General features: G+C 46.8%; 42 protein-coding genes and 1 tRNA gene. 5 read left to right on the top strand and 38 right to left on the bottom strand.

Annotated elements, in window-relative coordinates:
- The 5 genes from ACX0G9_RS28415 to ACX0G9_RS28395 all read right to left on the bottom strand — a co-directional run.
- Positions 1–350: alpha-L-fucosidase (locus ACX0G9_RS28415; protein WP_459068372.1), on the bottom strand; the 350-nt coding region annotated here is incomplete at its 3' end.
- Between the two features lie 42 nt (positions 351–392).
- Positions 393–1,955 carry a RagB/SusD family nutrient uptake outer membrane protein gene (locus ACX0G9_RS28410; protein WP_459068371.1) on the bottom strand — a complete coding sequence of 521 codons (1,563 nt, stop codon included), beginning with the start codon at positions 1,953–1,955 and terminating at the stop codon, positions 393–395.
- Between the two features lie 12 nt (positions 1,956–1,967).
- Positions 1,968–5,222, bottom strand: coding sequence for a TonB-dependent receptor (locus tag ACX0G9_RS28405; protein ID WP_459068370.1), 3,255 nt, complete (start codon positions 5,220–5,222; stop codon positions 1,968–1,970).
- A gap of 172 nt (positions 5,223–5,394) precedes the next feature.
- Positions 5,395–6,615, bottom strand: coding sequence for a FecR family protein (locus ACX0G9_RS28400; RefSeq protein ID WP_459068369.1), 1,221 nt, complete (start codon positions 6,613–6,615; stop codon positions 5,395–5,397).
- An 88-nt stretch (positions 6,616–6,703) separates the two neighbouring features.
- Positions 6,704–7,315: an RNA polymerase sigma factor gene (locus tag ACX0G9_RS28395; RefSeq protein ID WP_459068368.1), complete on the bottom strand. Its 612-nt coding sequence runs from the start codon at positions 7,313–7,315 to the stop codon at positions 6,704–6,706.
- A gap of 390 nt (positions 7,316–7,705) precedes the next feature.
- On the opposite strand from ACX0G9_RS28395, the gene ACX0G9_RS28390 reads away from it, so the two are divergent.
- Positions 7,706–8,578 carry a helix-turn-helix domain-containing protein gene (locus tag ACX0G9_RS28390; protein ID WP_459068367.1) on the top strand — a complete coding sequence of 291 codons (873 nt, stop codon included), beginning with the start codon at positions 7,706–7,708 and terminating at the stop codon, positions 8,576–8,578.
- Positions 8,579–8,625: 47 nt separating this feature from the next.
- Here the strand turns inward: ACX0G9_RS28390 and ACX0G9_RS28385 are convergent, their stop codons facing one another.
- The 3 genes from ACX0G9_RS28385 to ACX0G9_RS28375 all read right to left on the bottom strand — a co-directional run bounded on the left by ACX0G9_RS28385 (position 8,626) and on the right by ACX0G9_RS28375 (position 11,945).
- Positions 8,626–10,047, bottom strand: a complete 1,422-nt coding sequence (locus ACX0G9_RS28385) for an AAA family ATPase (RefSeq protein WP_459068366.1) — start codon at positions 10,045–10,047, stop codon at positions 8,626–8,628.
- Between the two features lie 407 nt (positions 10,048–10,454).
- A tRNA-Val gene (locus tag ACX0G9_RS28380) sits at positions 10,455–10,529 on the bottom strand.
- A gap of 183 nt (positions 10,530–10,712) precedes the next feature.
- Positions 10,713–11,945 carry a proline dehydrogenase family protein gene (locus tag ACX0G9_RS28375; protein ID WP_459068365.1) on the bottom strand — a complete coding sequence of 411 codons (1,233 nt, stop codon included), beginning with the start codon at positions 11,943–11,945 and terminating at the stop codon, positions 10,713–10,715.
- A gap of 123 nt (positions 11,946–12,068) precedes the next feature.
- On the opposite strand from ACX0G9_RS28375, the gene ACX0G9_RS28370 reads away from it, so the two are divergent.
- Together ACX0G9_RS28370 and ACX0G9_RS28365 are read left to right on the top strand one after the other, a co-directional pair.
- Complete coding sequence (locus ACX0G9_RS28370) at positions 12,069–13,790, top strand: N-acyl-D-amino-acid deacylase family protein (RefSeq protein WP_459068364.1); 1,722 nt, start codon at positions 12,069–12,071, stop codon at positions 13,788–13,790.
- A 62-nt stretch (positions 13,791–13,852) separates the two neighbouring features.
- Positions 13,853–14,950: a mandelate racemase/muconate lactonizing enzyme family protein gene (locus tag ACX0G9_RS28365; RefSeq protein ID WP_459068363.1), complete on the top strand. Its 1,098-nt coding sequence runs from the start codon at positions 13,853–13,855 to the stop codon at positions 14,948–14,950.
- On the opposite strand, the gene ACX0G9_RS28360 is transcribed toward ACX0G9_RS28365, so the two are convergent.
- Positions 14,947–16,650 (bottom strand): sulfatase family protein, encoded by a 1,704-nt coding sequence (locus ACX0G9_RS28360; protein ID WP_459068362.1) that lies wholly within the window; start codon positions 16,648–16,650, stop codon positions 14,947–14,949. The two genes, ACX0G9_RS28365 and ACX0G9_RS28360, sit on opposite strands and share 4 nt — an antisense overlap.
- 138 nt (positions 16,651–16,788) lie before the next feature.
- Between ACX0G9_RS28360 and ACX0G9_RS28355 the strand changes: the two genes are divergently transcribed.
- A complete protein-coding gene (locus tag ACX0G9_RS28355) occupies positions 16,789–17,310 on the top strand; it encodes an acyl-CoA thioesterase (protein WP_459068361.1) in 522 nt (173 codons plus the stop codon).
- Here ACX0G9_RS28355 and ACX0G9_RS28350 read toward each other — a convergent pair.
- Positions 17,307–18,236, bottom strand: coding sequence for a lysophospholipid acyltransferase family protein (locus tag ACX0G9_RS28350; protein WP_459068360.1), 930 nt, complete (start codon positions 18,234–18,236; stop codon positions 17,307–17,309). The genes ACX0G9_RS28355 and ACX0G9_RS28350 overlap by 4 nt on opposite strands.
- A gap of 113 nt (positions 18,237–18,349) precedes the next feature.
- On the opposite strand from ACX0G9_RS28350, the gene hxpB reads away from it, so the two are divergent.
- Positions 18,350–19,012 carry a hexitol phosphatase HxpB gene (hxpB, locus tag ACX0G9_RS28345; RefSeq protein WP_459068359.1) on the top strand — a complete coding sequence of 221 codons (663 nt, stop codon included), beginning with the start codon at positions 18,350–18,352 and terminating at the stop codon, positions 19,010–19,012.
- Positions 19,013–19,117: 105 nt separating this feature from the next.
- Here the strand turns inward: hxpB and rpsA are convergent, their stop codons facing one another.
- From rpsA to fusA, 28 genes are all read right to left on the bottom strand, one after another.
- Positions 19,118–21,052, bottom strand: a complete 1,935-nt coding sequence (gene rpsA / locus ACX0G9_RS28340; protein ID WP_459068358.1) for a 30S ribosomal protein S1 — start codon at positions 21,050–21,052, stop codon at positions 19,118–19,120.
- 296 nt (positions 21,053–21,348) lie between these two features.
- Positions 21,349–22,578, bottom strand: a complete 1,230-nt coding sequence (locus tag ACX0G9_RS28335; protein WP_459068357.1) for a BaiN/RdsA family NAD(P)/FAD-dependent oxidoreductase — start codon at positions 22,576–22,578, stop codon at positions 21,349–21,351.
- Positions 22,579–23,379 (bottom strand): type I methionyl aminopeptidase, encoded by an 801-nt coding sequence (map, locus tag ACX0G9_RS28330; protein ID WP_459068356.1) that lies wholly within the window; start codon positions 23,377–23,379, stop codon positions 22,579–22,581. It lies immediately after the preceding gene.
- 83 nt (positions 23,380–23,462) lie between these two features.
- Positions 23,463–24,797 (bottom strand): preprotein translocase subunit SecY, encoded by a 1,335-nt coding sequence (gene secY, locus ACX0G9_RS28325; RefSeq protein ID WP_459068355.1) that lies wholly within the window; start codon positions 24,795–24,797, stop codon positions 23,463–23,465.
- Between the two features lie 85 nt (positions 24,798–24,882).
- Positions 24,883–25,332 (bottom strand): 50S ribosomal protein L15, encoded by a 450-nt coding sequence (rplO, locus tag ACX0G9_RS28320; protein ID WP_459068354.1) that lies wholly within the window; start codon positions 25,330–25,332, stop codon positions 24,883–24,885.
- A gap of 113 nt (positions 25,333–25,445) precedes the next feature.
- Complete coding sequence (gene rpmD / locus ACX0G9_RS28315) at positions 25,446–25,628, bottom strand: 50S ribosomal protein L30 (protein ID WP_459068353.1); 183 nt, start codon at positions 25,626–25,628, stop codon at positions 25,446–25,448.
- Positions 25,629–25,655: 27 nt separating this feature from the next.
- On the bottom strand, positions 25,656–26,174 hold the full coding sequence (gene rpsE / locus ACX0G9_RS28310; RefSeq protein WP_459068352.1) for a 30S ribosomal protein S5: 519 nt from the start codon (positions 26,172–26,174) through the stop codon (positions 25,656–25,658).
- A 43-nt stretch (positions 26,175–26,217) separates the two neighbouring features.
- Positions 26,218–26,571 carry a 50S ribosomal protein L18 gene (gene rplR / locus ACX0G9_RS28305; protein ID WP_459068351.1) on the bottom strand — a complete coding sequence of 118 codons (354 nt, stop codon included), beginning with the start codon at positions 26,569–26,571 and terminating at the stop codon, positions 26,218–26,220.
- 76 nt (positions 26,572–26,647) lie between these two features.
- Complete coding sequence (rplF, locus tag ACX0G9_RS28300; RefSeq protein WP_459068350.1) at positions 26,648–27,202, bottom strand: 50S ribosomal protein L6; 555 nt, start codon at positions 27,200–27,202, stop codon at positions 26,648–26,650.
- Between the two features lie 125 nt (positions 27,203–27,327).
- Positions 27,328–27,726, bottom strand: coding sequence for a 30S ribosomal protein S8 (gene rpsH, locus ACX0G9_RS28295; protein ID WP_459068349.1), 399 nt, complete (start codon positions 27,724–27,726; stop codon positions 27,328–27,330).
- Positions 27,727–27,830: 104 nt separating this feature from the next.
- Entirely contained in the window at positions 27,831–28,100 is a 270-nt protein-coding gene (gene rpsN, locus ACX0G9_RS28290; RefSeq protein ID WP_459068348.1) for a 30S ribosomal protein S14, read from the bottom strand.
- 53 nt (positions 28,101–28,153) lie between these two features.
- The gene (gene rplE, locus ACX0G9_RS28285; protein ID WP_459068347.1) at positions 28,154–28,723 is read right to left on the bottom strand and encodes a 50S ribosomal protein L5; all 570 of its coding nucleotides are present in this window, start codon (positions 28,721–28,723) and stop codon (positions 28,154–28,156) included.
- On the bottom strand, positions 28,723–29,061 hold the full coding sequence (gene rplX, locus ACX0G9_RS28280) for a 50S ribosomal protein L24 (RefSeq protein WP_459068346.1): 339 nt from the start codon (positions 29,059–29,061) through the stop codon (positions 28,723–28,725). Before rplX ends, rplE begins: the two co-directional genes overlap by 1 nt.
- A gap of 111 nt (positions 29,062–29,172) precedes the next feature.
- Positions 29,173–29,541, bottom strand: coding sequence for a 50S ribosomal protein L14 (rplN, locus tag ACX0G9_RS28275; protein WP_459068345.1), 369 nt, complete (start codon positions 29,539–29,541; stop codon positions 29,173–29,175).
- A gap of 118 nt (positions 29,542–29,659) precedes the next feature.
- Positions 29,660–29,917 carry a 30S ribosomal protein S17 gene (gene rpsQ / locus ACX0G9_RS28270; protein WP_459068344.1) on the bottom strand — a complete coding sequence of 86 codons (258 nt, stop codon included), beginning with the start codon at positions 29,915–29,917 and terminating at the stop codon, positions 29,660–29,662.
- A gap of 154 nt (positions 29,918–30,071) precedes the next feature.
- Positions 30,072–30,284, bottom strand: coding sequence for a 50S ribosomal protein L29 (rpmC, locus tag ACX0G9_RS28265; RefSeq protein ID WP_459068343.1), 213 nt, complete (start codon positions 30,282–30,284; stop codon positions 30,072–30,074).
- Between the two features lie 79 nt (positions 30,285–30,363).
- A complete protein-coding gene (gene rplP / locus ACX0G9_RS28260; protein WP_459068342.1) occupies positions 30,364–30,783 on the bottom strand; it encodes a 50S ribosomal protein L16 in 420 nt (139 codons plus the stop codon).
- Positions 30,784–30,852: 69 nt separating this feature from the next.
- Complete coding sequence (gene rpsC / locus ACX0G9_RS28255) at positions 30,853–31,710, bottom strand: 30S ribosomal protein S3 (RefSeq protein ID WP_459068341.1); 858 nt, start codon at positions 31,708–31,710, stop codon at positions 30,853–30,855.
- A 25-nt stretch (positions 31,711–31,735) separates the two neighbouring features.
- Entirely contained in the window at positions 31,736–32,095 is a 360-nt protein-coding gene (rplV, locus tag ACX0G9_RS28250; protein ID WP_459068340.1) for a 50S ribosomal protein L22, read from the bottom strand.
- A 52-nt stretch (positions 32,096–32,147) separates the two neighbouring features.
- A complete protein-coding gene (rpsS, locus tag ACX0G9_RS28245) occupies positions 32,148–32,420 on the bottom strand; it encodes a 30S ribosomal protein S19 (protein WP_459068339.1) in 273 nt (90 codons plus the stop codon).
- Between the two features lie 41 nt (positions 32,421–32,461).
- Positions 32,462–33,304: a 50S ribosomal protein L2 gene (gene rplB, locus ACX0G9_RS28240; RefSeq protein WP_459068338.1), complete on the bottom strand. Its 843-nt coding sequence runs from the start codon at positions 33,302–33,304 to the stop codon at positions 32,462–32,464.
- 107 nt (positions 33,305–33,411) lie between these two features.
- Positions 33,412–33,711, bottom strand: a complete 300-nt coding sequence (gene rplW / locus ACX0G9_RS28235; RefSeq protein ID WP_459068337.1) for a 50S ribosomal protein L23 — start codon at positions 33,709–33,711, stop codon at positions 33,412–33,414.
- Positions 33,712–33,775: 64 nt separating this feature from the next.
- A complete protein-coding gene (gene rplD, locus ACX0G9_RS28230; RefSeq protein ID WP_459068336.1) occupies positions 33,776–34,417 on the bottom strand; it encodes a 50S ribosomal protein L4 in 642 nt (213 codons plus the stop codon).
- 30 nt (positions 34,418–34,447) lie between these two features.
- Positions 34,448–35,065 carry a 50S ribosomal protein L3 gene (gene rplC / locus ACX0G9_RS28225; protein ID WP_459068335.1) on the bottom strand — a complete coding sequence of 206 codons (618 nt, stop codon included), beginning with the start codon at positions 35,063–35,065 and terminating at the stop codon, positions 34,448–34,450.
- Complete coding sequence (locus ACX0G9_RS28220; RefSeq protein WP_459068334.1) at positions 35,046–35,318, bottom strand: hypothetical protein; 273 nt, start codon at positions 35,316–35,318, stop codon at positions 35,046–35,048. Before ACX0G9_RS28220 ends, rplC begins: the two co-directional genes overlap by 20 nt.
- A gap of 344 nt (positions 35,319–35,662) precedes the next feature.
- Positions 35,663–35,968, bottom strand: a complete 306-nt coding sequence (rpsJ, locus tag ACX0G9_RS28215; protein ID WP_459068333.1) for a 30S ribosomal protein S10 — start codon at positions 35,966–35,968, stop codon at positions 35,663–35,665.
- Between the two features lie 132 nt (positions 35,969–36,100).
- Positions 36,101–38,320, bottom strand: coding sequence for a S9 family peptidase (locus ACX0G9_RS28210; protein WP_459068332.1), 2,220 nt, complete (start codon positions 38,318–38,320; stop codon positions 36,101–36,103).
- 178 nt (positions 38,321–38,498) lie between these two features.
- Positions 38,499–40,646: an elongation factor G gene (gene fusA, locus ACX0G9_RS28205; RefSeq protein WP_459068331.1), complete on the bottom strand. Its 2,148-nt coding sequence runs from the start codon at positions 40,644–40,646 to the stop codon at positions 38,499–38,501.
- Positions 40,647–41,020 lie beyond the last annotated feature (374 nt).

Raw genomic sequence — 41,020 nt, 5'->3', positions numbered from 1 at the left:
TGATGCTTTGTAGTAAGCACCCCGTATTTCATCCCTGCAGCTTTTGCCTCTCCGGCCCATTTAGCCGGATCAAAATGATCGGGGTTAAACTGGTCAAAATACTTCTGATACTGCTCGTTTGTCAAATGTTCGTTGCTCTTCACCCATTCATGCCTGGCGGGAAGCGCGTATAGTCCCCAGTGAATGAACATACCGAATCGTGCATCCGTCCACCACTGCATGCGCCGGGTCTTTTGTGCAGGCGTTTCGGTGCCGATGGAAGGCTTCGTCTGGGCATGGGCCAGTGGAGCGATGCCAGGTAGCGCAAAGAAAAAAAGGAAATGAAAAACGATAACCGGGAGTTTTTTCATATTGAAGCATTTATTATTCATTTACCGATAGCTATCTTAAGATCAATACCCGTTATTCTGTTTAATTTTCGGGTTGGCACTGATATCATTTTGGGGTATGGGTAAATACTCGTGTTTCCCTTTGACGAATATACCGCCGCTGTTGGAACGATATTCCGGATGATTGGTGAATACAACATCGATGGTACCCCACCTTAGCAGATCGAAAACGCGGTCACCTTCGACCGATAATTCCAGCACACGTTCTCTTCTTACGGCAGCCCGAAAATCATCTTTACTCAGGCCCGGCGTAATGTCGGGGACATTGGCCCTGGCCCTTACCCTGTTAATTGAAGCATAGGCGTCTGCATCGGGTCCTGCGGCCTCATTTTCGGCTTCCGCATACATCAGCAATACATCGGCCAGCCTGATCATCCTGCGGTTGTTATTGGCATAGCCCCAGCTTCCGGGCGTAAGGGAACTCGTTCTGTCGTAGTTAAGGTATTTACGTATCCATATCTTATTGAGGTTATCTCCGTTCATGGCCGTCTGAAAGTCTTGCTGGTAAACCTTAGCGCCCGGATAGTTCCACAGCAGGGTTGCATAAGCCCTGGGATCGATCTTGTTATCGATGGTCTTTTGCTCCATGAACAGATTGAATACCCATTGATTCACTGTGGTCGTCCCCTGGCTGGTGAAGCCTACCGGCGCGATATCCGCTTCCCAGGCCTGTCCCCTGAGCGGGTTGGCCGTCCCGCTGGTGCCCCAGTTACCGGTAGGGGTACTCTGGTACTGCAGCTCCCATATTGACTCAGTGTTATTATTGCCGGACTCTAAAAAGTTATCCTGGTAATTGGGCACCAATTGGTACAAGGTGGGCTTATCGATTATCATTTTAAATTCCGTAGCGGCATCCGTCCAATCCTGGGTAAAAAGATAGGCTTTCCCCAGCAAGGCCGTCGCCGCCCCCCAGGTAGCACGGCCGATGTCCTTTGAAGCCACAGTTTCGGGTAACCGGCTTTGGGCGTCTTTGCAATCAGCTATGATGGAGGCCCATACATCCTGTTGGGAGGCCTGATCGATAAAGAGATCATTCACCGTTTCGATGGGTTTGGTAATAAGCGGAATGTGCCCCCACATATTCAGCAAATAAAAATGAGCCAGGGCCCGCATAAAATAAGCCTCCCCCAATATGCGCGTTTTTTCGGCGTTATCCATTGTAATATTAGGCACATAGAAAATAAGGGCATTCGTTCGGGCAACGATAGCGTTCAATTCCCCCCATCCTTCGGAAACCCTTCCATCGTTTGCAGCAGCCAGGAAAGAGCCTACGTCCTGCACACCCGTGCTTGGGAAAGGGTTCACATCATCTCCTCGCTGGATGGTCAGAATAGCGCCCAGCATCCTGCCCCAACCCTGTATGCTGGTCAAGGGCCCATAGCAGGCCACCAATCCTTTTTCCCCATCATCGGCCGTTTTCCAGAATGCCGTTACGGGCAGCGCATTGGGATTGGTAATATCCAGATTTTTACTACTACATTTTGACAAAAGAAGGAGAAAGGCGATCAGGCATGTTGAGAAAAGTAAAAATCCCCCAAACCCATATCTTGAAAATATTTTTTTCATAAAGCAATCGTTTTAGAATGTTAAATCGATACCTGCACTAATAAGCCTGGCCTGTGGGTAGGCCTGAATATCAACGCCGACGCTGAATAAGTCAGTGAGGCTGTTGCGTCCCACCTCGGGATCATATCCCCGATACTTAGTCAGGGTCAGCAGGTTCTGGCCGCTGATATAAAAGCGTGCAGCACTGATTTTTAGGCTGTTTGCTATTGACGCCGGCAGATTGTAACCGATGCTGAGGTTTTTCAACCTCAGGTAGGAGCCGTCCTCGACATAGTAGGAAGATGGCCTTTTATTATTGGCCGGGTCGATGAAGGAAGCTCTTGCCAGACCCGTGTTGGTATGCTGAAGTGTCCATGCGTTCAGTACGTCTGTAACTTTTCCGCTGCCATAGTCAAAAGTATATTGCCAGGCCCTTTTGGCATTCCAAAGTTTATTCCCGGAAACACCCTGCCAAAACATGTTGACATCGAAATTCCTGTAACTGGCGCTGAAAGTTATACCATAATCGAATTTGGGAAAAGGGCTGCCTAACCAGGTCTGTGTCTTACTGAACTTAAAATCCCCCGGTCTTGCGTCGGTGCGGCCGTCTTTCTGCACCTCGTCAGGGGTCTGATAGACCCCCAGTTCCTGGTATCCCCAAAAGCTTCCGATCGGCTGGCCCACATCCGTCCTGGTCGCCGGCTGGCTTTCCTGCGTGTAATAGCCACCAATGATCGGGCTGACACCATCTCCCAGGCTCGTTACCCTATTTTTAATAGTCGTGAATATGCCCGTGATGGTATACTTAAACCCACCGGCCGATACAGGCTGATGATTGTAGGTGACGGACAGCTCGAAGCCTTTATTCGATACCGAAGCTGCATTTTTCGTAAGGCTTCCCCCGGCGCCCCCATAGATAGGGATGGGTATGCTGGCAAGGATATCATAGGAACGCCGGTCGAAATAATCGGCGGTAATAAGGATCTTATTCTTCAACAGGCCAATGTCCGTACCGAAATCCGTCGTACGTGACGATTCCCATTTTATATCCGGGTTGGAAAAATTAGTTAGCCCAACCCCGTTCTGTACGCCGCCGGCAAAATAATAGCCGGTATTGATGTTCAACGTAGAAGTGGTAATGTAGTTGGCGATATTCTGTGAGCCCAGCGTACCGTAACTTCCCCTGATCTTTACATCGTTGACGAACCCGTTCTGCGGAAAGAAACTTTCTTCACTTGGCCTCCAGCCCAGGGAGAAAGACGGGTAATTACCATAAGTATTGGTGGGGTAAAGGAATTTCGAAGACCCATCCCTTCTTAAGGTGGCCGTTACCAGGTATTTTGACCGGTAGTTATAGCTCACCCTTCCTAAAATGGACTGAAGTGAAGCTTCCTGCAAGTTACCATTGGCAAGTCTGTTGGATGCGGCATCCACCACCCTTAACAAAGTTGAAGCATAGGTATCGGCCGTTGCACCTACACTCCGGGCATTGTCTTTTTGAGACGTATAGCCTGCCAGCAATTCGATACGATGATCGCCGAAGGATTTGCTATAGCTCAAAGTATGCTCCACCAGCGTAGTGAGACTCCGGGTAAAGCTTTCATTCAAAATGGATTGATCCTGGCTGGCTTCCTGCGAGGTGCTCATAAAGAAGGCAGGTGAATAGTCATAGGCGTGATACACGGAATAGTCGATGCCCAGGTTCATTTTATATTTCAACCCTTTAATGATCTCGAATTCCAGGCCTACATTGCCGAATGCCTGGTCCGTCGTGAAAAGGTTGTCATCCAGCAGCGCCCGGCCATACCAGTTGATGATCCTGTTGACACCTGCCGCCGCAGGTTCGAGACCGGCAAAACCGCCCAGTTTGGTACTGTCATACACGGGCATGATAGGGAGCTCCGCTCTTTCCCTGCCAAAATAAGTATTGGGATTATTGACAGCACGGGATACGGCCAGGGCTTCGGTAAGCCTGAATTTTCCTTTTGTAAAGGAAGAGTTTGCCCTTAGCGCATAGCGTTTATACCGGGAATCCACCACGATGCCTTTTTGATTGAAATATTCCCCTGAGAGAAAAAATTTGGAATATTGCCCTCCTCCTGAAACACTCAGGTTATAATCGGTCAACGGTGCGGTACCCAGGGATAAAGACTGCCAGTCAGTATTGATCTTGGGATTGAACTGGGCATCGTTCAAAGGGCCGCGGGGCGTTCCGTCATTATCATGCGCCTGGTTATTCCAATCGGCATATTGGCGGGCATTTAAGAATTTAAGTTTGTGCGTAGGACTTTGTGAACCATATTTCGCGCTGAAATTGATCCTTATATCGCCGCTGGTACCGCCTTTGGTAGTAATCAGCACGACCCCATTTGCCGCTCGGCTGCCATAAATAGCGGCCGCAGAGGCATCTTTCAATACATCGATGGATACGATATCGCCGGGATTGATGGATGCCATGGAAGATGCGATCATTCCATCGATCACGTAAAGAGGCTGGTCATTCCCAAAAGTTCCGGACCCTCTTATTACGACAGCCGGAGCCTGGCCGGGCGCTCCTGCACTGTTCTGGACCACAACGCCTGCTGCTTTGCCCTGTAATAAGGCAGACGCATCCGCAGCGGTTACATTTTTAAGATCATCTCCTTTCACGCTGGCAACGGACCCGGTGATATCCCTTTTACGCGCAGCACCATACCCGATGACCACCATATCGTTTAAGGAAGAAGGCTTCACCTTCAACTCGATACTAAAGGGGCTTTTATCTGCGGCCGCCTTGAATTCGTAATCCAAATAGCCCACATAGCTTATGACAACGGTCTGATTGGGCTCTGCGCTGATTTCGAAGAAACCCGATTCATTCGTCGTCATAACAGTGCCTGTCCCTTTAATGGTCACTGTGGCGCCCTGCAAGGGTTGCCTGTTTTCTCCATTGAGGACCGTTCCCGTTATTTTGATGGGTATGGGAGGAGCTTGCGTTGTGTTGATGGCAGGCGGTGTTCGCCGGGTCAATACAACCGTTCTTTTCTCAATGACAAAATCGATGGGCAGGTCTTTTAATACGAGCCGGATAGCGGCTTCCGGGTCAGCATTTTTTACATGGACGCTCAGGAGACCTGATTCATTGATGACATCGAAACTATAAAAAAATACGTACCCCGTCTGCTGCTTGATTTCCGAAAGCACTGTTTCAAGGGGGACATTTCGCAAGCGCAGTGTTACTTTTTGGGAATAACCATGCGCTGACAACTGGAGGCAAAAAGCAAGTTGGATAATAACAAAAAATCTCATAATCCGGAGCAGTTTGGCGAATGAGCAATCGTTAAAATTCCATTGGCAAATAATGGGATTTTGCATAACTTTGGCAAGTTTTGTTTACATTAAGCAATCAGTTTTTTGTAACCTACATTTCAAACCGTTTCGGGTGCAACCGAAGCGGTTTTTACTTTTAATTATTCTGGTTTTATTTGGCCATCAATACAAGGGTTTTATTTTTAGTTTTAACATGAATTCCGGTTGTTTCAAGAATTTTCACTACCTGTGAGAGATTCAGATCACGTTCCATTTCGCCTCCGTATAAGTATTCCGGCATGGCCCCTTCATACTGAACGTCTATATCGTACCAGCGGGCCAGCTGGTTCATCATCGACCTGATATCCGACTTGTTGAAATTAAAGAGCCCGTTCTTCCAGGCCACCACTGCCGCTGTGTTGACTTGTTCCACATGTATACTTCCCTCTTTATCGGCCTGCGCCTGCTCCCCGGGCTTTAATAGTTTATTGCCTTTATCCGTGATGATCTCAACCGATCCCTCCAATAATGTCGTACGTCTGAATTTCTCCTCCTTATACGAATTCAAATTGAAATTTGTACCCAATACCCTTATTTCCATTCCATCCCCCGCATCGACCAAAAAAGGCTTGTTCGGGTTCTTAGCCACTTCCATATAGACTTCGCCCCGCACTTCGACCTTTCGTACTCTATTGTCAAAATTTACTGGGTATCTTATAGAAGAAGCCGCATTGAGCCACACTTTAGTACCGTCGGCAAGCGTCAACTGGAACTGTCCCCCTCTTGGCGTAGTCAACATATTATACGTACTATGGGATGCCTCGGTCCCGGTGATCCCGGCTTCCCCCGCTGAATTATAACTTAATGCTCCACCCTGCTTCAAAAGCCGGGTATTACCTTGCTTCTCCAGCGTGCCGTTTCGTGCGCTGTCAAGTTCTATCTGCTTACCGTTTCCAAGTGTGAGGACAGCGACATTTCTCCCCGGAGGGGCATCAAATTTGACTTCTTCTTTTCCTGCTACCTGATTAATCGTATTTCTTTTCTGCAGAATGCTATAAATGCCACCCACAGATAAAATGACAATGATGGCGGCGGCCACAGCTATCCATCGCCTGGCAGGAAGGGGAATCACATTCCGCGAATTTTTGTAGGCTTCCTTCTCTTCAATTTTTGAAAGAATGGAGGCAAAAACCTCTTTTTTATCGCTATTCCCGGATTGAGTTACAAATGCCGGATCGGAAAAGACCTCTTCCAATACTTCGTTTAAATCATTTGGAGCATAGCCGCCGCCGACTATTATATCGTTCAACCGGGAAAGCTCGCCCGCGGTCATAGCATCGTCTACATATTTTACGAAAAGATCCTTAATCTCCTTTTTGGATATGCTGGACATAATGATTTTTATAGTTTTCCGTAACGTAATACTTGTACCAGATTCAAGAATGAAGACGGATGAACTGTAAAAAAGAGAACATCCAGCCCTAAAATAAATTGAATCTAATTACGCTAAATAATAAGATAGTGATAATCATTAGCTTATCTGCATTTTTGGAAAGCTGGGTTCTGAGGGACATCAGTGCGCGGACCATATATGTTTTGGATGAAAGAGGGGAAATATCCAGTCTTCTTGCAATTTCGTCATGGCTCAAACCCTCAAAACGGTTTAGAGAAAAGACTTGCAATAATTTTGGCGGCAAGCTGTTGATAGCCGCATTTACCACCTCCCCCAATTCCTTTTTCTCAAGCATCTCATGGGGAGAAGATTCGTTATAGGAAAAATAATTAGCCAGGAAATCCTTATTCGATTCCCGAAAGACTGCGGATCTCAATTGGTCATGAGCCAGGTTACTTGCCATTTTATACAAATACCCCTTAAAATTATTTATACCCGACAATTTTATCCGGTTATCCCACAATTTTAAGAATATATCCTGCACCAGGTCCTTGGACAGTTCGGGAGATTTTGTAAGCCTTAGGCCAACACCATAGACAAGCCCCCAATGGCAATCAAATAATTGCCGGAACGCTAGTCTATCACCATCGGCGAGTAATAGCAACAGCTCATGCTCACTATAGTCTGAATAATCCTTCAAGCAGCCAGTAGATAGTTTTTACGATACTGCAAAATACACATTTCCACCTAATTACAGCACGGAACATCCCAAATCCCCACTAACGAAGGACAGCGCCCGGATGTCTGGTCCCTGCTCCTTTGTGATCTTCAACAGTTGCGATCGCCTTGATCGTTTTTATCACCAACTGGTCTATATAACATGGTAAGAATAATGCAACCCGCATCGTATTTTTTTCCGGCCCTTTTCTCAATTTGGGGCCATTTGCAATCAATAAAATTTATACATTTATGGTCGGAACAGGTTATATCAGGAGTTAAAGAAACGTAAACCGGAAATTATAAACTTGTTCGTAATTACCTGTTCTTGATTATATATTACCTTCAACCAGATAAATTTCAACCAGATAAAGTGAAGATTGAAAAAACTGAAATTACCCCGCGGCTTAACAGTTATGTTTCTGTGCTGAAAAGAGAAGAGCCCTTTTTTCAATCGCCTTTTCATTGTCACCCGGAACTGGAATTGGTTTATGTTACGCAGAGCTTCGGCAAACGGATCATCGGCAATTCCGTTGAGCCATTCGACGCCGGCGATATGGTATTTCTCGGCTCAAATGTGCCCCATGTCTGGCTGAACGATGAAATTTATTATAAAGAGATCACAAGCCTGCAGGCGGGAGCCATTGTCGTCTATTTCAATAAAGGAATTTTCAGCGAAATCTTCTATCAACTGCAAGAAACCAACAAATTAAATGTTTTTTTCAGCAAAGCTACCAGAGGACTCTCCATCATGGGAAAGACGAATGGTATTGTTGCCCAAAAGTTAGAGATCCTGACAAAGAAAAAGAATTTCGATCTTGTCGTCGGTCTGCTTGAAATTCTTTCTATATTGGCAGACAGCGAAGAAATAGCCTTTATCAATAACGAGGCATATACACCTGCCACGACTAGTTCTCAGAGCAATCGGCTCACAGATGTATTCAGGTATGTTAAAGAACATTACAGCGAGGACATAAGCCTTTCCTGTATTGCGAAGGTGGCCAATTTAACTCCGCAATCCTTCTGCAGGCTGTTCAAGAATAAAATGAATAAGCACTTCGTGGAATATCTCAATGACATACGGGTAAGCAATGCATGTAAGTTATTAATTGAGACTGATATGAGCATTTCTCAGGTCGCCTTCGACTGCGGATACAATACAGTTTCTAATTTCAACAAGCTATTCAAGAAAATTACAGGACTTGCACCAAAAGAATACAAGAAAAAAATGACTATCGAACCATAGGCGAATCATGAGGAATTCAGAAGGCCTGGAACTCCCTTAGCATTCCATCACACAAATAAATCATCCATTTTTAAACTATTCTGTACCAAATTATTGGAATATTCATTCCTCACTATTCCAAAAGTTGTGATCATAGTCAAAAAGAGGGATTTAGTGGTTTGAGTTGCAGCCCTGAAGGTCTCTATTTTATCTTGCAGCTCTGCGTAATACTTTTTGTCAATAGTAAAAGGTTTGATCGAAAATTTCATTTCACATATATTGATGACGCCATCCTTTCTGTCGATTACGAGGTCGATTTGCCTTTTATTACCCTTGCCATCATTGATCCACGAAGCACTGTTAGTCTGAATACCGCTGATGCCCAGTGCCTGTTTCACTTGTGGTAAGTGCGCCAGGCACACCTGTTCAAATGCATAGCCACTCCAGGCCCTCTGCTGAGGTGAGTCTAGTCCGTTAATCCAACTATTCTCATTTAAAGCATGATTCCCCCGAACGAATTTGATATAAAACAACGAATAAAAATCACTTAATTGATAAAGGCTGCTTTTTTCTTTTTTCCCAAACGATAAATATTTACGTACAAAACCACTTTCTTCTAGTTCTCTTAGTATCCTCGTTGTACTCCCCGCATTGGATAGTTTGGCTATCTCAATAATTTCCTTATAGGTAAGACCTTTTGTTTTTTTACTTAAAGCTTCAATAATAGCAAGATGTTTCTCCGCTTTATTGAATAATGAGGTATAGAGATCATCGAATTCTTCTGTTAATATTCCATCCGGTTGAAAGCATAATCTATTGATATTTTGTGCTGCACTCATTCCCACATCTACATGATCAAGATAAAAAGGTATCCCTCCCATGACCAGGTACAATTGAATAATCTGGTACCTACTGAACACCCCTGACCGGTGTCGAAAGAAATCTTCACATTCTTTTAATGAAAAGGGCTCAAGCCGTATCCGATAGGTGACCCTATTGTGTAACCCACCTTTATTATGAATGAGTGTATTAATCATCCAGGATGCCGCAGAGCCGCAAACGATCAGTATAATGTCTTTCCTTGCGCTGGCAAAGGAATTCCAAAAATAATCAAGTGCCGGGATAAATCCGGATTGTGCAGTATCCAGCCATGGAAGTTCATCAAGGAAAATTACTTTTTTAGAGCTTTTGCTTTTTAAGATTAATTCCTCCATTTGCTCAAAAGCCGCAAACCAGCTTTCCGGCGGTGTGTTTGAGCCATTGGCATAGTACTTCCGTATTGCCCTATGAAAATTAAACAATTGCTGGTGCAGATTTATGTTCGGCACGCCTGTAAGGTAGAATGCAAAATCGTGTTGAAAGGCTTCCCTGATTAAAAAGGTTTTGCCAACCCTTCTTCTTCCATATACAGCTACGAACTCAGATTTGTCTGATGCCTTGACTCTCTTAAGAATACTCAATTCTTTATTTCTTCCTACGAATGCTCCCATACCATCAAATTGGCGCTAAAGGTATACAATTACCAAGTTATCGCCAAATTGGATTTCAATTTGGCGGTAACTTAGACCTGCACCATAGTTAACGCCATATTGCTCTATTTTTCAAAAACGGATGTTTTCTAATAACCGTATTGGTTAATCCAGCGCTGCCAATTGCCTGTTCAGCAATACAAGTTCATCAAAAAGTGATGACAAGCTTGTTGAAGTCCCTGAATAGGTCACCGAATCAGACCCTATTTACTTTAAAATGATCTGATATCAATTGATACCCTTACCCTAGGCCTTTTCGATCCCGATAACTATCGGGATCAGGCTTTTGCACTTGTCCGCTTTTGAAAGCTACGCTTTCACCGCTATCAAATGCAAAGGCCCGTTTCGCTTTCGCGAAACGGGCCTTGTGGGCTGTACTGGATTCGAACCAGTGACCCCTACTCTGTCAAAGTAATGCTCTAAACCAACTGAGCTAACAGCCCGAAAAGAAATTCAGGCACGAAAATAAAGATTTTTTTAGATTTATAGACATAAAAAACAAAGAATGGTCCTCTCAATCAAAATTCAGTACAAAAATTACGAACCCGGTGAATTCATCGATGAAAGTCCCATACTTTATAAACTGTCCGGGTATCCGGTAATCCAAAAAAGCAAGTGGTTTCCCTTTATCCCCTCCTCCGCGTCAGTTCCCTTTTGATAAGACCCAACTCGCGGCCTGTCTGCCCCTTAACGGAACTATTCTCCTGCGCCCTGCGCATCAGGTAAGGTATAACATCGCTGATAGGGCCAAAAGGGAGGTATTTGCTCACCGGGCAACCCGCCTTAGCCAGGTTGAAGGTTATATTATCGCTCATTCCATATAATTGGGAGAAATGGATATGGGGATGGTTCAGGGCAAAACCCTTTTGCTGTAATAGCTGTGTCGCATAAAGATTGCTGTACTCATTATGGGAGGCGACGATCAGTGCGATCCTTTCCAAATGTTCGATACAAAAGGCAAGACCTGCATTATAATCCTTATCCGTGGATTCTTTGTCCGCCTGGATGGGGGAAGGATATCCTTTTTCAATGGCTCTTTTGCGCTCTTTCTCCATATAGGCGCCCCTCACCAGTTTGGCGCCGAGGATAAAATTCCGCTGCGTAGCGGCTTCCCGGGAGTCCTTTAGGAAGGCCAGCCTGTCATGCCGGTATAATTGGATGGTGTTATAAACCGTAACCTGTCCCTTGTTGAACTGCTCCATCATCAGGATGGTCAGTACGTCAACCGGATCCTGAATCCAGGTTTCTTCGGCATCGATCAGCACGCCTACCTTTTTGGCCGCTGCCGTCCGGCAGATCTGCAGCATACGTTGATTGACCAGGTGCCATTCTTCTTTTTCTGACTCTGTAAGCGTTTCCATGGCCCGGTTGTATCGTTTCATCAGGCTGCCAGCAGAGGCTCCCATCGAATCATCCAGCTTCTCCAGGAGCCCGAAACGGGCGATTCCCGTCACCTTCACACTCATGAACGGTATATTGGGCTGTGTGGAGGCATAGTCGATCACCCGGATGAATTCACCGCAGGCATGATCGAAACCCTCCTCTCCTTCATCACCGCCTTCCACGCCATAATCCAGGATGACCTGAACATGGTATTCCCCTAATTTACGAGCTACGGCCGCGGTTTCTGCCAGGGTTTCACCACCCACAAATTGAGAAAAAATAGTATTCCGGATAATCCCTTTTACCGGCAATCCTGACCGGATCATCCAGGGCGTTATCCGGGTTCCCAGCTTGACCAGGAAAGAATAACCCATGCTGGAAAATAAAAGGTTCGCCTTTTTTAGTTCCTTAATGGATTTGTATGCGAAAGCATTTTCTGTATTGTCAAAAGATATTTCCCCGTTCTCTATATCCATACGAACAGACGTTAGTATTTCGCGCAAACCTACAGGAAAAAGGCGATTCGGCAATGGAAAAGGGATACACCATAATTGTCCATTTATAAACAACTATTTCTTAATTTCGAACAAATCACCCGCATGAAAAAATACCCCCTTACGACGCCAGGTTTACCCTCTTTTATTTCTGTTACAGTTATTTCCTCTTTTCTCCTTTCCGTTTGCCTGTTCTCCTGTCATCAACAACCGTCTTACGATACGATCATCCGCAATGGTTACCTTATTGACGGCACCGGTCAGGCCGGTAGAAAAGAAGATATCGGCATAAGGGCTGATACCATCGCCTTTATCGGAGATCTGACAGATGCAAAAGGCACCAAAGAGATCGATGCCAAAGGAATGGCTGTCAGTCCCGGATTTATAGACATGCAGAGCTGGTCCGGCAATACCCTGATCCAGGATGGCCGTTCCCTTGGCGCGATCAAACAAGGGGTGACCCTGGAAGTATTCGGGGAAGGCAGCTCAGGAGGCCCACTGACGGATTCCATGAAAAAGACGGAAGAAAAGGACCAGGGCGATATAAAATTTAAAGTGGAATGGACTACGCTCAGGGATTACCTCCACTACCTGGAGAAAAAAGGGGTATCGACGAATGTGGCTTCTTTTGTCGGCGCAGCCACCATCCGCGAAAATGTGCTGGGCAATGCCAACAGGGCGCCTGATTCCGCGGAACTGGTAAAAATGCAGGCCCTGGTCCGACAGGCTATGGAAGAAGGTGCTATGGGCATAGGCGCAGCCCTGATCTATGCTCCCGGCAACTATGCAAAGACGAACGAACTGATCGCTCTTGGCAAAGTGGCCGCTCCATACGGCGGCATCTATATCGCCCATATCCGCAGCGAAGGCAACCAGCTGCTGGAAGCCGCAGACGAACATATTCGCATCGCCAAAGAAGCCGGGATCCCCGGGGTCTTTTATCACCTGAAAGCCGCCGGGAAGAACAACTGGACCAAACTGGATCCCCTTATTCTCAAAATTGACAGCGCCCGTAAGGCCGGATTGGATATATCGGCCTGTATGTATACTTATACTGCCGGAGCAACCGGTTTTGATGCCTCCATGCCACCTGCTGTTCAGGAAGGCGGTCTGGACAAATGGGTGGAAAGATTAAAAGATCCTGCCATCCGTAAAAAGGTACTTAAAGAAATGGTCACGCCTACCAATACCTGGGAAAATCTCTACCTGGGCGCCGGCGCAGATAATATCATCTGTGCGGGTTTCAAACAGGATTCCCTGAAATACCTGACCGGCAAACGCCTGAGCGAGATCGCCAGATTGCGTAACAAATCCCCGGAGGAAACCATCCTCGATCTGATCATCCAGGATCATTCCCGCATTGAGGTAATTTATTTCCTGATGAGCGAAGACAATGTCAGAAAAGAGATCAAACTGCCCTATATGACCTTTGGATCCGACGCAGCCAGTATGGCTCCCGAAGGCGTATTCTTAAAAAGCAGCACGCATCCCCGCGCTTACGGGAATTTTGCGAAATTATTAGGCACCTATGTTCGGGATGAAAAAGTTATCCCGCTGGAAGAAGCCATTCACAGACTCAGCGGTCTGGCAGCTGCCCGTCTCCATTTGAAAAAAAGAGGAGAACTTAGCGTCGGCAATTATGCGGATATCGTTGTCTTCGATCCGGCAACCATTAAGGCAAACTCTACCTACGAACAACCGCATCAGTTAGCCAGCGGCGTTTCGGATGTATTTGTCAATGGGGTACAGACCTTAAAGGATGGCGTCCATACCGGGGCAAAATCCGGAAGAGCGGTTTATGGTCCTGGTTACAAAGGGGCTAATTAGTATCCAATAGTCAAAATAAAAACTCAAATCATAACCATCGATAAGAATAGCAAATAACAGACATGAAGATCCTCCATACCGAAATTTACAAGTTCAGTATCCCGATGCATCCGTTCACCATTGCCACAGGCACGATGCATTTTGCACAGAATATATTTATCCGCGTCCATACGGATGCCGGTTTTTACGGAGTGGGGGAATGTTCCGCTTTTCCCATGATCGTCGGAGAGACCCAGGCCACCTGTTATGAAATGGCCAAAGATTTTGCGGCGATCTGGAAAGGAAAGGATGCCTCGAACATCGCCAGCCGTATGCAGGAACTTCACGATTTCACGGCCTTTAATGCCACCATCAAAAGCGCCTTCGATATGGCCTTGTATGATCTGGCGGCAAAGGCGGAGGGACAGCCCTTGTATAAATTCCTGGGGGGCAAACAAAAGGAAATCGAAACCGATCTGACTATCGGCATCGATGCACCGGAAAAGATGGCCCAAAAAGCGATACAGTTTAAAAAGGACGGGGTCAGGATGATCAAGATCAAATTAGGGAAAAATGCTAAAGAAGATGTGGAGCGGGTAAAGGGTATCCGTGCTGCAGTCGGTGAAGAGATCATACTCAGGATAGATGCCAATCAGGGATGGGACTTTGATTCGGCGCTGTATGCCTTACAGAAGATGGGACCCTCCAATATCCAATTTTGTGAGCAACCCATGCGGGCATGGGACGATGACCGTCTGGCTGAATTGCGCCGGCAGGTTCCTATAAAGATCATGGCCGATGAAAGCGTATTCAATCATCATGATGCCCGCCATTTGATTGCTGACAACGCTTGTGATTATGTGAATATCAAATTCTCCAAATCGGGAGGAATATTGGAAGCCATAAAGATCAATGCGATCTGCGAAAAGAATAATATACCCTGTATGATGGGCGGCATGCTGGAAAGCCGGGTAGCGCTTACCGCATTCGGACATTTCGCCCTTTCGCATGACAATATCATATTCCATGACATGGATACCTGTCTTCTCGGTCATACGGAAGATCCCGTCACAGGCGGAGTAAAATACAGAGGATATTTCCTGGACTTTCCCGATACGCCAGGTTTGGGAGCAGATGCCGATGATGCCTTTTTAAAAAACTGCGGGAGCATAACGATCTAATGTTTCGATCCCAAAATTGGCGAACCCAAAATCGGCGAATTCAATATCGTCGCGGCCTCCTTATCTCCATATTGTTTTATCAGGGTACTTAGCTCTTTGGTCAGTTCGGCGGTAAGGGTTCCCATTCCTTTGGTTCCAAAAAGGTTTTTCAACTCATGCGGGTCCTTATCCAGGTCGAATAATTCCCAGGAATCCGAAGGACCATAGAAACGAACCAGCTTATATTTTTCCGTACGGATCCCGAAATGAGGATAAACATGATGGGGTTGCGGGAATTCATAATAATGATAATACATGGCCTTCCTCCAGGCAGTCTTTCCCAATCCCAAACCGACCACCTTCTTTTGCCCCTTCCCGGTCAACAATGGCAAAAAGGAAACCCCTTGAATGTCGGCAGGCGGCCTGATGCCGGCAATGTCCAGCAGCGTCGGGCCCCAGTCAATATTGAGGGTGATCCTGTCGATGATGGTACCGGGTTTGATCAGACGCGGATAACGCATGACAAATGGTGTGCGCAGGGACTCCTCATAGATAAACCGTTTATCGAACCAGCCATGTTCTCCCATATAGAAACCCTGGTCGGAGGCATAAATAACAACTGTATTATTCGTTAATCCTTTTTTATCCAGGTAATCGAGCAGGTAGCCGATATTCCGGTCCAGGGAGCGGGCGGTAGCCAGGTAATCTTTGAGATACCGTTCATATTTCCAACGCAGCAAGGCATCTCCCGTAAGATGCTTCTCATCGAATTCCCGGCTGACCGTCTGTTCATAATACGCCATAAAAGGAGCTTTCTGGGCTTCGGTGAACCGATTGTAGATGCCGCTGTTCGTGTAGTCTGCATGCACCTTGAGATCCTCCTTCAGACGCATGGTCTTTTCTATAGTCATATCCTGCTGGCCTGCGGCTACCCGTCCGGTATAGGAGTCATGAAAAGTAGGCGGCAGTGGAAAATCTTTATCATCGTAGGCTCCCAGATCCTGGATATCGGGCAGCCATTCCCGGTGTGTGGCCTTCTCCCCGATAACCAGAAAAAATGGCCGGCTGGTATCGCGTCTGTCCATCCAGTCTTCGGAGAGTTTGGTAATGATATTGGTTACATATCCTTCCATACGCAGCGTATCGTTGGGTTTGGCAATAAAATCAGGATTATAATATTCTCCCTGGCTGTTCAGAATATTCCAGTGATCGAATCCCGCAGCAGGCAGGCTTCCCAGGTGCCATTTACCGATCCAGGCGGTCTGGTAACCACTTTTTTGTAATAACGAAGGGAAAACAGCCTGATTGGTGTTAAACTTTTTTTCGTTCAGCGTATAACCATTAACATGACTGTATTTTCCGGTTAGGAAACAGGCCCTGCTGGGCCCGCAAATGGAGTTAGTCACCATCGCCCGGTTAAACAGGGCTCCTTCCCTGGCGATACGATCGATATTAGGCGTTTGTACCAACTGGCTTCCATAAGCGCTGATGGCCTGGTAGGCATGATCGTCGGAGAGAATAAAGATAATATTCGGACGGCGCCGGACCTGGTCTTTACCGGACCCGTCCGGGCGGGGAGATTCACTGCGTGGCTTGATCTCGAAGGGAGCAGGACCCAATTGCTGCCCATGAATGACAGAACTGACCAAAAGGAGGCCGGAACAAATCAAAAGGACTCCGGCAAAGGCCCTCTTGTATACAGTTAATTTTCTCCTTCCCATTATTAATAGTTTTGGTCTGCTAAAAAGTTCCACTCCGCAGTTCCACCCTGCTAATGTCCTTTATACTGGCCCTAAGGTCCACACTAAAGGTAACAGAGAAAATCCGAAGGATAAAGCCGAACTCTTTATATTTGCAGCATGCAACTCAAAGCAAAGACAGCCAAAGAATCCCTGATCATCATGACCGAATTGGTATTACCCAATGATACCAATGTATTTGGTAACCTGATGGGGGGCCGCCTTATGTATTGGATGGATATTGCCGCCGCCCTGGCAGCGGGAAAACATTGTAATGCACCGGTAGTCACCGCCTCGGTGGATAATATAACCTTTGAGAACCCTATCAAACTGGGCAATGTCCTGCATATCGAAGCCAAAGTGGGCCGGGCCTTCAATAGTTCTATGGAAGTGCATCTGAAGGTATGGGGAGAAGATCATACCCAGCAATACAAATATAAAAGCAACGAGGCCTACTATACCTTCGTGGCCCTGGACCCCAACCGCAAACCCCGTCCTGTTCCCGAGCTCATCCCCGAAACAGAAGAGGAAAAAAAGTTATTTGATGGAGCCTTGCGCAGAAGGCAATTACGTCTTATCCTGGGAGGTAAAATGAAACCCGAAGATGCCGGAGAATTAAGGGCATTCTTCATAAAGGATTAGCCCTCTGTTTTAGGCAATCCTTCCGGCGCAGGCAATCCTTCCGGCGCAGGCAATCCTTCCGGCGCAGGCAATCCTTCCGGCGCAGGCAATTCTTCCGGCGCAGGCAATTCTTCCGGCGCAGGCAAACCCTCTGGTTTTGGCAAATTTTCCGGCTTGCTCCTGTGATGAGCCCCTTTCAGCATAAAGGTCTTGCTCTGTTCGATCGCGTCCATGATCTGTTCCAGTATTTTTTCAGTGGAGGCATCGTAGTCAACCTGCAGCGGAGCCTTGAAGGTCACTGATAAAGGCACTCCCTTCTTCTTGAATTTCAAACCTTTCTTATCGAATGCCCTCCAAAAACCGTTAATAACAACGGGTATAACGATAGGCTTATTTTGTTTAATGATAAGGGCCGTACCTTTTCTGCCGGGCGCGAAAGGTTTGGTCGTCCCTTGCGGGAAAGTGATCACCCAGCTGTCCTCCAGCGCCCTGGTGATCTTACGGGTATCGGAGGGATCCAGTCCCCTCCTGGTCTCTGTACCTTCTTTTTTCCAGGTCCGTTTGACGGTCAGTGCGCCAGCCAGTGTAAACAGGCGGCTCACCCAGCTGCCTTTCATCGTTTCCTCCGCCGCCACATAATAGACATTGGTGAACGGATTGAGGAGATAATAGGGAATGCCCAGTCTGTCCTTTTTTCCCCATTTCACCGCACAGAAGATATGCAGGAAAGTGATCACATCGGCAAAATAGGTCTGGTGGTTACTAACGAACAACACATTACCCCTGGGTAATTTACGCAGATGTTCGGTACCGGTAATTTTCAGGCGGTTCACGATCGTCAGACCCGGATAAGAAACGGCTCCAACGATAGCGTATACCAGTTTCCGGACCAGGCGAAGATTTTTCAATCGTTCAATAAACGGCTTTTTGTTCTTGGGTTGGCTCATACGGTTACTCGGGCCGAAAGTACGGAATTGTTTATTAAAAAGGTGCATCGGACCGGCCATAAAATTCCCGCATCTGCTTAACTAATACATGTATCTGCTTAACTTTGAGCCCTATGAAACTGGACACGGTTATTTTCGACATGGATGGATTATTGATAGACTCCGAACCCTTCTGGCAGGAAGCCGGTGTGGAAACCTTGCAGGAATTTGATGTAGCCCTGACATTAGAGCAATATCATCTCACCACCGGACTACGTACGAAAGAGTGGATAGATTACTGGTTTGGGTATTTCGGTATCAATCCCGGATTCGCTCAATCGGCGGAGGATACCATCCACCAAAAGGCGATCGAAAAAATCGGGAACAAGGGAGAACCCTTGCCCGGTGTGGATTATATCCTTTCCTTCTTTAAAGAGCGGCAATTCAGGATCGGTCTGGCAACCTCCTCACCCATGGCGCTGGTAGATGTCGTAGTGGAGAAGCTGGGGATCCGCTCCTACCTGGAGGCCATTACTTCGGCGGAATTCCTGCCCTTTGGCAAACCGCATCCGCAGGTTTATATGGATTGCGCCAAAAAACTGGAACTAAGCCCCCTGCGTTGTGTCTGCTTTGAAGACTCCTTTAATGGGCTGATCGCCGCCAAGGCCGCCCGTATGAAATGCGTTTCCATCCCTGCACCGGACCAGTATTCCCTGGCTAAATGGGGAGCCGCCGATCTGAAACTCGCGTCTCTTCCGGAATTTAATGAGCAGCATTTACAGGCACTTGACGTATAATTTTTCCCCCATAAAAAAAGATCTCATAAAAAAAGGTTCAGTAAAAAAAATGGCGTCTCAAATTAATTGAGACGCCATCATGTCTATTTAGCAATTTTCCTTTGCTTAGTTACCGGCTCCTGGTTCGCTGCTCTGATCTTTCTCCTCTTGTTTCAGCTTTTCTTTGATAGAGGCTAAGGCGCCGAGATCTCCGAGAGTTGGTTTTTCAACCTTGCTCTGGATGGTCTTGACAGCTTTGCGTGTCTTGTCAGCTTCTACTCTTGCTTCTTTCTTCGCAGATTCGATTCCTTCGGTTTTCACCTGCTCCCAGAGACGTGTATGTGACAATACGATACGTTTTTCATTGCGATCGAATTCGATTACAAGGAACTGTGCCTGTTCGTCAGCCACGATCTGTTTGCCGTCTTCCTTATTCAGATGACGGTTGGGGGCGAAGCCTTCAAGCCCGTAAGGCAGTTGCACGATAGCGCCCTTGTCATCCTTGCGGGTTACAGTGCCTTCATGAACGGTTCCAACGGCAAAGGTTTCTTCCAGTGAGTTCCAAGGATCTTCTTCCAGTTGTTTGTGTCCTAACTGAAGCTTACGGTTATCCTTGTCGATACCCAGGATCATGACATCGATATGTTGTCCGACCTTCGTGTATTCGGAAGGGTGATTGAAGCGTTTCAGCCAGCTCAGATCGCTGATATGGATCATACCGCCGATACCGGCAGCCAATTCCACGAACACACCATAAGGAGTGATATTCTTCACAAGGCCATTGTGTTTGCTGCCTTGCGGGAATTTCGTCTCGATGGTATTCCAGGGATCTTCGCTCAGTTGTTTGATAGACAGGCTCATTTTGCGTGCAGCCTTATCGAGGGTAACGACCTTAGCCTGATGTTCATCTCCTAATTTGAAGAATTCCTTGGCATTGATCGGAGTATTGGCCCAGGTAATTTCACTTACGTGTACCAAACCTTCTACGCCCGGCATGATTTCCAGGAAAGCGCCGTAGTCTTCGATATTGACCACTCTGCCCTTGATGATCTCACCTTCTTTGATGGTCTCAGGCAGCACATCCCAAGGATGCGGGGTAAGTTGTTTCAGACCCAGGCTGATACGTTTCTTGCCATCGTCGAAATCCAAAACCACCACTTGTAATTTCTGATCCAGTTTCAGCACTTCGCTCGGATGGCTGATACGGCCCCAGCTGATATCGGTGATATACAGCAAACCGTCCAGACCGCCTAAGTCCATAAAGGCACCGAAGTCCGTGATATTCTTGATCGTACCTTCCAACACCTGGCCTTTCTCCAGCTTGCTGATGATCTCGGCACGTTGTGCTTCGATATCGCTTTCGATAAGAGCCTTGTGGGATACTACGGCATTCTTGATCGCTTCATTGATCTTCACCACTTTGAACTCCATGGTCTTACCAACAAACTGATCGTAATCCGTAACAGGCTTAACGTCGATCTGAGATCCGGGAAGGAATGTTTCCATACCGAATACATCTACGATCAGACCGCCCTTCGTCTTACTGGTAACAGTACCTGTAACGACTTCACCGGTTTTGTGTACTTCCACAATCTTTTCCCAGGCACGGGTGATACGGGCCTGTTTGCGGCTCAGGTGAAGATGACCATCCCTGTCTTCTTTTTCCACAACCATCACTTCGACTTCATCGCCCGTCTTTAAATTCTGCAGATCGCGGAATTCATTCAGGGATACAAGGCCGTCGCTCTTAAAGCCAATGTTTACGACTACATCCGTCTTGGTCAATCCTACGACCAATCCTTTTACCAGTTCGCCATCGGTGATAGCTACGAATGTGTTGTCATACACCTGGTCGTACTTCTCTTTTTCTTCCTGGGTGTAAGCCGCTACATTGCGCTTGTCAATGCTCCAATCAAAATCATCATGTGCAGTTTGCACATAAACAGGTGCTTTTGATGTCGCTGTAGTCTCCGCCTTAGCTTCTGCTACCGGGGTAGCTTCTGCCAATGCCGTAGACTCCTGTGCTTCAGCGTTTGAGTTAACAATATTGTTATCAGACATAAAATGATAATCCCGAAGGTTTTTAAATTCGGGGCTGCAAAGATACGAAAAGTCAGTATAATTTGGGCGGAGAGCCTCAATTTCGGAGGGGGGCGAAGATTTCCCTATACGTAGGTTTGGTTTTTTTACAAATTGCTGATTATGAATCAATTGCAAAAAGTTCAATACTCCTTTTTCAAGACTTCAAAAAAAACATATATGCCACCCGTGAAAATCGTCGTGGAACAATCGAACAGAACACAGAAAACCGAAAACCGAACACCGAAGACCAAATACCGAATGTCAAATGTCAAATGTCAAAATAAATTCCCCAGATGCGCCGCAATCCATCCGCTTGTCCAGGCATGCTGGAAATTAAAGCCTCCGGTGATCCCATCCACGTCCAGGATCTCTCCGGCGAAGAAAAGCCCTGGCATTTTTTTACTTTGCATGGTGGAGGGATCTACTTCCGACAGTTTTACTCCCCCGGCCGTTACGAATTCTTCTTTAAAGGTTGTTTTTCCTTTTACGGAGAACTCTGCTGTACAGAGCTGGTTTACCAGCTTATTCTGTTCCCGGGCAGGCAGATCGGCCCAGCGCAGGTCCTTTCCCGCGCCAGCCCCGGCCAGCAGGTATTCCCAAAGGCGCTGGGGCAGTCCGAAAGGATTTTTGTTACCGATCTTTTGCGGTGCCCACTCCTGGCGGATCTCCTGCAATTTCTCCCTTGCGGTCTGTTCAGTAAAAGAAGGTATCCAGTTGATGGTGAGATTGAATTCGTAATTCCGGGCTGCCAATTCCCTGGCGCCCCAGGCAGACAGACGCAGTACAACAGGTCCGCTCAGGCCCCAATGAGTGATTAAAAGCGGGCCTCTTTCCTGGAGACGTGAGCCGGAGATCTTCACCTGGGCATCCGGTACGGAAACCCCCATTAACTGCGTAATCGGATGACCAGGCATATTAAAGGTAAAAAGAGAAGGAACGGGAGGTTCGATAGAATGACCCAACCGCACGATCCATTCGAAAAGACCAACCTTAGGGAAACCTCCGCAGGCGATGCAAACATAATCGGCAGACAAATCGCGGCCATCCGAAAGGAGGACCCGAAAAGAACCCGTCCCTTCGATACTCACTACCTCCGTCTTCATACGGATCTCTATGCCCAATTTGTTTACTTCCTGCATCAGGCAGTCTATGATAGTCTGCGAGGAATCGGTCACCGGGAACATACGTCCGTCCGGTTCGGCTTTTAAGGCCACCCCTCTTTCTTCAAACCATTTTATCGTATCGGTAGTAAACCAGCGGTGAAAGGCTTTTTTTACAAAATGAGTACCGCGGGGATACTTTTTTGCCATTTCCGTTATGTCGTCGCAGTGATGTGTTACGTTACAACGCCCACCCCCGCTGACTTTAACCTTGCTGAGTAATTTGCCGGTCTTCTCCAGGATCGTTACCTGCATGGAAGGGAACAAACGTGCCGCATTGACCGCGCAGAACAGACCTGCCGCGCCGCCGCCGATCACCAGTAATTTTTTATTTTCGTTATTCACTTAATTGGCAGTAAATAGATTCGGGTTAGCCCGCTCTGCCGCCTCGATGATACTGTAATCCGACAGGATATCTGCCTTCCCTTTTTTTATACAAACATCATGTTCAAAATGAACGGAAGGTTGATGATCATTGGTACGTACCGTCCAACCATCGCTCTCCGTGTATACATCACGTTTACCAAGGTTGATCATTGGTTCGATGGCCAGGATAAGCCCTTCTTTCATTTTTTGCCCGCTTCCCCGCCGGCCGTAATTGGGGACCTGCGGTTCTTCATGCAGGGATTTTCCGAGTCCGTGTCCTACCAGTTCCCGGACAACACCATACCCGTGTTTTTTTTCCGTATACTCCTGGATGGCGTAAGAAATATCACCGACCCGATTTCCGGCAACAGCCATTTCAATTCCTTTGTAGAGCGATTCCTTGGTCACCCTGATCAGTTGGCTGATGGCAGGACCCGGATCCCCGATCGCAAATGTATAAGCATGATCGCCATGCCAGCCATTCTTGATCACGCCGATATCGATGGATATTATATCTCCTTCTTTCAGAGGTTGATTATTGGGAAAACCATGTACGACGACATCATTCACGGAGGTACAGGAATTGAAGGGATAACCTTTGTAATTCAGGAAGGAAGGTATTCCTCCGTTATCCCGGATGAATTGTCCGATCAGCACATCGAGTTCCAGGGTAGTAGTACCGGCTTTCAGAATCTTGGCGATCTCGGTGATTGTCCGGCTGACCAGCAAAGCACTCTCCCGCATTGACTCGATTTCCGATGGGGTTTTATAATGGATCATAAACCTTTTCCTCATTCTTGTATTAAAAAAAAACTGTCCCAAAAGCTATTTCGGGACAGGTTCAAATATTTAAAAGCGTTCTATTAAATCACTGCATTCGAAACAGAGGACTGACGTCCCTGGATTCTTCCGCTTTTCATAAGACCGTCATATTGCCTCATCAGCAATTGGGTCTCGATCTGCTGTAAGGAATCCAATACCACACCTACCATGATCAGCAGGGATGTACCTCCGAAGAAGGATGCAAAACCCTGAGTTACACCCAATCTTTGTGCAAAACCAGGCAGGATACCGACAACAGCCAGTAGAACCGCACCGGGAAGAGTGATTTTATCCATGACCGAACCGATATAATCAGCGGTAGGCTGACCGGGTTTAACACCGGGGATAAAACCATTATTACGTTTCAGATCGTCTGCGATCTGTTTTGGGTTAAAAATAAGAGCGGTATAAAGAAAAGTAAAGCCGATAACGATCACTGCATAAATCAGCATGTGTACGAAATCGCGTGGATCGGAGAATAATTTTGCAATGCCTTTGGTTGAATCGAAACTGGCGAAGATAGTCGGCAGGAACATGATTGCCTGGGCAAAAATGATCGGCATAACACCGGCACCGTTCACTTTTAGGGGCAGGAACTGACGCGCTCCACCGAACTGACGGTTACCTACGATTTGTTTGGCATAATTGACCGGAACCTTGCGTACCCCCTGGATCAGGACGATCAGTCCCATAATGATGGCAACAAGGATAGCGATCTCGATGACAAAGATCAGGATACCACCACTGCCGGCGGCAGCTTTGGCATTCCATTCCTGAATGAAATTCCTGGGCAGACGGCCAAGGATACCAATCATGATAATAAGAGAAGTACCATTACCCAATCCTTTATCGGTTATCTTTTCACCCAGCCACATCACGAACAGGGTACCTGCGGTGAGTACGATCGGGGTGGTCAGCCAGAAATAACCGCTGAAACTATCAACGATGGCATCTCTTCCTAACCCTTTCAGATAGGTAACATAGGCATAAGCCTGAACAAAGGTGACGATAACGGTCAGATAACGGGTCCATTGATTGATCTTCTTTTGACCGCTTGCTCCTTCTTTCTGTACTTTCTGCATCTGGGGAACCAGGATGGTCATCAGCTGCATGAAGATAGAAGCGGAGATATAAGGCATGATCCCTAAAGCCAGGATAGAAGCCTGTGAAAAGGCACCACCGGAAAAGGCATCGATCAATCCAAGCGCACCGTTCTTGGCACCGCTAAGGGCACTGAGTTTATTTGGATCGATACCGGGCAGAACGATGAATGTGCCGAGCCGGTATATGAATATCAGGGAGACCGTGACAAGGATCTTGCTCTTTAAATCATCGATGCTCCAGATATTTCTAAGTGTTTGAAGTAGTTTCTTCACGGAATCTCTTAATTTTTGAGAATGTTTAAACAATAACCCACAAAAAAGACGCATTTGGTAATGCGTCTATGCAAGTTACATAAAATTACTTCACAATTTCGATTGTTCCACCGGCTCCTTCGATAGCCGCCTTTGCTTTCTCACTTACCGCGTTCACTTTGAAGGTAAGTTTAGTCTTCAGTTCTCCGTTCCCAAGGATCTTTACCAGATCGTTCTGGGCGATTAATCCATTGATATACAGATTTTCAGGAGAAAATTCGGAGATCCCGTATTTTTCAACCAGCAGATCGATCTGTCCCAGATTGAAGACTTTATAGTCAATCCGGTTGATATTATTAAACCCACGTTTGGGTATTCTTCTCTGGATAGGCATCTGACCACCTTCATGGGCCATTTTACGTTGGTACCCGGCACGGCTCTGTCCGCCTTTATTACCTTTAGTGGATGTTCCCCCTTTACCGGAAGCTTCTCCACGGCCCAAACGTTTTTCTTTATGTGTTGCACCTTTTGCCGGTCTGATCGAATGTAAATTCATATACTTGATTTTTACTTACGGGGAATCTCCCCTCGCGTTACCCCTGTCCGATCCGGTTTTGGCCGGAGGTACAAGGAAATTATTAAATGATTAAATTCTTTTGAGCTAATGGTTTATTTTACTTCTTCGACCTTTACCAGGTGATCCACTTTGCGGACCATACCTAAGATCTGAGGAGTGGCTTCAACCTCTTTGCTGGCGTGCATTTTATTCAGGCCAAGAGCTTTCAGGGTTAATTTCTGACGCTCGGATCTGTCGATGCCGCTTTTAACTTGGGTTATTTTGATCTTTGTCATGACTATGAATTATTTAAGCAAAAAAGTTTAACCGTTGAAAACTTTCTTTAATGAAATGTGACGGGTCCGGGAAACCTGGATCGGCTCCCTTAACATGGCCAGGGCCTTGAAGGTAGCTTTAACCACGTTGTGCGGGTTAGCGGAACCTAAAGATTTAGCCAGAACGTCCGTAATACCGGCGCTTTCCAGAACAGCACGCATGCTGCCTCCTGCGATAACACCCGTACCATGCGCAGCTGGTTTTATCAGGACCTTTGCAGCACCTTCTTTAGCCAGTTGATCGTGAGGAATGGTACCATGCATCACCGGAACCTTGATCAGGTTCTTCTTGGCATCTTCGATACCCTTGGTGATAGCTTCCTGAACTTCTTTAGCCTTCCCAAGACCATGACCTACGACACCGTTCTCGTTACCAACTACTACCAATGCAGAGAAGCTGAATGCACGGCCACCTTTGGTTGTTTTTACCACACGATTGATGGCAACAACTTTTTCTTTCAACTCAAGATCGCCGGCTTTGACTCTGTTTAAGATTACGTTTGACATTGTAATTATTTACGAATTACTATTTACAAATTACTTTACTCGATTAAAATTGAAGACCGCCTTCACGGGCTCCTTCGGCGACAGCCTTTACACGGCCGTGGTACAGATAACCGCCACGATCGAAAAGGACATCCTTAAGACCCAGTTCGGTAGCCTTACGGGCAATGGCAGTGCCAACCAGTTTGCTTTTTTCGACCTTAGGAACTTTATGCGCGACGATATCTTTATCGCGGGAAGAAGCGGAAGCCAGGGTTACTTTGTTATCATCATCGATCAGTTGCACATAAATATCATTGTTGCTCCTGAACACGGACAGCCTTGGTCTTGCTGCTGTTCCGCTGATCTTTTTACGGATGCCGTATTTGATCTTTTGTCTCCTGATTACTTTCGTATCCATGTTGTTTATTTTGCAATCCTGATTTATGTCTCTTAGAGAACGCCAGGACTAAATTTTCAAATTATATACCCGCAGCTTATTTACCAGCAGCTTTACCAGCTTTCTTCCTAACCACTTCACCTGTGTAACGAACACCTTTACCCTTGTATGGTTCAGGTTTGCGCAGACCACGGATCTTGGCAGCCACCTGGCCGATCAATTGTTTGTCAACCCCTTCCAGGAAGATAGTTGGGTTCTGCCCTTTTTCCTGTGCAGTGGTCAATTTCAGTTCTTTCGGGATTTCGAAAATAATATTGTGAGAATATCCCAGGGCCAGATCCAGAAGGTTACCCTGACTGGAAGCTTTAAAACCTACCCCGATCAATTCCAGTTGTCTTTTATAACCTTCCGTTACCCCTTTAACCATATTGGCCACCAGGGAACGATACAGACCATGAAGTGCACGATGACGGATCTGATCGGTAGGGCGGGTGACTTCTACTTGTCCGTCCTTTACTTCCACTTTAATATCGGGATCAACCGTTTGTTTCAGTTCGCCTTTTGGCCCTTTAACAGTCAGGATGTTGTGTGCTCCAACCGTCAATGTAACTCCACTGGGAAGAACAACGGGCTTTTTACCTATACGGGACATAATAATTACAATTTAAAATATTCAAATTATGATTCTCTGCCGTCAACCGGTCAGCCTGTATAGGACAGGCTTAATGTATTGCCAGCTTTTATTCTTTCCTTATTCCCTTTAGAGGGTTAGGAGGCTTAGTAGATATAACAAAGAACTTCGCCACCTACATTCTGCACTTTCGCTTCCTTGTCGGTCATTACACCTTTGGAAGTAGAAATAATGGCCACGCCCAAACCATTCTTCACACGTTTGAACTCAACAGGGCTGGAATATTGACGCAGACCCGGACGGCTAACTCTTTCCAGCGATTTGATCGCAGGCTCTTTGGAATTAGGATCGTATTTCAAAGCGATCTTGATAACGCCTTGTTTGCTGTCATCCTCAAATTTATATTTCAGGATATATCCTTTATCATAAAGGATCTCTGTCATTCTTTTCTTCAGATTGGAAGCAGGTATCTCTACGATACGGTGATTCGCCATCTGTGCATTACGTATTCTCGTCAGAAAATCTGCAATTGGATCAGTAACCATTGTCTGTATTCAGTTAAATGATGTCAAAAAAAATTTACAATGCGATATCCAATGATATCAAAACTCTTCTCCTACCCTAACTCCCCCTTTAGGGGGTTGGGGGGTTACCAGCTGGCTTTCCGTACGCCCGGAATCTTACCTGCAAGGGCCATATCACGGAAGATCACCCTGGAGATTCCGAAATAACGGATATATCCTCTTGGGCGGCCTGTCAACTGACAACGGTTGTGCAACCGGACAGGAGAAGCATTCTTCGGAAGCAGGTCCAATGCTTTGTAATCACCGGCGGCTTTTAAAGCGGCGCGTTTTTCAGCATATTTAGCTGTCATCGCTTCCCTTTTTCTTTGTCTCGCCTTTACTGACTCTTTAGCCATGTTATATAACTTTTAAAATTTAAAGCAAATCACAATTAGCAATCACAACAATTTTAATCTTTCTTCACACCACGGAAAGGCATACCCAGCTCTTTCAGCAGTTCGAACGCTTCTTCGTTGGTTCCGGCGGTGGTCACAAAAGTGATGTCCATACCGGTGATCTTGTTTACCTTGTCGATGTCAACTTCAGGGAAGATGATCTGCTCGGTGATACCCAGGGTATAATTACCGCGGCCATCAAACGATTTTTCATTGATCCCTTTGAAATCCCTTACACGGGGCAAAGCGGTAGAGACCAGGCGATCCAGGAACTCATACATCTTTACGCCACGCAGCGTGACACGGGCTCCGATCGGCATAGCCTTACGAAGCTTGAAATTGGAGATATCTTTCTTGGAAAGGGTAGAGACTGATTTCTGACCGGTGATCATCGTCAGTTCGTCTACGGCGACATCAACCAGTTTCTTATCTGTCACGGCGCCGTTCACACCACGGTTAAGACAGATTTTTTCCAATTTCGGAGCCTGCATGATGCTGCTATATCCGAATTTTTTCATGAGGGCAGGTACTACCTCTTTGGTGTACTTTTCTGCCAGACGCGGAGTGTATTTTTCTGTGCTCATTATTTGATTACCTCCCCAGATTTTTTAGATATGCGAACTAATTTTCCATTCTCCCTGGAACGTTTTATTTTGGTAGCAGAACCGGTCTTGGCATCCCACAACAGCACGTTGGAGATATGGATCGGAGCTTCCTGCTTCACGATACCACCTTTGGTATTCTGTGCAGAAGGTTTGGTGTGTTTGGTGACGATATTCACTCCTTCAACCAGGAGTTTGTTCTTTTCGGTAAGGACTTCCAGAACTTTCCGGGCCTTCTTGGGGTCCTTGTCGTCACCGGTGATCACTACCACGCTATCACCTTTTTTAATATTAAACTTCGGTTTGAATCTGTTACTCATTTTATTACCCTCCCTTCCTCCCTAAAGGGAGGCGTTATTAAAATTTATATTTCTATTTGTTCTTTTAAAGATCTTTTTCCTCTATTCCCCCTTTAGGGGGTTAGGGGGTCTCTACAGCACTTCAGGAGCCAGGGAGATGATCTTCATGTATCCCTTGTCACGCAGTTCCCTGGCTACTGGCCCAAAAATACGCGTACCGCGGGGTTCATCCGATGCATTCAACAATACAACAGCGTTATCATCGAACCGGATATAAGAACCATCCTTACGACGCAATTTTTTCTTGGTACGTACAATTACCGCTTTGGCAACCGTACCTTTCTTAATACCGCCGGAGGGCAGTGCATCTTTCACGGTAACCACGATCTTATCGCCTATACCGGCGAAGTCCTGTCCGCTGTTTCCCAATACCCGGATGCACAACACTTCTTTGGCACCACTGTTATCAGCTACATTTAGTCTGCTTTCTTGCTGAATCATTATTTGAGCATTTAGCTTCAAGCCGCAAGCTGCAAGCCTGAAAAATTATTGTTAATACTATTCTTTGTCAACAGCCTTTAGCTTGCGGCTTGTAGCCCGCAGCTTGCAGCTATCAGAACTACTTGGCTTTTTCGATAACTTCTACCAGGCGCCAGCGCTTGGTTTTGCTTAACGGACGGCTTTCCATGATCCTTACGACATCACCGATGGTGCACTCATTCTTTTCATCATGAGCATGGAAGCTGGTAGTCTTTTTTACGAACTTACCATAGATAGGATGTTTCACCTTTCTTTCGACGGTGACGGTGACGGTTTTATCCATCTTGTTGCTTTTTACAACGCCGATCCTTGTTTTACGCAAATTTCTTTCAACCATTGTTTTAGCTTTTAGCTTTTTATTTACAGTCCCGCCTCCTGACCTGGCCGGACAATTCGTATTCGATTATGCTTGGGGTTTGCGGTTGACGCGCTTTCTGAAAGGTGGCGCTTCACCCGCAAACATCCGATTTCTTGGCCTTCGGCCAGGAAGCTTACGCTTCCTTTAGCGTTTTCTGAGCCAGGGTGGTTTTCAACCGGGCAACATCCTTCCTCAGGTGGCGGATGCTCATCGGGTTTTCCAGAGGAGAAATGGCATGCGCAAATTCCAGTTTCTTCAGGCGCAATTCATCTTCCTGGATACGTGCTTTCAGATCGGCTTCAGTCAGATCCTTCAGGCTTTTTACAAAATCAAGCTTCTTTGACATTGTATGTCGGTTTTACTGTGTTCTGTTTATAATTGTTTCATCTCCCGGGCATACGCGGACCTTGCGGTCCGCTTTCCTCCTATACCACTACATCCCTGCGGACGATGAATTTGGTCTTGATCGGCAGTTTCTGTGCAGCCAGTTCCAACGCTTCCTTGGCTACGGCCAAGGGAACACCATCTGCTTCGAAAAGGATACGACCTGGTTCAACGACGGCCGCCCAATACTCAGGGTTACCTTTACCTTTACCCATTCTCACTTCCTGGGGCTTCTTGGTGATAGGCTTATCGGGGAATACCCGGATCCACACATTTCCTTCACGCTTCATAGCACGGGTCAGGGCCTGACGGGCAGCTTCCAACTGACGGTTGGTCAGCCAGATCGCTTCCAGCGATTTCAAAGCATATGAACCAAAGGAAATAGAACTTCCTCTTTTAGCCGTCTCGCGAATGCGGCCTTTTTGTCCTTTCCTATGCTTCGATCTTTTGGGTTGTAACATCTTAAATTATTTTCCGGTTACTTATTTTTCTTGTCTTTTATCTACTCCCCCTTTAGGGGGCTGGGGGGTTTAGTGCCTTCCGCCACCACCGCCGCCTCTCCTGTCACCGCCGCCAGCACCGGGGCCTCTTCTTTCACCACCACCACCGCCGCCGCCTCTTCTATCGCCGCCGCCGCCTGGTCCGCCTCTTCTGTCATCACGGTGATGACCGCCGCCGCCATGTCCGTCTTCCCTTCTTTCCCTTCTGTCGCTTACATCGGTCTTACCGCCTACGAAGTTGGGATTCAGGTCTCTCTTAGCCAGTACTTCACCTTTACAGATCCATACCTTGATACCGATCTTTCCGTAAACCGTAAGGGCGAAAACATTGGCGTAATCGATGTCCATACGTAAAGTATGTAAAGGAGTACGTCCTTGTTTGATCTCTTCGGTACGGGCGATTTCAGAACCGCCTAAACGACCGGCAACTTTTACTTTGATCCCTTCAGCACCCATACGGAGAGCAGAAGCGATAGCCATTTTAATGGCACGTTTGTAATTGATACGGTTTTCGATCTGACGCGCAATCGTGTCTCCGACGATATTGGCATCCAATTCCGGGCGACGGATCTCCAGGATATTGATCTGCACATCATCTTTGCCGGTAAGCTTCTTCAGCTCTTCCTTGATGCGGTCTACTTCACCCCCACCTTTACCGATGATGATACCGGGCTTGGAAGTATGGATCGTTACGATGAGTTTGTTCAGCGTACGCTCGATAACGATTTTGGCAATCCCACCTTTATTGATACGGGCATTCAGGTAGGTCCTGATCTTGTTGTCCTCGATCAACTTGAAGGCATAATCTTTTTTGCTGCCATACCAGTTGGATTCCCAACCCCTGATGATCCCTAACCTGGCCCCGATAGGATTTGTTTTCTGACCCATATTATGATTTAATAAGTTTTATCAATTATTTTTTTAAATCAAGAACTTTTTCATCAACAATGATTGTCACGTGATTGCTGCGCTTGCGGACACGGTACCCTCTTCCTTGCGGAGCAGGGCGCATACGTTTCAGGGTTCTTGCACCGTCAACGAAGATCGTCTTTACAACCAGGCTTGCATCGGCAGCGCTCTGGCCTTCATTCTTCTGTTCCCAGTTCTTTACGGCAGACCACAGCAACTTGTGCAGCGGAGTAGAAGAATGTTGCGGGTGATGCTCGAGCAAAGCCAGGGCTTTCTCTACATGAATCCCACGGATCTCATCAGCCAGTAAACGCATTTTACGGGGCGATGTCGGATAATTTCTCAATTTAGCTACTGCTTCCATTTTATTGGTTTACGGTCTATGGTACCGGAGTGACCCGGACCCACAAACTATGTTATGCGATTTTCTTACTTGAATGTCCTTTGAAATTACGGGTAGGTGCGAACTCTCCCAATTTATGCCCTACCATGAACTCCGTTACATACACGGGAATGAACTTGTTACCGTTATGTACCGCCAGCGTATGACCCACGAAATCGGGGGTAATAGTAGAACGGCGGCTCCAGGTTTTGATCACCCCTTTCTTTAATGTTCCTTCATTAATAGACAGGATCTTTTCTTCCAGATTGGCGTCTACGTAAGGACCTTTTTTAATTGAACGACCCATATGAATGAGTTAATTTGTGATTTTTTAATTAAAAAACAGATCTACCTTTTTGGTAATTTTTTCCCATCCCGGCGCTGAATGATCATCTTGTCACTGCCCTTTCCTTTGGTACGGGTTTTCAGACCTCTTGAGTACTGACCGTTCCTGGAGCGTGGCTGACCACCGGATGCTTTACCTTCACCACCACCCATCGGATGATCTACCGGGTTCATCGCTACACCTCTTGTCCTTGGACGAATACCTCTCCAACGGTTGCGACCTGCTTTACCCATGCTCTGCAAACTGTGATCGCTGTTGGATACCACCCCTACGGTAGCATAACAATTGATCAATACTTTTCTCAGTTCGCCGGAAGGCATTTTCAGGACGGCATATTTTTCTTCCTTATTGGTCAATTGAGCAGAAGTTCCTGCGCTGCGGACCAATTTACCACCCTGACCGGGCTGCATTTCAATATTGTGCACATTGGTACCCAAAGGCATGCTTTTCAGTTGCAGTGCATTTCCTAATTCAGGAGCAACGCTGTCACCGGACAGAACAACGGTTCCGACCTGCAGACCCTGGGGAGCCAGAATATATCTTTTTTCACCATCGGCATAATGAATCAATGCAATAAAGGCTGTACGGTACGGATCGTACTCGATAGAAGCAACTGTCCCGGGGACGATCTTCTTGCTTCTTTTGAAATCGATGATACGATACATCCTTTTGTGACCACCACCCATATACCGCATAGCTCTCCTACCCTGAAAGTTCCTACCTGCCGTAGATTTCACTTTATCAAGAAGGCTCTTCTCCGGCTTATCTGCCGTAATCTCGGCATACGCATTTCCAATTCTCCAGCGTGTCCCTGCGGTAATCGGCTTGTATTTTTTCAGTGCCATTTTTCGTTTCTTATTCTTTTTAAAAAATTGTCAATCCTTTGCGGCGTCTGACCGCCATTCTTTGTTCCCCCCAACCCCCTAAAGGGGGAGTTAAGGAAGCCTACATACTAGATGCTAGCATATAAATCGATCGTTTCGCCTTCGGCTACAGTTACCAGGGCCTTTTTGAAGGCTGGTTTACGACCTTGTACATATCCTGCCTTTGTAAAGCGGGTCTTGTTCTTACCTGGCACAACAGCAGTATTCACATCTATCACTGTTACTCCGTAGAAATCCTGAACGGCTTTCTTGATTTCCAGTTTGTTGGCTTTACGGTTGACACGGAAAGCATATCTCCGCAGTTTTTCCTGCTGGGCATTTGCTTTTTCGGTCAGTATCGGTTTTACTAAAACTTCGGAAAGTTTCATTTTCTCAATTTTTTCTTAATTATCAAACATCTTTTCCCTCCACTCCCGACCGGGAGCCGGCGGTCTAAGCTTTTACTTCATCCAGTGCATCTTCTGCAAATGCTATCGCAGCAGATTCAGAGAGAACGAGTACATCTGCATTCACGATATCATAAGTATTGATATCTGCCAGCAAAGTACCTTCAACTCTTGGAATATTGCGCAAACTCAGGTATACGTTATCGTTAGATTCAGGGAGAACGAACAGGACCTTCTTACCGGCGATCTCCAGGCTCTTCAGCACTTCGGAGAACTGTTTGGTCTTTGGGGTATCCAGTTTGATATCTTCAACCACGACGATGGCATTTCCTTTGGCTTTGTAGGCCAGCGCTGACATCTTAGCCAGGTCTTTCACCCTGCGGTTCAATTTAAAATCATAACCGTGGGGTTTAGGTCCGAAGATAGTACCACCACCTTTATAAAGAGGGTTACGCAGGTTACCTTTACGGCTTCCTCCTGTTCCCTTCTGGCGATGAAGCTTCTTGCTGGAACCTTTCACTTCCATGCGGGTCTTCACTTTGTGCGTACCCTGGCGTTGTGCGGCAAGGTATTGTTTGACGGCAAGGTAGATCACATGGTCATTCGGCTCGATTCCGAAGATCTCTTCGGACAACTCTACCGTTCTGCCGGTCTTTTTCCCTTGTATATTTAGTACTGATACTTCCATTGTAATTACTTTAAAAAAGTTACTTCTGAGTTACTTCTGAATTAAGACAATTGATCCGTTGTGGCCAGGTACCGATCCACTCACCAGGATGTAATTTTTTTCCGCGAAGATCTTAACGACCTTCAGGCTTTTCACCTTTACACGGTCACCGCCCATACGGCCGGCCATGCGGACACCTTTCATTACACGTGAAGCATCGGAAGAGTTACCGAGGGAACCGGGAGCACGCTGACGGTCATGCTGACCGTGAGACTGCTGACCCACACCATGGAATCCATGACGTTTAACGACCCCTTGAAAACCTTTACCTTTTGAAGTACCGACAACTTCTACTTTGTCGCCTTCGGTAAAAATCTCAACGGTGATCGCTTCACCAAGATTCTTTTCTATGGAAAAATTGCGAAATTCTTTTACAAACTGTTTGGGGGAAGTGCTGGCTTTTACGAAGTGATTCTTTTCAGCCTGAGTAGTGTGCTTTTCTTTCTTTTCACCAAATGCTAACTGAACGGAGGTGTAGCCATCTGTGTCCTTTGTTTTGACTTGTGTGACGACACAAGGACCTGCTTCAATGATCGTGCAAGCTGTTTGCTTGCCGTCAGGACTGAAGATGCTGGTCATCCCGATTTTTTTACCAATAAGACCTTTCATTTATTTTAAAGTTTATGCCATCGGGTATGAGGACAACTCGAAGACTTACTGTATTGGTGTTACAGAAGCGGTCTACGTTTTCAATCCTTCGTTTGCAGCCGACCTTTTCTTTTAGTCTTTCTTTATCCGCCTTGTGCGGGTCCGGAAAGACAGAAGTACCGGCAGTAAACAAACCCTGAATGGCTTGTTCATATGTGACCCCTTCTTTCTCCCGGAGGAGAAAGGAAGAGAATTTACTAATTAGTTGCCCCAATTTTTCCGCTCCGCATTCCGTTTAAGTTGGAATGGTATCCTGTGGGAGAAATTAAATTCTCTTTCAGAAAAATGGCCCTTTTCAGGGTTTTTGAGCGTCTCTCTGCCTTTCCTGCTCCCCCTTTAGGGGCTGGGGGGTGAGAGATCTGGGCTCCAGCGCTATTTTATTCCGGAGAGCGGCGCTCTTAACCTTCGTTTCGCTGGCGCGAACCTCGGTTATCCGGAAGTTTATAGATGGATATATAAAGAACTTAAAATCGATTCATTCCCTTAGGCCTCCCTGCGGTAACCGGGTGAAGCGAAGCTTCATGAAGGTTACGGGCGGAGCCCTGGGGGGCGGCGTACTTAGGCCTTGATCTCAACATCTACCCCTGAAGGCAGATCCAGTTTGGACAGGGCATCTACGGTCCTGGAAGAGGACGTATAGATATCCAACAAACGCTTGTGGGTATGCAGTTGGAACTGCTCACGAGCTTTCTTATTCACGTGCGGAGAACGCAGAACGGTGAAGATTTTCTTCTTAGTAGGTAAAGGAATAGGACCCGTTACCACTGCACCTGTACTACGAACTGTTTTAACGATCTTCTCAGCAGATTTATCTACCAAATTGTGATCGTACGACTGTAATTTGATTCTGATTCGTTGAGACATAAGCCAAATCCCATTTTTCGAATGGGGATGCAAAGGTATGCGTAAGTTTTTTATTTACAAAAGAAAAATGCCCCAAATTTGGGACATTTTTAATTTTTTTTTGTTTCCAGGCAATAAAGATAGTCAATTACCTCAGCGCCCACCACCCGGGCAATTCTTTTTCAGGTAATCCGTATACAAGGTAGCCAGGTGTCTCCGGGTTCCTTCCCCCTCATAAATGCCATGTGAACGATTGGGATAGGACATGTACTGGAAAACCTTATTGTACTTGATCAGAGTATTGAGCAGCAATTCGGCATTCTGGTAATGTACATTATCATCCCCTGTTCCATGGATATATAACAAATTACCTTTCAGCCCTTTAGCATAGGTCATGGGGGAAGCCTTCTCATAATCTTCCTGATTCTCAGGGATTAGTCCCATATACCGTTCTTCGTAAATATTGTCATAAGACTGCTGGTGATTGACGGCAGCTATCGCAATGCCGGTCTGGTAGAGATCAGGGTATTGGAAAAGGAGATTAAGGGTGGTTGCTCCTCCCCCGCTCCATCCCCATACGGCTATCCGGCTGTTGTCCACAAAGGACCATTTCAGGACCTCTTTAGCCGCCATAGCCTGATCCCGGATATTCAGCCGGCCGATCTGGCGATAGATAGATTTGCGCCATTGCCGCCCCTTGGGAGCAGGCGTTCCCCGGTTATCCAGGCTCATATAGATATATCCGTCGGCAGCCATATCCCCGGCATAAAGGAAATTAACCCCTGCACCTTCCTGGTCCAGTACCGTCTGGGCGGCCGGTTCTCCATACACATAGAACACGACAGGGTACTTTTTAGTACTGTCGAAATGGTCGGGTTTTACCATCCAGCCATCCATTTCCACCCCGTCAACCGTCCTTACGGTAAAGAATTCTACTTTTTTATGAGCAGCCGTCTGGGCTATCTTTGCATTGATATCTACCCCCTTAGCCAGGGCAACATGGCCTGGTACACTAATCCATTCCTGGATAGAGGGGGTATTGGCATTGCTGAAATTATGCATGGCAAACTGGGCGTCCGGGGAGATCTCATACTCATGGGTACCAGGCTGGCCCGCCGGTGTGATCCGTTCAGGCTTTCCTTTACCATCCAGGCGGGTACGATAAAGATATCGTTGGGTGGCATTTTCCGGAGAGGCGATAAAATACACATAGTTATTCTTTTCGTCGATCAGGCTCACCGTGGTTATATCATAATTCCCTTTGGTGATCAGCGTCTCCTTTTTCCCATCCCGGCTTATACGATAAATATGGCGCCATCCGTCTTTTTCGGTCACCCATATAAATTCCTTTCCTCCATTGATAAAGTCCCAACCCGCAACTACCCCGTCCTGCCAGGAGCCTTTACATTCGAAAAATGCACTGTCTTTCTCCGCATAAAGCTGGGTGGTGTTGCCGGTGGCAATATTACTGGTGAGGATCTTGCTTTCATTCTGTTTCCTGTTCAACTGCTGCAGGATCAGTTCCGTGGAATTAGCGGCCCATTCCATCCTGGGCAGATAGGTCTGCCGGGGATCGCCCTGGATATCCATCCATTTGGTCGTTCCCGAGGAAACATCCACCACGCCGATCTTATAGGGTGAGGGGGCCTGCCCTACCACCGGGTATTCCACCGGCACGACAAAGGGATAAACGGAATCTGTCGTATTAAGCATCAGGTAATCCTTGATCTGGTTGGCATCGATCTGCCAGTAGGCGATATTCTGACCGTCGGGACTCCAGCGGAACCCATCCCGGCAATCCAATTCCTCTTCATAGACCCAATCGAAGGTCCCGTTGATCAGTTTTGGAGTGCCGTTCGTGGAGGTCAGGCTTTTAGACTGGCCGCCGGCAAGATCTTCCACGTATACGTTATGTTCGCTCACATAAGCGGCCTTGTTTCCATCAGGGGAGAATTTGGCGAACATAAGAGAAGAGGCAGGACGATCCTTACCCAGCTGTCTCAGGGCATGGGAGGACAGATCCAGGACCCAGTAATCACCCCGGGTATTATAGCGCCATACCCGTTGGGTATTGGTAAAGATCAGGAGTTTTTTTCCGTCTTCGGAAAAGGCAAAATTCCTGATATCCAGCGGTTTGCTGCGGCCGGAAGGGATCAGCTGCTCCCTGGTTACAACGGCCGTCTCTTTATTATCCGGCAGATCGACCCGCAGGATCTCTCCGGATCCGGCCTTGTAAAAGGAGTGACCGTTATTGATCCATTTCAAATCTGTAGAACCGGGCTGGGCAAAGGCGGCATTATAAAACAGGCAAAGTAAAAGAACCGTGAAGGAGGCCATTCCCCGCAGAAAAAAAGTTCGTGCAGCAGATAACATAAGAGTGTGATTTTTTAGGCGCGGAAATTAGTATAATCCATCGAGATCTGAGCAACAAACTGGACCAACGGTGCGGCAAGGTTTGCAAAACCACCCAGGCATCCCTGGAAGATATAGCACAAGGCAAAAAAAACCCGCCTTTGGGGACGGGTCTTTTCTAAACTTTATAAAAATGATCTTATGCGTTCACTTTTCTGCCTTTCACCTTGGCGATCACTTCTTCCGCTACGTTATTCGGAGCAGGAGCATAGTGAGAGAATTCCATGGTGGAGGTAGCACGGCCGGAGCTCATGGAGCGCAGTTGGGTAACATACCCAAACATTTCGCTCAAAGGAACCTTGGCCTTGATTACCTGCAGGTTGGCACGGCTGTCCATACCTTCCAGGATACCACGACGACGGTTAAGGTCACCGGTTACATCTCCCATATATTGGTCGGGAGTCAGTACTTCCACTTTCATGATAGGTTCCAGCAGAATAGGCTTTGCCTTGCGACCTGCTTCACGGAAACCGGATCTGGCACAGATTTCAAAGCTCATGGCATCGGAATCTACATCATGGTAGCTGCCGTCGAACACCCGCACCTTCATGCTGGTCAGGGGATACCCGGCCAGAACGCCTGTACCCATCGATGTTTCAAAACCCTTGGAGATCGCAGGGATGAATTCCTTGGGAACGGATCCGCCAAAGATATCGTTCACGAACTGGAAATGTTTTCCTTCGTTTTCTTTCAGCCATTCTGCGTCAGCCGGTCCGATCGCGAACTGGATGTCTGCGAACTTACCACGACCACCCGTTTGTTTCTTCAACACTTCACGGTGTTCGATCGTAGCATTGAAGGCTTCTTTATAGGCAACCTGGGGAGCACCCTGGTTAACTTCTACTTTGAATTCACGACGCATACGGTCGATAATGATTTCCAGGTGCAGTTCTCCCATTCCACGCAGGATGGTCTGACCGGTATCTTCGTCTGTATTTACGCGTAAGGTAGGATCTTCTTCTACCAGTTTGGCAATGGCCATACCCATCTTATCGACGTCAACCTGGGTCTTGGGTTCAACCGCTACGGCAATAACCGGCTCGGGGATGAACATATTTTCCAGCGTGATGGGATGATCTTCATCGCAAAGGGTATCACCGGTCTTGATTTCTTTAAAACCAACCGCTGCACCGATATCTCCCGCTTCGATAAAATCGATCGGGTTCTGTTTGTTGGCAAACATCTTCATGATACGGCTGATACGCTCTTTTTTGCCGCTTCTTACGTTCAATACATAAGAACCTGCATCGAGATGACCGCTATAACACCGGAAGAAGGCAAGACGACCTACGAAAGGATCGGTCATGATCTTAAAGGCCAGCGCTGCAAAAGGTTCCTTTGCATTGGCCTTACGCGTAACGATCTCGCCCGTGTTTGGATCAGTACCCTGTATATCATCGATATCCAGCGGGGAAGGCAGGTAACGGCAAACGGCATCCAGGGCTGTTTGTACACCCTTATTCTTGAATGACGAACCGCACATCATCGGAACGATGCTCAGGTCTACCGTAGCTTTACGGATAGCCTCATGCATTTCATCTTCCGTAATGCTATTGGGATCTTCAAAGAATTTTTCCATCAGGGTATCATCGTATTCCGCGACGGCTTCCACCAGTTTCGCTCTCCACTCATTTGCTTCTTCCAGCATATCTTCCGGTACAGGAATTTCATCGAAGGTCATCCCTTCGGTTTCCATGTGCCAGATAATACCTTTCATCTTGATCAGATCCACCACACCGGCAAAATCATCTTCAGCGCCGATCGGCAGCTGCAATGGAACGGCCTTGGCTCCCAGCATTTCCTTTACCTGCTTGACCACCATCAAAAAGTCAGCACCGCTGCGGTCCATCTTGTTGACGAAGCCGATACGGGGAACTTTGTAACGGTTGGCCTGGCGCCAAACGGTTTCTGACTGAGGCTCTACCCCATCAACGGCGGAAAATAGGGCGATCAGACCATCCAGTACGCGCATGGAACGCTCTACCTCAATGGTAAAGTCAACGTGACCCGGAGTATCGATGATATTGAAATTATATTTTTTTGTATTGGCATCCACCTTCCCCTTATCGGTAGGAAAATTCCATACACAGCTCACAGCAGCAGAGGTAATGGTAATACCTCTCTCTTTTTCCTGCTCCATCCAGTCGGTGGTAGCTGCACCGTCATGAACCTCACCGATCTTGTGGATCATCCCCGTATAGCGCAAAATACGCTCGGTAGTAGTGGTCTTGCCGGCATCGATATGTGCCGCAATACCGAAATTCCTTTGAAATTTTAAGTCTGCCATTGTTATATATTAAAAAGTTAAACCGTTTAATTAATCCTAAACCCCTCATTCTCTTTTAGTTGTGCCATTTCCCTCCATAATCTCTCTACACTCCCGCCCGGGCAGCAAAACTATTGACCCTGTTTTATTTTATCTGAAAAATTCCATTGGCCAGTATCCTCCTTATAAATTCGGTGCGCAAAGGTAATTAAATATTTTCTGAAATGTGCAATAAGCTCATTGGAGTTATTGAAATATAACTCTATTCGCTTATTCCGCTAATTATTGGCCTCCGGCCTTTGTGACCTTGTCACAAGGGCTCATTGGAGTTATTGAAATATAACTCTATTCGCTTATTCCGCTAATTATTGGCCTCCGGCCTTTGTGACCTTGTC

Source organism: Flavitalea flava (assembly GCF_054461575.1).
The sequence above is the reverse complement of the archived record's forward strand: the minus strand, read 5'-3'. Positions and strand labels throughout refer to the sequence as shown.

What these genes read in the sequence shown, in the direction of transcription:
- rplC (WP_459068335.1), bottom strand. Translation starts at nt 35,065, where the DNA reads ATGAAAGGTCTTATTGGTAAAAAAATCGGGATGACCAGCATCTTCAGT.
- ACX0G9_RS28365 (WP_459068363.1), top strand. Translation starts at nt 13,853, where the DNA reads ATGAAGATCCTCCATACCGAAATTTACAAGTTCAGTATCCCGATGCAT.
- ACX0G9_RS28350 (WP_459068360.1), bottom strand. Translation starts at nt 18,236, where the DNA reads ATGAGCCAACCCAAGAACAAAAAGCCGTTTATTGAACGATTGAAAAAT.
- ACX0G9_RS28375 (WP_459068365.1), bottom strand. Translation starts at nt 11,945, where the DNA reads ATGGATATAGAGAACGGGGAAATATCTTTTGACAATACAGAAAATGCT.
- ACX0G9_RS28410 (WP_459068371.1), bottom strand. Translation starts at nt 1,955, where the DNA reads ATGAAAAAAATATTTTCAAGATATGGGTTTGGGGGATTTTTACTTTTC.
- ACX0G9_RS28385 (WP_459068366.1), bottom strand. Translation starts at nt 10,047, where the DNA reads ATGGGAGCATTCGTAGGAAGAAATAAAGAATTGAGTATTCTTAAGAGA.
- rpsS (WP_459068339.1), bottom strand. Translation starts at nt 32,420, where the DNA reads ATGGGTCGTTCAATTAAAAAAGGTCCTTACGTAGACGCCAATCTGGAA.
- rplN (WP_459068345.1), bottom strand. Translation starts at nt 29,541, where the DNA reads ATGATTCAGCAAGAAAGCAGACTAAATGTAGCTGATAACAGTGGTGCC.
- rplE (WP_459068347.1), bottom strand. Translation starts at nt 28,723, where the DNA reads ATGAGCACAGAAAAATACACTCCGCGTCTGGCAGAAAAGTACACCAAA.
- rplV (WP_459068340.1), bottom strand. Translation starts at nt 32,095, where the DNA reads ATGGAAGCAGTAGCTAAATTGAGAAATTATCCGACATCGCCCCGTAAA.
- rplP (WP_459068342.1), bottom strand. Translation starts at nt 30,783, where the DNA reads ATGTTACAACCCAAAAGATCGAAGCATAGGAAAGGACAAAAAGGCCGC.
- rplB (WP_459068338.1), bottom strand. Translation starts at nt 33,304, where the DNA reads ATGGCACTGAAAAAATACAAGCCGATTACCGCAGGGACACGCTGGAGA.
- rpsE (WP_459068352.1), bottom strand. Translation starts at nt 26,174, where the DNA reads ATGTCAAACGTAATCTTAAACAGAGTCAAAGCCGGCGATCTTGAGTTG.
- rpsH (WP_459068349.1), bottom strand. Translation starts at nt 27,726, where the DNA reads ATGGTTACTGATCCAATTGCAGATTTTCTGACGAGAATACGTAATGCA.
- map (WP_459068356.1), bottom strand. Translation starts at nt 23,379, where the DNA reads ATGATCCATTATAAAACCCCATCGGAAATCGAGTCAATGCGGGAGAGT.
- rplX (WP_459068346.1), bottom strand. Translation starts at nt 29,061, where the DNA reads ATGAGTAACAGATTCAAACCGAAGTTTAATATTAAAAAAGGTGATAGC.
- rplD (WP_459068336.1), bottom strand. Translation starts at nt 34,417, where the DNA reads ATGGAAGTATCAGTACTAAATATACAAGGGAAAAAGACCGGCAGAACG.
- rpsA (WP_459068358.1), bottom strand. Translation starts at nt 21,052, where the DNA reads ATGTCTGATAACAATATTGTTAACTCAAACGCTGAAGCACAGGAGTCT.
- ACX0G9_RS28405 (WP_459068370.1), bottom strand. Translation starts at nt 5,222, where the DNA reads ATGAGATTTTTTGTTATTATCCAACTTGCTTTTTGCCTCCAGTTGTCA.
- rpsC (WP_459068341.1), bottom strand. Translation starts at nt 31,710, where the DNA reads ATGGGTCAGAAAACAAATCCTATCGGGGCCAGGTTAGGGATCATCAGG.
- rplW (WP_459068337.1), bottom strand. Translation starts at nt 33,711, where the DNA reads ATGAAACTTTCCGAAGTTTTAGTAAAACCGATACTGACCGAAAAAGCA.
- rpmC (WP_459068343.1), bottom strand. Translation starts at nt 30,284, where the DNA reads ATGTCAAAGAAGCTTGATTTTGTAAAAAGCCTGAAGGATCTGACTGAA.
- hxpB (WP_459068359.1), top strand. Translation starts at nt 18,350, where the DNA reads ATGAAACTGGACACGGTTATTTTCGACATGGATGGATTATTGATAGAC.
- ACX0G9_RS28355 (WP_459068361.1), top strand. Translation starts at nt 16,789, where the DNA reads ATGCAACTCAAAGCAAAGACAGCCAAAGAATCCCTGATCATCATGACC.
- rpsJ (WP_459068333.1), bottom strand. Translation starts at nt 35,968, where the DNA reads ATGTCTCAACGAATCAGAATCAAATTACAGTCGTACGATCACAATTTG.
- rpsQ (WP_459068344.1), bottom strand. Translation starts at nt 29,917, where the DNA reads ATGGTTGAAAGAAATTTGCGTAAAACAAGGATCGGCGTTGTAAAAAGC.
- ACX0G9_RS28400 (WP_459068369.1), bottom strand. Translation starts at nt 6,615, where the DNA reads ATGTCCAGCATATCCAAAAAGGAGATTAAGGATCTTTTCGTAAAATAT.
- rpsN (WP_459068348.1), bottom strand. Translation starts at nt 28,100, where the DNA reads ATGGCTAAAGAGTCAGTAAAGGCGAGACAAAGAAAAAGGGAAGCGATG.
- rplR (WP_459068351.1), bottom strand. Translation starts at nt 26,571, where the DNA reads ATGGATACGAAAGTAATCAGGAGACAAAAGATCAAATACGGCATCCGT.
- rpmD (WP_459068353.1), bottom strand. Translation starts at nt 25,628, where the DNA reads ATGACAAAGATCAAAATAACCCAAGTTAAAAGCGGCATCGACAGATCC.
- ACX0G9_RS28210 (WP_459068332.1), bottom strand. Translation starts at nt 38,320, where the DNA reads ATGTTATCTGCTGCACGAACTTTTTTTCTGCGGGGAATGGCCTCCTTC.
- fusA (WP_459068331.1), bottom strand. Translation starts at nt 40,646, where the DNA reads ATGGCAGACTTAAAATTTCAAAGGAATTTCGGTATTGCGGCACATATC.
- rplF (WP_459068350.1), bottom strand. Translation starts at nt 27,202, where the DNA reads ATGTCCCGTATAGGTAAAAAGCCCGTTGTTCTTCCCAGTGGAGTTACA.
- ACX0G9_RS28370 (WP_459068364.1), top strand. Translation starts at nt 12,069, where the DNA reads ATGAAAAAATACCCCCTTACGACGCCAGGTTTACCCTCTTTTATTTCT.
- rplO (WP_459068354.1), bottom strand. Translation starts at nt 25,332, where the DNA reads ATGAATTTACATTCGATCAGACCGGCAAAAGGTGCAACACATAAAGAA.
- ACX0G9_RS28360 (WP_459068362.1), bottom strand. Translation starts at nt 16,650, where the DNA reads ATGGGAAGGAGAAAATTAACTGTATACAAGAGGGCCTTTGCCGGAGTC.